Origin of the sequence: Streptomyces sp. NBC_01549, from assembly GCF_026339955.1 — a bacterium.
Lineage (GTDB): Bacteria > Actinomycetota > Actinomycetes > Streptomycetales > Streptomycetaceae > Streptomyces.
In genome coordinates this window covers 3,641,757-3,697,513 of the sequence record NZ_JAPEPW010000001.1, presented here as the reverse complement: position 1 = coordinate 3,697,513, position 55,757 = coordinate 3,641,757, and the positions used below count along the sequence as shown (strand labels likewise).

Genomic DNA, 55,757 nt, shown 5'->3' with positions numbered 1-55,757 from the left:
CTCATGGGTCCGATCGCGATCCCGTTCATCCTGGGCCTGCTGCGACCGTTCCGTAAGTCCGGCCCGACGGCGGCGCTCACCAGCTGGGCCTGTGGTCTGCTCGCGTTCTTCTTCGTCAACTACCACCTGGACTTCTCCCAGCGCACGGATGTGAAGCTGGAGTACCAGGTCTCCCTCCCGATGGCCATCTCCCTCGTCCTGTACATCCTGATCGGCTTCCTCAAGCCCGAGGACACGCCGGAGCGGGACGCGATCATCGAGAAGATCAACACGGACGACGACGGGGACGGGGCCGCGGCCGCGGCGATCCCGGCGCCGGCGGAAGCCGCGGACGGGGCCGGCACCGCCAGCCCGTCCGGCGTCTGAGAACCTCCGCCGGCCGGCAGTCGTACGGCTGCCGGCCTGCGGGGTCCTCAAGCGGGGACGTCGTTCGGCTGCGGACCGGTGGGGGCTGGTCGCGCAGTTCCCCGCGCCCCTGAGGCGGGGCTTCGCCCCCGCCTCAGGCCCTCGGGTAACGGGCCAGCCAGCCCGGGGCGGAACCGCCCGGTCCGTGCAGGGCCGGGCCCTGCGTCATCTCCATGGCGAAGTCGTCCGCCAGGACCAGCATCGTGGGACGGCCCTCCAGCTCGGTCAGCCAGGCCGGCGGCAGGGCCGTCTCGCCGTGCAGGGCGCCGAGCAGCCCCCCGGTGAGCGCACCGGCCACCCCGGAGGGCCCACCCTGGTTCACCGCGAGGCACAGGCCGTGCCGGATGTCCTCCCCCACCAACGCGCAGTACACGGCGACCGCGAGCAACCCCTCCGCCGTACCGTCCCCGGCGAGCTCCTCCACCCGCCCCGGCGTCGGCATCCCCTGCCGCACGGCCCCCAGCGCATGCTGGAGCGCGTCCGCGACGGGCTGCTGCCCCGGCCGCACCGCGAGGATCGCCAGCGCCCGCTGCACCGCCCCGTCGAGGCTCTCGCCGCGAGCCAGCGCGTGCACGATGACGGCGTACGCGCCCGCCGCCAGGTACGCCGTGGGGTGCCCGTGCGTCTGCGCGGCGCACTCGACGGCGAGCTGCATCACGAGCTGCGGCTCCCAGCCGACGAGCAGTCCGAAGGGCGCGGAGCGGGCGGCGGCCTCGGGACCGGGCTCGCCGGGGTTCTTGGGCGCCTCCAGCGTGCCCATGACGTCGTCGCCGAAGCCGATCAGGCAGGAGCGGGCCGGGTCCCGGCGGGCGTACAGCCACTCCTCACGGGCCAGCCAGCCGTCGTCCTTGCGGCGCTCGTCGGGGCCCCAGTCGCTCTGGGTGGCCGCCCAGCGGCGGTAGGCCCGGTGAAGGTCGGTGGGCGGATGCCAGGCGCCGGTGTCACGGCGTACCTGGGCGCGTATCAGACCGTCGAGGGTGAAGAGGGTGAGCTGGGTGAGGTGGGTGACCGAGCCGCGCCGCCCGTGCCCGAAGGCGAGGTCGACAAGCCCCTCCGCGCCGTGGGCCTCCCGGATCTGCTCCAGGGTGAGCCCGTCGACCGGCGTCCCCAGGGCGTCCCCGACGGCCGCGCCCAGCAGCGTCCCGCGTACCCGGCTGCGGAAGTCCTGCTGCTCCGCACGGCCCCAGACGGTACCGGCTGTCGCACCCACCGAGAGACCTCCCCAGGCACCGACCGTACGTCCGCGAGTACAGCACTGTAATCGACCGGGAACGGTCCGTTCAGGGGCTCGATCGGTATACGGAGTGAGGGTCGAGTGAACTCACCTGGTCAGTACCAGTCGGTGACGAACGTAGACGGTCACGCGGAAGGCGCCACCCCGGTAGCGGAGCGACAGGTAGAAGTCGGGGGATTCGGTGAACTGACATGCAGCCGCAGTCAGTATGCCCGTCGACCAGTACAGCGATCCGTCCGACAACCTCCCCGGCAACCCCTTCGAGGACCGGCTCTCCGCCGCCCTTCACCAGGCCGGCGACACCTTCGGCACCGACCGGACCGCGCTCGCAGCCGGCGGCGCGGCCCGCGGACGGCGACGGCAGTTGCTGCGCCGGACCGCAAGTCGCCTACCTCGCGGGGCCTTTGAGGAGCCTCCGCATTGACAACGGGATCGGCCTGGACCAACTCGATGCGGGCAGCGGACAACCCGGCACTCCGCACGGATCGGCCTTCCACCAAGAGTCTTTACAATCGCGTAACCCGCGAAGTGACGCGCGTAGATAAGTATGAGATCACATTGCGCTGCCCGTAACGGACTTAAGAGGATCCTGCCGTGTCCCTCCGCCTTCTGCCCCTCACCGCTTCCCTGTTGACCGCGCTCGTCGTCACCGCCCCCTCCGCGCACGCCAACCCGAATGGCGAGCGCGGCGAGTACGGCTCGTCGCAGGATGCCGCCCACGCCTGCTCGCCGCGGGTAGCCATCGACGGGTTCTCCGACACGTTGGACAAGACCACGTTCGCCGGCGTGCCCGTCGCTGAATTGTCGGGGCTGACCCGCGACACCAACGGCCAGCTGCTCGCTGTGGCCGACGACTCGTATCTGTTCAGCCTCGACTCCCAGACGAAGAAGCCGGTCTCGGTCCTGCCGCTGACCGGGGCGGCCGGCCAGAAGGTGGACTCCGAGGCCGTAGTCGTGGACCGGGACGGCACCCGGCTGATCACCGACGAGACCCAGCCGTCCATCCTGCGCTTCACCCGCTCCGGCCACGTCGTCGACAGCCTGCCGGTGCCCGATGCCCTCAAGGTGGCGCCGGCCGGGCGGGCCACGCACAACCTGACCTTCGAGGGACTGGCGATGCTGCCAGGCGGCCACACGCTGGTCGCCTCCATGGAGGGGGCGCTCAGCGGCGACGGCGCCGATATCCGCCGCTTCCAGACCTGGCAGCGGATCGGTGACTCCGACTCCTTCCGGCTCGGCCCGCAGTACGCCTTCCAGAGCGACGCGGGCCTGGACATCTCCGACATCACCTCGACCGGAGACGGCCGACTGATCGTGCTGGAGCGCGGCTACACCCCCAACGTCGGCAACACCGTCCGCCTGTACCTGGCCGACCTGCGGCACGCCTCCGACGTCAGCCTCGTCGAGACGGTCACGGCCGGTCAGCCCGGCGTGCGCCTCGCCGCCAAGACGCTGCTGACCGACATCGGCTCCTGCCCGTCGCTGGGCGCCACCGCCAAGCAGGCCCAGCCGAACCCGCTGCTGGACAACATCGAGGGCGTCACCGTAACCGGGATTGACGACGCCGGGCGACTGGAGCTGCTGCTGGTCAGCGACGACAACCAGCGCGCGTCGCAGACCACCCGGCTGTACACCCTCACCGCGCGGCTGCCCCAGCGGTAGCCCCTCCCCCGCAGCCCGCCGCTCGCGACGCGAACGGCGGGCGAGGCGGGGGTATGTAGCCTTCGGCCCGGAAGCAGCTCCACGTCGGCACCAACCAGACCGGGCAGCGCGCGCCAGCCCACCCTCACCGAGGAATGGCGTCCACCGTCGCAGAATCCGGAGTTTTCGTCGGTCTCTTCCCTCCAGCCGGAGATGGACAGCCCATCCGAGCCGTACGCCGCCGCGCTCGCCCTCGGCAGGGTCGCCCACATCCGCGTACCGCCGCCCGGTTCCCGTGACTCGTCGAAACCCCACTCGCCGCCGCAGGCCCGGCAGACACAGGCGAGCACCCTCAGGGACGCTCGGCGCCGGGTGTCACGGGCCGTTGCCACGGCCCTGGAGTGGTTCAAGAGCAGCTACAGCAGCAACGACGGACCCGAGTGCGTCGAAGTCGCCATAGCCCCCGCCGCCGCCACCATCCACGTCCGCGACTCCAAGGACAAGCAGCGCGCCCAGCTGGCCTTCACCGGCGCCTCCTGGACGGAGTTCGTCAGTTCGGTCCGCCGCTGAGGCGGGCGCGCAGGGCGGCGGCCCACTCGTAGGAGGGGCGCAGCTCCAGCGCGCGGTCCAGGGCGGCGAGTGCCTCCTCACGGCGGCCCAGGTTGGCCAGCGCCGCGCCCCGGCTGGCGTGTGCGGAAACGTACTCGGGGTCGATGGCGAGCGCCTCGTCGTAGTCGGCGAGGGCCTCCTCGTCGCGGCCGGCCACCCGGAGGGCGTCGCCGCGTTCGCAGTGGCCCCAGCCCCAGTCGGGCCACAGGACGAGGGCCCGGTCGAGGTCGGCCAACTGGCGCTCGTGGTCGGCGAGTCCGCGCCAGACCCGGGCCCGGCGGCCCAGCGCCCAGGCGTAGTCCGGCTTGAGGTCGAGCGCGCGGCCGAAGTCGGCGAGGGCCGCGTCGAGGTCTCCGGCGCGCTCGTGGGTGGCGCCTCGGGAGGCCCGGGCGAAGGCGTTGGCCGGGTCGCGGCGTATGCCTTCGCTCAGGTCCCGGACCGCCTCGTCGTGATGGCGCAGGAGGCGGTGGTACTCGCCGCGCAGGATGATGTTGTTGGGGTTGTCCGGCTCCAGTTCCACGACGTGTTCGACGTCGGCGAGTGCCCCCTCGTGGTCGCCCAGGCCGCTACGGGTCAGGGCCCGCCCCCGGTGGGCCCGCACCAGGTCCGGGTCCAGGGCGAGGGCGCGGCCGTACTCCTCCAGGGCGCGTTCGTACGCACCGTCCCGCGCGAGGGTGTCGGCCAGCTCCGCCCGCGCCCGCGCCCGCCAGGGCTCGTCGCCCCGCGCCCGGCCCAGCAGCAGCCGGAGCACCTCGGGCTTGCCCCCCTCGTCGAGCGCCCGTGTCAGGTCGCTTCCGCAGGCCCGCACGGCCTGGGCGTCCGCGTCCTCTCCCGCGTCGGCCAGCAGCCGCACCCAGCGCCTCACCAGGTCGTCCGCCTGTCCGCAGGCATCCACGACGTCGGTGAGGACGGCGGGAAGCGCGGAGCGGGGTGCGGCACACAGCAGGTGGTAGGACTCCGCGAGGCGCAGCTCCCGCCAGTCCTCGTCGGCCCACCCGTAGCCGTCCTCCAGTCCGGCCTCGGTCTCCTCCCGCCACCCGGCGAAGGCCGCCGCGAGCCGCTCGTGCCGCTCGGCCCACCGCCTGGGCGAGCCCTTGCGCTGGAGGCGCAGCATCGGTGCCCGTACGACGTCGTGGTACTGCATCCGGTCGCCGCGTTCGTCGACGAACGGTCGTTCCCGCAACCAGCCGTACAGCGCGTCGAGTTCGGTGTCCGCGCAGTCCACCGCCACTCGGAACACGTCCGCGTCCAGCCGCCGCGGCAGCGCACACGCCAGGGCGACCGCGCGCCGCACCGGATCCGGCTCCCACTTCAGGAACCGCTCCACTGCCGTCGTGCTCGGGTCTCCCACGTCGTCCGGGTCGGCGGGCCGGGTCTGCGCGAGGGTCGACACCAGCACCGGCAGCCCGCCCGTGAGCCGCAGCACCTCATCGACCACCGGTTCGGCCACCACCCCTTTGCCGGCGAGCAGACCCCGTGCCTCCGCCTCCGTGAACGGCCCGAGCGGCACGTCCGTCATGAAGTCCGCGAAGCCGCCCCAGCGGGCGGTGTCGAAGGGGCGTTGGCCGGAGGTGACGACGACGACGTCGGCGGGCAGAGTGCCGTAACGGTCGGTGGTCATCACCTCGTGCAGCCAGCCGTCGAGGAACGGTCCGGTGCGTTCGTAGGTGTCGAAGAACAGGACGACCCACGGCGCCGCCGACGCCACCTCCGACAGTTCGCCCAGCAGCACCGGCGTCAGCACCCGTTCGGGTGTCAGGACCAGTTGCACGTCCTCTTGGCTGCGGAAGCGGGCGCTGAGGCTCGCCCGCAACCGGTCGGCGCTCTGGGCGAGTTGGCCGGCGTCCAGGGCGCCCGCGAGGGCGCCCACGCCCGGCACCATGCCAAGTCCGACCAGTCCGGCGCGTGCGACCACCAGGCCGGCCGCCGAGGGCTCTCCGGGTTCGGCGTCGACCACGGCGAGCGCCTCGGCCTCGTGGCGCCGCTCACGATGGACGGCGAGCAGCCGATCCAGTTCCTTGAACCTACGGCACTGTACGCCGAGTTGGCGACTGATCGTGCCCATCGCCTCGGGCACGCTACCGACGCCCTCGTCGACGTACGCCGTCAAGGCCCCGCAGTCCCGGGCTGTCTGCTCGAACTCCCTCACCAGAAAGGTCTTTCCGACTCCCGCGTTGCCGTGCACATGGAAGAGGAAGCGGTGGCGTTCGTCCTCGGGCCGCAGCTCCAGGTTCCGCCGGAACACGGCCCGTTCGTGGCTCCGCCCCACGAATCCCGCCCGTCTGCGCCGAGCGATCAGCTCCTGCATCGACGGTCGTCGCGCCTGCGCCATTTGTCCGCCCTCCCCCGAAAACCCGCCTTGCCCATTCTGGCTCAGGACCGGCGGGAGGAAGTGGCCAGGGCTGGGCAGGAACCAGCCATGCCCACCACTCCCAGCCCACGAGGCATGCTGATGCCGCTGTTCGGTGCCGGGTTCGTCGGCCGGTGCGCTACTTGACGACCGCGACCCTGGTGTTCGGCTCCGTAGCGAAGGTCCACAGCACCGCGCCGTCCGCCTTGGGCATGCGGACGCCGCTGGTCTGCTTGCCGGCCGCGGGGGGCGGCGAGGAGCCGTCGACCGCGTTGGAGAAGGCGACCGACAGGCCCGACTTGTTGGCGAAATAGACGATGTGCTCGATCTGCACGCCGTCGGATCCGGTGGTCGCCGCCAGGGTTTTGGAGATCACGTAAGTGCCGGAGTCGGGGCTCACCGTGCCCGGCCACACCGCGAAGGTGCGGCGGACGGCCTCGTCGGTGTCGACGAGCCAGACCCGCCGCTGGGCGAGCGAGTAGACGATCCGCCGGCCGGTGCCCGAGCCGTCGGGCACCGCGGCCGGCTCGGCCTTCTTGGGCGAGGCGGCGGGCCGCGGGCTCGCCGACGCGGACGGCTTCGCCCCGGCGGCGTGGGCGGCGGTCGGGTGCGCGCCCTGGTCGGCCTGCGCGGCGAGGGCGCCGACGCCCACGATCGCCGCCGCGGTCAGACCGGTGACCCAGATCCAGGAGGGAAGCCGTCGGGCAGGCACGGTCACGCAACTCCTCAGGCTCACAAGGCTTCTGGGCCCTCCACCGAGGGTCGGATCATCGTACTCCGACCCACCCGGGGCCACCGCACGCCTCGGCCGTCAATCCAGTACCGGCAGCAGCTCCGGCAGGTGCCCGTCCGACACCTCCGCCGCCCGCTGCCGCTCCTGCGAGACCTCCCCGTACAGCGTCGTCCGCGGCTTCGCCGGGCGCCCGGCCGCCTCCGCGACGGCGATGAGGTCCTTGACGGACTTGTACGAGCCGTAGGAGGAGCCCGCCATCCGGGAGATGGTCTCTTCCATGAGCGTGCCGCCGAGGTCGTTGGCGCCGGAGCGGAGCATCTCCGCCGCGCCCTCGGCGCCCAGCTTCACCCAGCTGGTCTGGATGTTGGGGATGTGCGGGTGGAGCAGCAGGCGGGCCATGGCCACCACGGCGCGGTTGTCGCGGGTGGTCGGGCCCGGGCGGGAGATGCCCGCCAGGTACACCGGCGCGTTGGTGTGGATGAACGGGAGCGTCACGAACTCGGTGAAGCCGCCGGTCCGCTGCTGGATGCGGGAGAGCGTGCGGAAGTGTCCGAGCCAGTGGCGGGGCTGGTCCACATGGCCGTACATCATCGTGGAGGAGGAGCGGATGCCGAGCTCGTGCGCGGTCGTGACGACCTCGATCCAGGTCGCCGTGGGCAGCTTGCCCTTCGTCAGGACCCAGCGGACCTCGTCGTCCAGGATCTCCGCCGCCGTGCCGGGGATGGTGTCGAGGCCCGCCTCCTTCGCCGCGGTCAGCCACTCACGGATGGACATCCCCGTACGTGTCGCGCCGTTGACGACCTCCATCGGGGAGAAGGCGTGTACGTGCATGCCGGGGACGCGCTCCTTCACCGCCTTCGCGATGTCGAAGTACGCCGTACCCGGCAGGTCCGGGTGGATGCCGCCCTGCATGCAGACCTCGACGGCCCCCAGGTCCCAGGCCTGCTGGGCGCGGTCGGCCACCTGGTCCAGCGACAGCGTGTACGCGTCGGCGTCCGTGCGGCGCTGGGCGAAGGCGCAGAAACGGCAGCCGGTGTAGCAGACGTTGGTGAAGTTGATGTTCCGGGTGACGATGTACGTGACGTCGTCGCCGACGGCGGACTTGCGCACGTCGTCCGCGATCCGGCAGAGGGCGTCGAGCGCCGGGCCGTCCGCGTGCAGCAGCGCGAGCGCCTCGTCGTCGGTGAGCTTCGTCGGGTCGTCAGCGGCGGTCGCGAGGGCCGCCCGTACGTCGGTGTCGATGCGGGAGGGCACCATCCCGGGCGCCGCCGCCTCCCGCAGCGCCTCCCAGTCGCCGTACACGAGGTCGAAGTCCTCCCGGCGGTCGCCGGTGCGCCCCTCGGTGTCGATGGTCTGGTGCAGATCGGTCCGCCCGGACGCGGTGAAGGCCTCCTCCGGCTCCTGCCAGGGGTGCCCCTCGACGACGGCGTCCTCGCGGGCGAGCCCCGTCTCGGGATCGGCGAGCGCCCGTACGTGCGGCAGCAGCCGCGGGTCGAGCCAGGGCTCCCCGCGTTGCACGAACTCGGGGTACACGCACAGCCGTTCGCGCAGTTCGAAGCCGACGGCGCGCGACTGCTCGGCCAGCTGCTCGATCTGCGGCCAGGGCCGCTCGGGGTTGACGTGGTCGATGGTGAGCGGCGAGACCCCGCCCCAGTCGTCGATCCCCGCGCCGATCAGCCGCCCGTACTCACTGTCCACCAGGTTCGGCGGGGCCTGGAGGCAGGCGGCCGGTCCCATGATGTGCCGGGCGACGGCCACCGTGGCGACCAGCTCGTCCAGTTCGGCGTCCGGCATTCCGCGCATCGCCGTGTCCGGCTTGGCGCGGAAGTTCTGGATGATCAGTTCCTGGATGCCGTGGTACGCCCGCGACACGCGCCGCAGCGCGAACAGCGACTCGGCGCGCTCCTCGTACGTCTCCCCGATCCCGATCAGCAGCCCGCTGGTGAAGGGAACGGACGACCGCCCCGCGTCCTCCAGGACCCGCAGCCGTACGGCGGGCTCCTTGTCCGGAGAGCCGTGGTGCGGACCGCCGGGCTCGCTCCACAACCGCGTCGCCGTCGTCTCCAGCATCATGCCCATGCTCGGCGCGACGGGCTTGAGCCGCTGGAAGTCGGTCCAGGACATCACCCCGGGATTGAGGTGAGGCAGCAGCCCCGTCTCCTCCAGGATGCGGATGGAGATGGCCCTGACGTACGCGATCGTGTCGTCGTACCCGTGCGCGTCCAGCCACTCCCGGGCCTCGGGCCAGCGGTCCTCGGGCTTGTCGCCGAGCGTGATGAGGGCTTCCTTGCAGCCGAGTTCCGCGCCGCGCCGGGCGACGTCGAGGACCTCGTCCGGCGACATGAACATCCCGTGCCCGGCACGGCGCAGCTTGCCCGGCACGGTGACGAAGGTGCAGTAGTGGCACTTGTCGCGGCAGAGACGGGTGAGGGGGATGAAGACGCTCTTGGAGTACGTGATCACGCCGGGGCGGCCGGCCGCCTCCAGCCCCGCGTCGCGCACCCGCGCCGCGGACGAGGCGAGGTCGTCCAGGGCCTCGCCGCGCGCCTGGAGCAGCACCGCCGCCTCGGTCACGTCGAGGGCGACGCCGTCCCGGGCGCGTTTGAGGGCGCGACGCATGGAGTTCTCGGTCGGGCCGGTTCCGGAGGTCGCGGAGGTCGTCATCCTTCGAGCATACGATCGCGGTGATCAGGCATTACAGGGCGTGGCCTTATTCCTCCGGGGCGGCGGGTCGTCACAGGTCGCCACCGGCACCCCGCGCGGGTCGGGCCCCGACAGGCGCGCCGCCTCCCCGAAAGCTGGCGATTTCCTTCCCTTGCCCCACAGTTCACAGCCGACTACCAGGGTTGTACGTGCCAACGTGCACCACCCATGTCACTCTCACGACACCCTGGGAGCAGCAGCATGTGCGAGGACGAGCACGGCATCGAGGGCAGCGACGGCATCGACGGCATCGGCAGACGCGCGCTGTTCGTGACGGGAGCGGCCGCCGCCCTTACGTTGGGAAGCGTGACCTTCGCGAACGGCGCCGACGCGGCCGACGCCTCCGGGACACCGGCGGGCGGTACCGAGACCCGTACCGTGTCCGGCACCCTGCCCACCGGTTCGCCGGACTTCGTGTACCTCCCGGTGGAGGTTCCGCGCGGCGTACGGGAGATCCACGTCGCGTACACGTACCAGAAGCCCTCCGTGCCGGCCGGCACCGCGGGCAACGCGCTCGACATCGGCCTCTTCGACGAGCGTGGCACGGCTCTGGGCGGGGAGGGCTTCCGCGGCTGGTCGGGCGGGGCGCGCACGGAGTTCTTCGTCCGCGCGGACGACGCGACGCCGGGCTACATCCCCGGACGCATCCGCCCCGGCACCTGGCACATCGCGCTCGGCCCGTACACGGTGGCGCCGCGGGGCCTGCCGTACGAGGTCACGATCACACTGACGTACGGCGAGCAGGACGCCACCCCGGCCCCGACGTACCCGCCCTCCCGTGCGAAGGGCCGGGGCCGCGCCTGGTACCGGGGCGACTGCCACCTCCACTCCTGGCACTCGGACGGCCGCCGCACCCCGGCGGAGATCGCCGCGCTGGCGCGCGCCGCGGGCCTGGACTTCATCAACACCTCTGACCACAACACGCACAGTTCGCACCCCCACTGGGCGGATCAGGCGGGCCCCCATCCCGACGGCGAGCTGCTGATCCTGCTGGGCGAGGAGGTCACGACCCGCAACGGTCACGTGGTCGCCCTCGGCACGGACCCCGGCACGTTCGTCGACTGGCGCTACCGGGCCCGCGACAACCGTTTCGGCCGTTTCGCCCGCCGGATCCGTCGCGCGGGCGGCCTCGTCGTCCCCGCCCACCCGCACGCCACCTGCGTCGGCTGTGGCTGGAAGTTCGGCTTCGGGGAGGCGGACGTGGTGGAGGTGTGGAACGGCCCGTACACCCCCGACGACGAGGTGACCCTCGCGGACTGGGACAACACGCTGGTGGCCGCGGTCCGTTCGGGCAGCCCCGACCGCTCCTGGCTCCCGGCGATGGGCAACAGCGACGCCCACCGTGACCCCGACCCGGTCGGCAGCCCGCAGACGGTCGTCCTCGCCGACGAACTGACCCGCGAGGCCATCCAGGAGGGCCTGCGCGCGGGCCGCTCCTACGTGGCGGAGTCGAAGTCGGTGTCGCTGATGTTCTCGGCGACCGGCCCGAAGGGCGAGCACGCGGGCATCGGCGGCCGCCTGCACGTGGCCCCCGACACCCCGGTCACCGTCCGCCTGGAGGCCACCGGCGCCCCCCGCTGCACGGTCCGCTTCGTCACCGACCAGGGCGTCCTCTTCACGAGCGACCCCTTGCCGGTCTCGGGTTCCGGGACGGTGGAGTGGAACACGACGGCCCAGTACGCTGCCTACGTACGGGCGGAGTTGCGCCACGAGACGGCGGCGGGGCCGGTACCGGGGGCGCTGGCGGCGTTCACGAACCCGATTTTCCTGGGGGCGTGAGAACCGGTCGAGGCGTTGGCCGCCTCCGCGGCGAGGACGGCTTCCGGGACTGCCGTCACGACTGCGGCCACAACGCCCGTACCGCGTCAGGCACCCCGGACACCACAGCCGGGTCGAACAGGGCGAGTTGGAGGATGTAGCCCGGGAGGACGGAGAGCATCGTCGAAGCGATCGCCTCGGCCGTCACACTCGTGGGCAAGTCGCCGTGGTCCTGCTGGTCACAGACCATGATGACCAGGTCGGCGCGCATGCGGCCCATGAGCTGATCGAGCTTGTGAGCCAGCGAGGGGTTGCGCATGGCCTCTCCCCAGACCAGAACCGCGAGCCCGGCCAGGTCTCCCCCGGCGGACTTGGCCCGGACCACGTCGAGAAGTTCCGCCATGACCGCCCCCATGGACCGGTCCTGCCGGTTCGCGGCGACGGCGACCGTGATGTCGAGGACCTCGCGCATGTTCTCCTCGGCGATCGCGAGGATCATCTCGTCCTTGCTGGTGAAGTGCCGGTACACCGCGCCCGCGGACAGTCCCGACTCCGTGAACAGGTCCTGCATGGACGTGGAGTGGAAGCCGTCACGCAGGAAACAGCGGCGTGCCGCGTCCAGGATCTGATCACGGCGGGCGTCCATGTACTGCTGGGTGACCTTGGGCATGAGGTCATTCTATCAAAAAAAACGAACATTCGTGTTGACGTTGCTCGTGCGGCAGGCCAGACTGCAGGAGGTTAAGAGAACGATCATTTCTTTTTTTAGGGAGGGCTGACCGTGAGTAGCCCGTTGTCAGGACGCTCGGCATGGCGGGAAGTAGCCATCGCCGCCGTGGCGTTGCCCATAGTGATCACCCTGGCGGTGATGGCGTTCGCCTGGCCGGCGGGGCGGATCGCGCCACGCGATGTCCCGGTCGGGATCGTGGGCACCGGGCCGGCCACCCAGAACGCGGTGGAGGGACTGACTCGTGCCAAGCCCGGCGCGTTCGACTTCCACCTCTATGCCGACCAGCAGGCCGCACGTTCGGCGATCGAGAACCGGGATGTCTACGGCGCCTTCGCCATCTCCGGCGACAGCGTCACCGTACTGAAGGCCTCCGCCGCCGGTCCCTCCGTGGCCCAGCTTCTGACTGAGGTCGGACAGCAACTGGCCGACAAGGCCACCCAGCAGATCGCCCAGCAGGCGGCCGCGCAGCAGAAGGCGGCCGCGCAGCAGAAGGCAGCCGCCGCTCATTCCTCGGCGAAGGCCCACAAGCAGGCGGCCGCCCAGCGGGGAGCCGCCCAGCAGGGGGCCGCCGCTGCTGATTCCCCGGTGAAGATCCTCGTGAAGGCGGTCGACGTGGTGCCCGTCGCCACAGAGGACCCCCGGGGTGTGGTGTTCAGCTCGTCGGTCTTCCCGCTCACGATCTGCGGCATCATCATCGGGGCGTTCGTCACGATGGCTCGCGGCCTGGCACGCCCGCGGCACCGAGTGCTGACACTTCTCGTCGCATGCGCCGTCGCGGCTTTCGGTATCTATGTCGTGGCCCAGGGTTTCCTCGGGGCGCTGCCCCACGATCACGTGGCCACGTGGGCGATCCTGTCGCTCGACCTGCTCTCCATCAGCGCCACCGCTGCCGGCGTGATCCGACTCTTCGGGCCGGCGGGCCTTGGGCTCAGCGCCGCGCTCATGGTCTTCATCGGGAACGCCTTCTCCGGCGCCACCTCCGCTCCGGAGATGCTCCCCAAGGGAGTGGAGGACATCGGCCAGTGGCTGCCACCCGGCGCCGGAGCCAGCCTGCTTCGCGACACCACGTACTTCGGCGGCAACGGCGGTGGCGGCCACCTTGCCGTCCTCATTCTGTGGAGCGTCATCGGGCTCACAGCAGTCCTGTTCGGCCACTGGGTCATGCGGGATTCCCGGGGGGCCCGCGACGCGAAGACCGACGCGAAGGCCGACGTGGTGGCCTCCGGAGAGTACCTCCCGGCCCTGCCGGGGTCCGGCGTCGCTTCGCCGGACCGGCGTCCCGCGCACGCGCACGCACACGCACACGCACACGCACACGCACGCCGCAACGACGGTGACGGCTGAGCAGCGGCACACCGAGGCCGCGGCCGTCCACATGAGCCGGCCTCGCGAAGGGTGCGGCCCCTTCCACGCGGGCCGCACCCCCACCTGAGGGGGTGCGGCCCGGCAGCCCCACCGGTCGACTCCCGAAACAGCCACGACTACGACGTACGGCGCGAGGCACTGCACCGTGACGCCTCGCGCCAGACCGGAGCGGACACACACGATGACCACCCCACGACGCGCTGAGCCGGCGCACCGGTCCGAACCCCCGCAGCCAGCCGGGCCCTCTCCGGCCCTCACGCGGGCCTTCGCCCTGCTGGGCAGACGCTGGAACGGCCTGATCCTCGCGGCCCTGGCCAAAGGCCCGGCCCCCTTCGCGCAGGTTCGCGAGCGCGTCCCCGGCATCAGCGACCGCATGCTCGCCCAGCGCCTCCAGGAACTGACCGCGGTCGACCTCGTCGCTCGAAACGTCCAGCCCGGCCCGTCGTCGCGAACCCATTACGCACTCTCTCCGCACGGCAACGCCCTCGTCCTCCCCCTGACCGCCTTGCTCGTGTGGGCGGAGGACCACCTTCCGGCGAGCGACTCACCGGCGTCGGATCGACCGGCCGCGCCAGACCGCTGACCTCACTTTCCGTGCCGGTACAAGCAGGTGCGCTTGACGATCTGCAGGTCAGTGCGTGCGGTGTCGCAGCCGGCGGCCGAGGAGGACGACCGCGGAGCCGGCGGCCACAGACGCGCCCGCGATGCCGCCGAGGGTGATCGCCTGCGCGCCGCGCCCCGGGGTGCCGGTGGTCGCGAGCGTCGGGTGAGCGGGATCGGTGGCGGCGGTGTTCGTCGCGGTGGCGGTGGTGGTGGCCGTGGCGGCCTGGAGGATCAGGTCGGCGACGGCGTCGGGGCGGGCGACGAGGGACACGTGGCAGGTGTCGATCTCCACGGTGTGGGAATGGGCGCGCTTGGCCTCGAAGCGTTCCTGTTCCGGGTTGATGGTCATGTCCTGCCGGCCGACGAGGGCCCAGGACGGGATGTCCTTCCACGCCGCGGCCTTGGCCTTCTCCGAGAACGCGGTGGTGGCCGCGGGCCGCTGGGTGACCGCCAGCAGGTTCGCCTCGCCGGCCGACAGACACGCGGCGAAGACCGGGTGCACCTTGTCGCGCTTGAGGTACAGGTCGGTTCCGCTGACACCGCCCGCCTGATACGGAACGGACGTCGTGGCGGTGCCGAGGGCGCTGGGGAACCGGGCGGACAACGACATGCCGCTCTCGCCCACGTCCGGCATCAGCGCCGAGACGTACACCAGGGACTTGACCTGGGGATTGCCGGCCGCGGCTGTGCTGATCACGGCTCCGCCGTAGGAGTGGCCGGCCAGCACGACGGGGCCCTTGACGGTCTTGAGCACGGAGGCGATGTAGGCGGAGTCGCTGTACAGCCCGCGCAGCGGATTGGCCGGGGCCATGACCGTGTAGCCCTTGCGTTCGAGCCGTTCGATCACCCCGTTCCAGCTGGAGCCGTCGGCGAAGGCGCCGTGCACCAGCACGATGGTGGGCTTCGCGCCGCCCCTGCCGCCGTCCGCGACTGCCGGGGCCGCCGTGACCACGCACAGGGCGGCGACGGCGCACCCCGCCGCCTCGACGCGGAGGCGCCGTGTGCGGCGTCGTATGCCAGGGACCGCAGATGCTGACGTCATGCCGTTCTCGCTTCCTCTTGAAGGCTTCGGCACATCAGCGTTCACACGTCGGTGCCCTCGAGCCCGCTCATCCGGTGCAATCGGGTGAAACCGGCGCGGCATCGGGGTGAAAGCGAGCACGCTCCACGTCCTCTTCGAAGTTGCGCTGATACGCGCCCGAGAGACGATGGGAGGGGGTCAGGGCTAGCTGTCATCAGCAGGTATCAGAGGCAGGAGACGTACTATGTCCACTTCCCCGTCTCTCTCCACCCCCGTCCTGGAACCCGCGGCCAAGGATCTGGCGGACGCCACCTCCCAGCACCCGCGCATCTACGAAGTCCCACCGGAGAACGGCCGCGAGATCCTCGACGATCTGCAGGCCGGGGAGGCTGTGGCCAAACCCGCGGTGGACGAGCAGTGGGTGAGCGTCGACGCGGGAGACTACGGCCAGGTCCGCGCCCGGATCATCCGCCCCAAGGGAGCGACGAAGACCCTCCCGGTGGTGTTGTACATCCACGGCGCCGGATGGGTGTTCGGCGACGAGAAAACCCACGACCGACTGGTCCGTGAACTGGCGGTCGGATCGGACGCCGCGGTGGTCTTCCCGGTCTATGACCTGGCTCCCGAGGCGAAGTACCCCACCCAGATCGAGCAGAACTACGCGGTCGGAAAGTGGATCACCCAGAACGGCGAGGAGCAGAACCTCGACGTCTCCCGGATCGCGGTCTGCGGCGATTCGGTCGGCGGCAACATGTCGGCCGTCTTCGCGCTGATGGCCAAGGAACGCGGCGATGTCGACCTCGCGGCCCAGGTGCTGCTCTACCCCGTCACCGATGCCAACTTCGACACCCCCTCGTACCAGCAGTTCGCCGACGGCTACTACCTCACTCGCGACGGGATGAAGTGGTTCTGGGACGCCTACACCACCGATCCCGAGCAGCGCGCCGAAATCTACGCCTCGCCCCTGCGAGCCGACATCGAGCAGTTGCGTGGTCTTCCCACCACCCTGGTCATCACCGATGAGGCCGACGTACTGCGTGACGAAGGCGAGGCGTACGCGGCCAAGCTGCGCGAGGCGGGAGTGGACGTCACCGCGGTGCGCGTACTGGGGATGGTCCATGACTTCCTGATGCTCGACGCCCTCCGCGACTCCAAGGCGTCAGTGGTCGCACGCACGCTGGCCGTCGAAGCGCTGCACCGAGCACTCCACTCCTAGCGTCGACTTCATGACTTCATGAAAGCGCGGAGCAACTGACCGGCGCCGCGGCGAGTTCGGGGGCCAGGCGCGGTATGCCCTGTTCGGCCGCGCGCTGGAGGCGCCGCTGAGTTCATGAGGCGGTAGAGGTTGGGGGTGCGGAGGGCGAACTCGGTGTGGGTGTCAGCCCAGAAACGCCGCGACAGTCGACGCGAACCGGTCGGCGTCGTCGAGCCACGGATAGTGACCCGCCCCGGACTGCACGACGAGCCGCGCATCGGGGAACAACCCCGCCAGCTCGGCCGTCGCCCCGGGAGGGCTGTTCAGGTCGAACTCCCCGGTGAGCAGCAGCGCGGGGGGCCCGCAGGCGGCGAGTGCGGCGCGGGTGGCCGGCGGATCGAAGGCGCCCTCGGCCGCGAAGAGGGCCACGGCTTCCGCGTTGCGCGGCCGGGCCGCCGCATGGTGCCGGCGTGCCGCGGCGTCCCAACGGCCCCAGAAGAAGGGGACGATGGCCTCCCAGTCGCTCCCCGTCCCCGCACCGATCGCCTCCAGCGCGGCGAACGCCGCCGGGAACCACGGCTCACCCTCCCGGAGCCGCGCGAGTGCGCGCCGCGTCTCCCCCGTGACCTCGATACCGACGGCTCGGGTGCCGGGGCCGATCAGGGCGAGCCTGCCGAGGCGCTCCGGGTACCGGGCCGCGTACTGCGTCGCGACGTTCGCGCCCGCGGAGTGACCCAGCAGGTCCAGCCGGGCCGGCCCGAGGTGCGCGCGCAGCGCCTCGACGTCGTCGACCAGGCGGTCGCAGCGGTAGCCGGCGGTGTCGTGCGGGAGCGCGGACCGGCCGGTACCGCGCAGGTCCAGGAGGGCCAGTCGGCGGTGCGCGGAGAGACCTCCGAGGTCACCGAGATAGCGGGAGTCCGTGGGGCCGCCTGGGACACAGAGGACCGGATCGCCGCCTCCGTCTCCGATCAGGCGGTAGGCGAGCCGGGTTCCGTCAGGTGCGGTGAAGGTGGGCATGGGGCGAACTCTGTCAGTCATAACCTGGTTATACAACCGAGTTATGGCGAGGATGAGGACTCGACCTCGGTATATAACCGAGCTATGGCAGCCGAAGAGGACACGCGTCGAACCCCCGAGCCCCTGACCGAGGAGCAGGCCGAGCGGATGTTCGCCGACATGAACGACGTCATCCGCGCAGGTGAGGAGATGCGCCGGCTGCGCGCCGAGATGATCAGACTCTTCGCCGGCCTCGGCTGGACCCAGGACAGGATCGCCCGCCTCACCGGCATGAGTCAGCCCGCCGTGTCCAAACAGCTCACCAGGCACAAGGGGGACGATCCGTCACCCCCGCCGCGCCTCTCCCTCGACCAGTACGACACCCCGTGGCTCGAGGGACGCCTCTGGGGCCTCGCCGAGGAGATCTCCGAGACCCTCCACGACGCCGCCCACTGCACGCGTCACGTCAACGCCGTCGCCCGGGGCAGGAAGCACTTCACACCCCAGAACGTCGACGAACTCCGGCGCCTGGTCGAGGCGGACCTGCGGCTGCACCGGGCCACTCTGCCCGGCGGCCACCGGCACGCCTACGACGAGATCAGCCGCGCCCTCGACATCCCCGCCCCCTCGGGAAGCACCACCGAATCGGCCTCCGTACGCCGCACCCTCGCCCGCCAGATCCAGCGCGATCACCTCCGGGGCGAGGCTTGAGCCCCCATCGAGGCCGGGGGTTCCCTCAACGTTCGTGGCCATGCTGGAGTACAAGGCGGTCAGGTACGGACGCGCCCTGGTGAAGATCGGCAGGTTCGAGCCGACCGGGCCCGGGCCCGGGCCCGGTCGCGGGACCATGCGCCCGCGCCCACCAGCACGGCCGCCCCGGTTCCGTACAGAGGCAGCCACCGGGTCGTCGTGGTTGCCAGGCAGTCGGCAACGGCCTCACGGCTCCGGGCCTCCTGTGCGTACGCCACGGCGGCGTCGTCGCGATCAGCCACGTTCGCCAGCGCGGCCGTCGACTGGATGACCTCGTACCTGCCCATCCACGCGCACCCGCTTCGGGTGCCCGACATCGGAAACAGCCAAGCCCAGCGCTGCATCATGGGGGCCAGTGCGATCGCCAAGCACAGGCCGACGACCAGCGAATACGCGACCAGAGCGCGCATGTACGCCGTTCGGATGCCGGGCGTCCACGGCGGCCGCCGCTGGAAGGCGAAGATCACGGCAAGAAGCGTCACCCCGATGAACGTGGAGAACCACTGCCAGGAACCCTGCGCGAGTGCGAACGCCAGCACGGCGGCGAGTCCGATGCCGATGACCCCGGCCTGGCCGGCGGGGTCGTCTCCTGCTCCGGCGGATGCCGGCTTCCGGGTTCCTTGCGGGCTGGGGTCGTTCACGGGCCTCTCCTGCCGGGTCGGAGTTCTCAGCATCCGCCCCGCGGCACCGCGGGCCCCGGCGCCATGCCGGACGGGTTCGACGCCCCCGCCCGGATGTTGCACCCTGCCGGTCCGCACAAGTCCTGGTTCCCCCACAAGTCCTAGTTCCCCGACGGCCACACGATCGCCTGCACCTCGCTGTACGCGTGCAGCGCGTACGACCCCACGTCCCGCCCCACCCCGCTCTTCTTGAAACCGCCGAACGGCGCCTCCATGTTGCGGCCGACGGTGTTGACGCCGACCCCGCCCGCACGCAGCGCGCGGGCGACGCGGAAGGCGCGGGCGACGTCGCCCGACCAGACGTAGTCGATCAGCCCGTAGTCGCTGTCGTTGGCGAGGGCGATGCCTTCCTCCTCGTCGTCGAAGGGGACGACCACCACGACGGGCCCGAAGATCTCCTCGCGGACCACCCGCATGTCGGGGGAGCAGTCCGCCAGGAGGGTCGGGGCGACGTAGAAACCACGGTCGGACGGGGGACGCGTGCCGCCCGTGACGATCCGCGCGCCCTCCTTCCGGCCGAGTTCGACGTACGCCTCCACCTGGTCCCGGTGCGCCGCCGAGATGACCGGCCCGACGACCGTCCCCGGCTCCCGCGGGTCCCCGACCGTCAACCGCCCAGCGTACGCGGCCAGTTGCTCGACCAGTCGGCCGTAGATCCCCTTCTGCGCGATCACCCTCGTCGGCGCCGTACAGATCTGCCCGCTGTAGAAGGAGAACGTCGTGCCGATGCCGGACACCGCCGACCCGATGTCCGCGTCGTCGAAGACGACCGCCGCGCCCTTCCCGCCCAGCTCCATCAGCTGGCGTTTCATCCCTCGCCCGCACACCTCGGCGATCCGCCGCCCCACCGCCGTCGAGCCGGTGAAGCTGACCATGTCCACGTCCTCGCAGTCCACGGCCGCCTCGCCGGCCTCCGCGCGCGAGCCGCTCACCACGTTCACGACGCCCGGCGGTACGCCCGCCGCCTCCAGGGCCTGAGCCATCCGGTACACGGAGAGCGGGTCCTGCGGGGCGGGCTTCACGACCACCGTGTTGCCCATGGCCAGGGCGGGGGCGATCTTGCCGGCCGGGTTGGCCCAGGGATTGTTGTAGGAAGTGATACAGGTGACGACGCCGACCGGCTGGCGTACGGCCAGGGCACCCATCACGGCGGCGGCCCCGAACGGCCCGGCCTCGTTGATCTGCGGCGGCAGCGGCTGCTCGACGGGCTCCACGCGCGCGTAGCGCCGGAAACGGGCCGCGCCCACCCCCACCTGCATCCCGCGCGCGGTCCCGGTGGTGGCACCGCTCTCGGCCTGGGCGAGTTCGGCGTAAGGGAGGAAGTTGCGCCGGATGATGTCCGCCGCCCGGCCGAGGAGCGCCGCGCGCTCCTCGGGCGGCGTCCGCGACCACGGGCCGAAGGCCTCCCGGGCCGCGGCGGCGGCCGCGTGCACCTGCTTCCGCGAGGCCTCCGGCGCCAGCCCGACGACGCCCTCCGTCGCCGGGTCGGTCACCTCGTAGTGCCCGTCGTCCGGCTCCACCCACGAGCCGCCGATGAACAGCCGCTGTTCGTCGCCCGCCCCCCGCGCATCGGTCACCGCGTGCTCACCGTCTGCGTGTCCCGCCCGGAGCGGAGCACCTTCCCGGGAACGGCGCCCGTCACCACGTCCCCGCGGATCGACTCGACCCCGTTGACCCACACCGCCGTGACGCCGATCGCCTTGGAGTCGAGCCGGGGGCTTTCTCCCGGCAGGTCGTGCACCAGGCTGGCCTTGCCGGCGTCGATCCGCTCCGGGTCGAACAGCACGAGGTCCGCATGGAAGCCCTCCGCGATGCGCCCTCGTTCCCTCAGTCCGAAGAGCCGCGCCGGGTCGTCCGTGAGCATCTTCACGGCCGCCTCCAGCGTCGTCAGCTTCCGCCCGCGCAGACAGTCCCCGAGGAACCGGGTCGTGTACGGGGCCCCGCACATGCGGTCCAGATGGGCGCCCGCGTCCGAGCCGCCGAGCATGACGTCCGGGTGCTGCCAGGTCTCGGCGCGCAGCGACCACGAGTCGGTGTCGTTGTCGGTGGGCATGGGCCACAGCACCGTCCGCAGGTCGTCGTGCGCGCAGATCTCGACCAGGCACTCGAAGGGCTCCTGGCGGCGCCGGGCCGCGATGTCCTTCACGACCTGCCCGGTGAGGCCGTCGTTCGCCGGGCTGTAGGTGTCCCCGATGACGTACCGGCCGAAGTTGGCGAGGCGGCGGAAGACGCCCGCCTCCTTGCTGTTCGCCCGGGCCAGCATCTCGGCCCGTACGGAGGGGTCCCGCAGCCGTGCGATGCGCTCCGGGACGGGCAGGGCGAGGATCGGGCCCCACCCGGGGATCAGGTTCAGCGCGCAGAACGTGCCCAGGGACATGTTCATGGGGGTGAGGATCGGCATGGTGAGGGCCACCACCCGGCCACCCGCCTTCCGCGCCCGTTCACTCGCCACCAGTTGCCTCGGTACGCGCTCGGGCACGGCGGCGTCGATGGTCAGCACGTTCCAGTTGAGCGGGCGGCCCGCCACCGCGCTCATCTCGACGAACAGGTCGATCTCGTCGTCGCTGAACTGGTCGAGGCAGCCGGCGACGATCGCCTCGATCTGGGTGCCCTCGTGCTCGCCGACGGCCCTGCTCAGGGCCAGCAACTCCGCAGGCTTCGCGTGCCGGGACGCGACCGGTTTCCCGTCGCCGTCGGAATGGGTGGAGGACTGGGTGGTGGACAGGCCCCAGGCTCCCGCCTCCATCGCCTCGTGGAAGAGGGTGAGCATCTGCTCCAGCTGCTCTCCGGTCGGCTGCCCGCCCACCGCGTCCGCGCCCATCACATACCGCCGCAGCGCGCAGTGCCCCACCATGAAGCCCGCGTTGACGGCGATCCGTCCCTCCAGGGCGTCGAGGTAGTCGCCGAAGCTGTGCCAGTTCCAGGGCGCCCCCTCCTCCAGGGCGACCAGCGACATCCCTTCGACCTTGGACATCATGCGGCGGGTGTAGTCGGCGTCCTCGGGCCGTGCCGGGTTCAGCGGGGCGAGGGTGAAGCCGCAGTTGCCGCCCGCGACCGTCGTCACCCCGTGGTTCAGGGACGGGGTGGCGTAGGGGTCCCAGAAGAGCTGGGCGTCGTAGTGCGTGTGCGGGTCGACGAACCCGGGGGCGAGGACCAGACCGGAGGCGTCCTCGCTGGTGCGGGACGCCTCCGTGACCGTGCCGATCGCGACGATACGGCCGTCGCGGACGCCGACGTCCGCGGTGTAGCCGGGCGCGCCCGTGCCGTCCACGACGGTCGCGCCCTTGATGACGTGGTCGAGCATGGCCGCACCCTCCTCAGGAAGCCTGGCGGAAACGGGTCGTCCGGTGCACCGGGTCCGTGTCGATCTTCGGGATCACGTGCTCGCCGATCAGCCGGATCGTCTGGAGGGTCTCCTCCTTCGGGACCCCGACCGGCAGCCCGAAGGAGAGCTGATCGGCGCCCGCCTGCTCCCACCTCTTGCACTGGGTGAGCACCTCGTCCGGGTCGCCGCAGATCAGCAGCTCCTCCTCGATGAGGAGTTCGACGAACTCCGCGTTGTACTCGGGGAGCGTCTCGGGCCAGACGGGGAAGCCCTCGGGGCGCGGGAAGGTGTCGTGGTAGCGGAAGACCAGGGAGGGCAGATAGTGCAGCTCGCCGGCGACCGCGATCCGTATCGCCTCGTCGTGCGTCGGCGCGCAGATGGCGGTGGTCGTCACCATCACGTTGTCGTTGACGAAGGCCCCGACGGGTTCGGCGTCCACGATGGCGGTCTTGTACTGCTGGAGCACCCACTCCATGTCGGAGACCTTCTGCACGCTGAAGCCGAGCACGCCCAGGCCCTTGCGGGCGGCCATGGCGTACGAGGGGGGCGACCCGGCGGCGTACCACATCGCGGGGTGCGCCTTCCCGTACGGCTTGGGGAGCACCTTGCGGGGCGGGAGCTGCCAGTGCTTGCCCTGGAACCCGGCGTACTCCTCCTGGAGCCACATCTTCGGGAACTCGGCGATGGTCTCTTCCCAGATCTCCTTGGTGTAGTTCATGTCGGTGATACCGGGGAGGAAGCCGAGGATCTCGTGGCTGCCCGCGCCGCGCCCGCTGCCGAACTCGAAGCGGTTCTGGCTGAGGTGGTCGAGCATGGCGACCTTCTCGGCGACCTTCACCGGGTGGTTGACCTGGGCGAGCGGGTTGAAGATGCCCGAGCCGAGGTGGATGCGGTCCGTGGCGTGGGCGAGATAGCCGAGGTAGACGTCGTTCGCCGAGAGGTGCGAGTACTCCTCCAGGAAGTGGTGCTCGGACGCCCAGGCGTACTTGAAGCCGGACTTGTCCGCCTGGATGACGTACTCGGTCTCCTCCATCAGCGCCTTGTGCTCTGCGAGCGGGTCGGTCTCGGCGCGCTTGCCCACGTATCCCTGTACAAAGAGCCCGAATTCCAAGGAGGTTCACCGTCCCCACATTCGTATCTGACGTTCCGTCAGATCTACTTGCCGCCGACTGTTGCACCGAGCCCGTGAAGCGTCAATACTTGACGAACCGTCAGCTGTAGCTGGTCCTACAGAACGCTGACCCCCGCCAGCCACCCCCCGTCGATCACGAACGGCTGCCCGGTGATGTACGAGGAGTCCTCGGAGGTCAGGAAGAGGGCGAGCCGCGCGACCTCCTCGGGCCTGCCCACCCGCCCGAGCGGCACGAGCTTGCTGTACAGCTCGTCCAGCGCCCTGGACATCTCCTCGGGGTCGGCCGTCGGGTCGAGCTGGGCCGGGTTCGACATGGGGGTGTCGACGGCGCCCGGGCAGATGGCGTTGACCCGTATCCGCTGATGCGCCAGCTCCAGGGCGGCGACGCGGGTGAGGCCGAGGATGGCGTGCTTGGTCGCCGTGTACGTGCCCACGGCCGCCATCCCGGTCATCGCGGTGTACGAGGCGGTGTTGACGATCGTGCCCCCGCCGGCCGCGGCGATCTCCCCCGCGACCGTCTTGATCCCCAGGAAGCAGCCGACCTGGTTGACCTGCACGACCTGCAGAAACTCGTCCAGCGGGGTGTCGACGAGGGCGTTGAAGCGCAGGATGCCCGCGTTGTTGACCAGCCCGTCGATCCGCCCGTAAGCGCCCTTCACGGCGGCGACGGCGGCCGCCCAGTCGTCCTCCCGCCCCACGTCGAGGTGGACGTAGAGCGCGTCCAGCTCCTTGGCCACGTCCTCGCCCCGGTCGTCGAGCACGTCCGCGACGACGACCCTGGCGCCCTCCGCCGCGAACAGCCGCGCCTCCTGCTCGCCCTGTCCACGCGCCGCCCCGGTGACGATGACGACGCGTCCGTCCAGCTTGCCCATACCCTGACTCCCTAGTTGAGGTGAGGCGCGATCCGGTTGAGGTGGGGTGCGATCTAGTCGAGGTGGGGCGCGACATCGGCGCCGAACGCCGTGATCTGGTCCACGAGTTCACTCAGCCCCCGTGCCCGGAACCGCACCTGAATCTGGTGCACCCCCATCGCCCGGTACGCCCGCAGCGACTCGGCGACCGCCTCCGGGGCCCCGCTCACGGTGCGCCGCCCGACGTGCCAGCCGGGCGTACCGACGTACAGGGGCTCGGTGATGGCCCCGACGACCAGAGGCGCGGAGATCCCCGCCTCCTCCCTGATCCGGCGCAGCCGCGCGATCTGCTCCGGCAGCCGCTCGCGCGGATCCCCCTGCGGCAGCCAGCCGTCGCCCCGCAGCGCGGCCCGGCGCACGGCGGCGGGCGAGGAGCCGCCCACCCACACGGGCACACGTTCCTGCGCGGGCCGGGGCCGCTGCCCGAGCCCCTCGAAGTCGTACAGCTTCCCGTGGTGCACGGGGAACTCGTCCACCCCGAGGGCGGCCCGCAGCGCGTCGATCGACTCGTCGAGCACCGCCCCCCGCCGCGCGAAGTCGGCGCCCACCGCGTCGAACTCCTCCTCCACATGCCCGGCACCGACTCCGAGGATCAGCCGCCCGCCGGAGAGGTGGTCGAGGGTCGCGTACTGCTTGGCCGTGACCAGCGGATGCCGCAGCCCGACGACCGCGACATGACTGAGCAGCCGTACGCGCTCGGTCACGCCCGCGAGGTAGGCGAGGGTCGCGACGGGGTCGTACCAGATCGTGCTCATGGCGCCCGCGAGGCGGCGCGGGACGGCGACATGGTCGCAGCTCGCCACGTACGCGAAGCCGGCACGGTCGGCGGCGCGGGCGATCGCGACGAGCTCGACGGGACCGGCGTCCGCCTCCCAGGCTTCGGCGTAGAGCGTGCTCTGGGACTGGATCGGGAGCTGCATCCCGTAGAGCAGGGGTGCGGGGTCCGGCGGCGCCGGATTCGACGGAGACTGCTTCGGCGCCGACTGATTCGGCGGGGACTGGTTCAACGGGGACCACCCGGCCCGGCCCACAACCCGTCCTCCGTCAGCCCCAGCAGGTCGATCGCGTTGCCCCGGACGATCCGCTCCACCACGTCCGCGTCCAGGTGCCCCATCTGGGCCTCGCCGACCTCGCGGGACTTGGGCCAGGTGGAGTCGGAGTGCGGGTAGTCGGTCTCGTACAGGACGTTCGGGACCCCGATGGCGTCGAGGTTCCTCAGGCCGAACGCGTCGTCGAAGAAGCAGCCGTAGACGTGGTCGGCGAAGAGTTCGGACGGCGGACGGTGGACCTTGTCGGCGACGCCGCCCCAGCCGCGGTTCTCCTCCCAGACCACGTCGGCGCGCTCCAGGATGTAGGGGATCCAGCCGATCTGGCCCTCCGCGTACATGACCTTGAGGTTCGGGAAGCGTTCGAACTTGCCGCTCATCAGCCAGTCGACCATCGAGAAGCAGCAGTTGGCGAAGGTGATGGTGGAGCCGACGGCGGGCGGTGCGTCGGCCGAGGTCGACGGCATCCTGCTGCTGGAGCCGATGTGCATGGCGACGACCGTGCCGGTCTCGTCGCAGGCGGCGAGGAAGGGGTCCCAGTCGTCGGTGTGGACGGAGGGGAGTCCGAGGTGGGGCGGGATCTCGGAGAAGGCGACCGCGCGGACGCCACGGGCGGCGTTGCGGCGTACCTCCGCGGCCGCGAGTTCCGGGTCCCAGAGGGGTACGAGGGTGAGCGGAATGAGCCGGCCGTGGGCCGCCGGGCCGCACCACTCCTCCACCATCCAGTCGTTGTAGGCCTTCACCCCGAGCAGGCCCAGCTCACGGTCCTTGGCCTCGGTGAAGGTCTGGCCGCAGAAGCGCGGGAAGGTGGGGAAGCAGAGGGCGGACTGGACGTGGTTGACGTCCATGTCGGCGAGGCGCTGGGGGACGTCGTACGAGCCGGGTCGCATCTGCTCGTACGTGATGATCTCCAGCCGTATCTCGTCCCTGTCGTAGCCGACGGCGGTGTCGAGGCGGGTCAGGGGCCGGTGCAGGTCCTCGTAGACCCACCAGTCGCCGATCGGCCCGTCGTCGCCGGGCCTGCCCATCACCGGGGCGAACCTGCCGCCGAGGAAGGTCATCTCCTTCAGCGGCGCGCGGACTATGCGGGGTCCGGTGTCCTGGTACTTCGCGGGGAGGCGGTCGCGCCAGACGCCGGGTGGCTCCACGGTGTGGTCGTCCACGGAGATGATCTTCGGGAACGGGGTCGTGGACGCCTGGGCGGCCTCAGTGGTCCTCGTGGTCTCCATACGGCTCACGGTAGCGCTGATCTGACGACCCGTCAGCTACCTGTCCGGTGCGGCTCCGCAGGGCCGCCGCACGCCTCCGGGACGGGCGACTCCGTGCGGAGATGTACGCAGAGGTTGTGAGAGCCCTGTGATCTCCCGTGCCTGTACCGTGTGCACGCCTGTGATCGCTGTCTCGCACGGCTGACGCATCCGCCATGAACAAGGCAAACTGGCCTCGTAGTACTGACGGTTCGGCAGGGGGACGGCGATGGACGGTGTACCGCGAGTGCCGGAGCAGCGACGTGCCGGGGAATCGGCGGCGTTGCGCTTCAGCGTGCTCGGCCCGGTGCGCGCCTGGCGCGGCGAGGATTCCTTGCCCACGGGGTCCCCGCAGCAACGCGCCCTGCTGGCCGCGCTGCTGCTGCGGGAGGGCCGGACCGCCACCTCCGGCGAGCTGATCGACGCCCTGTGGGGCGAGGAGTCGCCGCCCCAGGCCCTGGCCGCCGTACGGACGTACGCCTCCCGGCTCCGCAAGGCCCTGAACCCCGGCGTCCTGATCAGTGAGTCCGGCGGTTACGCGATCCGGCTGGCCGGCGGCGACAGCACCCTCGACCTCGCCGAGGCCCAGGAACTCGCCGCCGACGCCGAGAAGGCCAAGCACTCCGGAGACCTGTGCTCCGCCCGCGACCTGCTGAACCGGGCGCTGGGCCTGTGGGACGGGGAGCCGCTGGCGAGCGTGCCCGGGCCGTACGCGGAGACACAGCGCACCCGCCTGGAGGAGTGGCGCCTCCAACTCCTCGAATCCCGCCTCGACATGGACCTGGAGCAGGGCTGCCACGCGGAGGCGGTCTCCGAACTCACCGCCCTGACCGCGGCGCACCCCCTGCGCGAGCGGCTGCGCGAACTGCTGATGCTCGCCCTGTACCGCAGCGGGCGGCAGGCCGAGGCGCTCGCCGTGTACGCCGACACGCGCCGCCTCCTCGCCGACGAGCTCGGCGTGGACCCGCGCCCGGGCCTGAAGGAGCTCCAGCAGCGCATCCTCCAGGCCGACCCGGGCCTCGCGGAACCCTCGGCCCCGGCGGCCGAGCCCGCCGCGGCACCGGTCCGCCCCGCCCAACTCCCCGCCACGGTAACGGACTTCACGGGCCGCGCGTCCTTCGTCCAGGAGCTGAGCGACGTCCTGGCCTCCGCCTCCTCCGCCGAGGGCGAGGGCCAGGTCATGGCCGTCTCGGCGCTCGCGGGCATCGGCGGCGTCGGCAAGACGACCCTCGCCGTGCACGTGGCCCACCAGGCGCGCTCGGCGTTCCCCGACGGGCAGCTGTACGTCGACCTGCAAGGTGCGGGTCAGCGGGCGGCGGAGCCGGAGACGGTCCTCGGCGCGTTCCTGCGCGCCCTGGGCACGGCGGACTCCTCCATCCCCGACTCCCTGGAAGAGCGCTCGGCGCTCTACCGCTCGGTCCTGGACGGCCGCCGCGTCCTGGTCCTCCTGGACAACGCCCGCGACGCGGCCCAGGTCCGCCCCCTGCTGCCCGGCACGGAGGGCTGCGCCGCCCTCGTCACGTCCCGGGTGCGGATGGTGGATCTGGCGGGCGCCCACCTGGTCGACCTCGACGTGATGTCCCCGGAGGAGGCCCTCCAGCTCTTCACGAAGATCGTCGGTGAGGAGCGGGTGGCGTCGGAGCGCGAGGCGGCCCTCGACGTCGTCGCGGCCTGCGGCTTCCTCCCCCTCGCCATCCGCATCGCGGCCTCCCGGCTGGCCGCCCGCCGCACCTGGACCGTCTCGGTCCTGGCGGCGAAGCTCGGCGACGAGCGCCGCCGCCTCGACGAGCTCCAGGCTGGCGACCTCGCGGTCAAGGCCACCTTCGAACTCGGCTACGGCCAGCTGGAGCCGGCCCAGGCCCGCGCCTTCCGCCTGCTGGGCCTGGCCGACGGCCCCGACATCTCCCTCGCCGCCGCGGCCGCCGTCCTCGACCTCCCGATCGACGACACCGAGGACCTCCTCGAATCCCTCGTCGACACCTCCCTCCTGGAATCCGCCGCCCCCGGCCGCTACCGCTACCACGACCTCGTACGCCTCTACGCCCGCGCCTGCGCCGAACGCGACGAACAGCCCCCGAGCGAGCGGGACGCGGCGATGTCGCGCCTCCTGGACTTCTACCTGGCCACGGCGGCGGGGGTGTACGCGATCGAACGTCCCGGGGACCGGCTGGTGGACCATCTGGAGGCCACCGAGTACACCGGTCTGACGTTCGGCGACCGCCACCCGGCCCAGGACTGGCTGTACTCCGAGGCGATCTCGCTGCTGGCCTGCGTGCGTCAGTCCAGCGGCACGGACATGCTGCGGCGCGCCGTCGACCTTCTGTGGGCGTCGGTCGATCTCGCCGAGTCCGGTGCCAACTCCAAGGAGTACGAGGCGATCGCAGGGTCCGCCCGTGTCGCCTCGCAGAAAGCCGGTGATCCGCGCACCGAGGCGCGGGCCCTGACCACGCTGGCCTACGTGCACCACATCGCCGGCCGCTTCGACCTGGCCGCCCAGGAATCGGCCCGCGCGGTGGAACTGGCCTCCTCCGCCTCCGACCCCGTGACCGGCTACTGGTCCTCCAACATCGGCGGCGTCGTCGCGCTCTACCAGAATCGCCACGAGGACGGCGAGGAGCAACTGACCCGCGCCATCGAAGGCTTCCGCTCCTGCGACGACCGCCCCGGCGAGGCGAGCGCGCTGTGCAACCTCTCGCGTATCCACCTGGCCACCGAGCGCACCGCGAGCGCGGTCGCCCTGGCCCAGCAGGGCACGGACATGTACGACGACATGGGACACGCCCTGAAGGGCGCCAACGGCCGCTACGCCCTCGGGCTCGCGCTCACCCAGAGCGGGCAGCACCTCCAGGCCACCGAGCGCCTCCAGGAAGCCTTGGAGGTGTTCAGAGACAGCCGCCAGCGCCTGTGGGAAGGCATGACGCTCTTCCGTCTCGCCGAGGTCGACCTCGCCGCCCGACGGCCTGCGCAGGCGGCCCCGAACGCCGAGATGGCGCTGACCGTGCTGCGCGGCATCGGCGGCGAGTGGCGTCGCGGAAACGTCCTCACCGTGCTGGGGCGCGCCCTGAGCGGCATCGGCCAGAACGGCCGCGCCCAGGTCTGCTGGCGTGAATCCCTGGACATCTTCGAGGCGCTGGGCTCCCCGGAAGCCGATGCCGTACGCCTTCTCCTGAACCCTCTCGCCGTCGCCTGAGAGCGTGCGCCTGCGCGTTCATCATTCGTTTATCGCCGCCCGGCACTCTCAACGAGTCGATCCGTCGCGTCGGGGGGCAGACGGGATGACAGTCGGCCGCACCTCTAAGGTGAACCGGCCCAGAAGTGCCCGCCCGGCGGCCCTCGGGGGAGTTGCCGGGCGGGCGCTTTACGCCATACCGCCCTACCGCATCGAAGAACTGCAGGGGAGCCAGTCATGACCGACACCAACAGCACCGACAACGTCCACGCCACCGACGAGCCCACGGCCACCACGGACAACGTCCACGCGACCACCGAGCCTCTCACCGGCAAGAACCCGATCGCCCCGGCCGAGACCGGCGACGCCACCACGGACAACGTCCACGCCACGGGCGAGCCGGTCTAAGCCCCACCCCGGGGGGGGGGACACACGACTTACACCACACGGGGATCGGCCGCGGCGGCGCGGAGGGGGAGCCGCCGCGGCCGACGTGTGTCCGGTGCATGGTTCAGGTCAATCCGTGGCGGGAACCGATCGACCCTCTCGAACAACTCCCAGGCGACGGGCACTGGAGCGCTCCAGCCACCTCATACGGCCCACATAGATCCATGGATGACCGAGGAAGCGCAGTCCACGCCCTCCAGCGCCAGTACGAGGGCCAGGCGACGCTCGCCCTGGAGCCGGTGCTTCTCCGCCGCGAGGTAGTAGGGACGGGTGAGCGGAACGCCGGTGACGTCGACACGATGGTCCGCGGCGGCTTCGCGGGCGTAGGGACTGCGTGGCAGAGGAGGGCGAGGGGGCGGTAACACCTTGCCCGGCTGCCACCGCGAGGTCTCCCGGAGCGCTGGCTCCTCCACCGGCAGGAACAGCCGTCCGCCGGACCGCCTCCGGCTACCCGTCCCGAGGAAAAAGGGAGCGACGAGGTGCCACAGCGGGAGCAGCAGAGACCGGAACGACAGCACTACGCCTCCCCCAATTCACACCACACCGTCTTGCCCGCCGCCCCCTGCTCCACGCCCCAGCGCAGCGCCACCGCGTCGAGCAACGCCAGGCCGCGCCCGGACTCGTCGTCGCCCGTGGCGCGCAGGAGGACCGGCAGGGCGCGCGGGTCGGGGTCGGCGACCTCGACCCGCGTCCGGCCGCCGTCCGCACGTACCACCCGCACCCGGACGGGCGTGCCCTCCCCCAGATGCCGGATGACGTTGCCGACCAGCTCGGTGACGCACAGTTGGACATCGGCACAAGGCGCGTCCAGGTACTGGCGCACGGTGCGACGCAGGGCAGGGACGGACTTGGGGAGAGCCGGCAGGTAGAGCTCAAGCTGCGGCGACGCGTTCACTGTTCGGCCGCCTTCCGAAGCGCGACGGTGAGCTTGCGCGCGGTGGCGGTGTTGCAGTTGCCGAGTGCGACCAGCCCCGCCGGGGGCGGATACGTACCCGCGAAACTCGGCAGGTCCGCGTGCAGGGAGGGCAGCGCGATGCCATGGGCGGCGAGGGCGGCGCGGAGGTCGTCCACGCAGCGGTTTATGTCTTGGGCGGTGGGGGGTTGAGGGTCTTGCATGGGGTACGCCTTCCTGTGCATGCGTCCACACGTTCCGTGACGGATCAGTCACACGCTGACGTGAAAGGGCGTACCGTGAAAGGGCTTTGGGTTGCGCAGGGCAATTGGCAAATGGCGGTGGTGAGTTATGCCCTCCCGTAAGGATCCCGACGCGTCGGCGAACGTCCCGTCCTTCTACGGCGCCGAGCTGCGCTTCAAGAGGGAGCTGGCGGGCCTCACGCTCGAACAGTTGGCGGAGGGGAGCTTCCGTGGGATCCCGTTCCTGAGTCAGATCGAGCGGGGTGAGCGCCGTATGCCGCTGGATCTGGCCCGGCACGTCGACGAGGCGCTCGGCACGGACGGCTTTTTCGAACGCCGCTGTGAAGATGCGCGCAGGGCACGGCAGTCGGGGCACGCGGAGTACTTCGCGGACGTCGCGGAGATGGAGCGGCATGCGGAGACGATCGAGGACTGGGCCCCGATGATCGTGCCTGGGCTGCTGCAAACAGCGGCGTATGCGCGCGCGATCGTACGGGCAGCCATGCCCCGGGCCTCGGACCAAGATGTCGAGGAGAAGGTGAGCGCCCGGATGGCACGGGCGGAACTCTTCGACTCGGAGGGTCCCCCGAAGTTCTGGGCGATCCTGGACGTGTCGCTGATCCATCGCCCATCCCTCCCGGATCAGCAGATGGCGGAACTGTTGGAGCACATCGCGGAGGTGGTCACGACCACGCGCTCCATTTTGCAGATCATTCCGGAAACCGCCGCCACCCATCCGTTCATGATGGGCATGACCAGGATCATGACCTTCGCCGACGCTCCTCCGGTGGTGTACGCCGAGAGTCTGCACAGCGGCCAACTCATCGACTATCCGGCGCTCGTGAAGCAGTACCGGGAGTCGTACGATCTGCTCAGGGCCGTCGCACTATCGCCTGAGGCGTCCCTGGCCACGGTCGAGACAGCGGCAGAGGACTATCGAAATGGCAAGCTACGGCATTGACTTGAGCGCCGCGAAGTGGCGCAAGAGCAGCTACAGCAACGGCACCGGCGGCGAGTGCGTCGAGATCGCCGAAGCGTTTCCCGGCGCCGCCGTCTGGCGCAAGAGCTCGCACAGCAACGGCAGCGGCGTGGACTGTGTCGAGATCGCCACCGGCCTCCCTGGAGTCGTCCCCATCCGGGACTCAAAGCTCCACGACAGCCCCGTCCTACTGGTCCAAGCCACGTCCTGGTCCACCTTCATCGCAAATCTGAAGCCCTAACCCCGCCCCCCCACTGAGCGTTGGGCAGATTTGGGCCACCCACCCCGCCCGATCACCGCCAGACCACCTCACCGCAGCAGCCCCACGTTGGCCCAATTCCCCCAATCCACCCCACCTCAGCGACCACGCCCGCCTCGGTTGTCCACAGGAGGAGCGGGAGGGGCGTCGCTCCGGGATCCCCTGAGGTGTGGAGCTGAGGGGACTGGCCGAAGGGGGGTGTGTTGCTGACCTCGCGCGCCGGGAAGCCGGGTGGGCGCATCGGTCGCTTCTCCGGGTGCCCGGGAGGGACGGGTGGACCCGGGTTCAGGCCGGGGCCCGAGCCAGGGCGGGGCGGGACGCCGATCGACCCTCACGGCATCACCCACAGCATCAAGGAAAATACTCTGCGTCACCAGCGTGCTCTGCCGTACCGTGGACATGGCACGGTCTCACGGAAGGACCAGGATGACCGCACAGCACATCGAGCCCGGCGGCCCCCTCATCCCGCGGCCCGAGCGAACACCCGGCGCGCTGCGTGTGGCGTTGGCCCAGGTCGCTCCCCATCGGCTGGCCGAGATGGAGCGGCAGAAGGACGAGGCCATCTCCCTGGCGGCCCGCACCGGCAGCCTGGGCCCGATCATGCAGTTCCTCGAAACGTGGGCCGTCGCGGTCGAGATCGCAAGGATCCCGTCCTCGGCCGCGCGGCTGCGGACGGCCGAGTACACAGCACAGACCGTCGACCAAGGCGACCCCGCATGGCGGGGCGCAATGGACGAAATCCGTACTCTCCACTCCTCCGCCGGGGAGTCACTCACCCGTGAGTAGTTGGCGCTGGGAGTACGAACCGAACGAAACCCATGTCATCGGCGGCGACACCCCCGCGCCACCCGCCTTTGTCGCCGAGGTGGAGAAGCAAGCCGACGAGATTGCGCGTGCGGCGGAGTCCCTGCACCTCGACGGCAGCACATACCAAGGCACAGGCGAAGGCGTGCAAACCGCATATGTGCCCGGCGGGATGTTCCTCTACCTGACCATTGCCCGACACGAGTGCGTCTACGTTCTCCAGGTCACCGCATGGCCGGCGTGAACACTCACCCCTCCCGCAGCTCCCCCTTCACCACCTTCCCGCTCGCGTTCCGCGGCAGCTCCGCGACGAACTCCACCGCCCTCGGGACCTTGTAGTTCGCCATCTCGCGCCGCGACCAGGCGATGAGGTCGTCGGAGGTAAGGACGGAACCCTCCCGCCGTACGACATACGCCTTGCCGACCTCGCCCAGCCGGCCGTCCGGTACGCCTATGACCGCCACGTCCGCGATGTCCGGGTGGAGGCCGAGGAGCTGCTCTATCTCGGCGGGGTAGGCGTTGAAGCCGCCGACGATGAACATGTCCTTGATCCGGTCGGTGATGCGGAGGTTGCCCGCCGGGTCCAGGACGCCCACGTCGCCGGTGCGCAGCCAGCCGTCCGGGGTCAGGACGCGGGCGGTTTCCTCAGTGTCCTCGAAGTAGCCCCGCATCACGTTGAAGCCGCGGACCAGCACCTCGCCCGGGGTGCCTGTGGGTGCCTCGACGCGTACTTCCACGCCCGGGATGGCGCGGCCCGAGGTCGACGCGATCACGGACGGCGGGTCGCCCCGGCGGCACATCGTCACGAATCCGCTGGCCTCCGAGAGGCCGTACGCCGTCAGGACCGTCTCCACGCCCAGTTCGGTGCGCAGGCGTTCCACCAGGCGGAGGGGGACCACGGCCGCTCCCGTGACCACCAGCCGCAGCGTCGACAGGTCGTACGACGCCCGCGCCGGGTGGTCGAGGAGGGACTGGTGGAGGGTCGGCGGGCCCGGCAGGACCGTGACGCGCTCGGACGCGATGTTCGCCAGCACCGTGTCCACGTCGAACACCGGCTGCGGGATCATCGTCGCGCCCCGCATGAGACAGGCGAGCACCCCGGCCTTGTAGCCGAAGGTGTGGAAGAAGGGGTTCACGATCAGGTAGCGGTCCTCCCGGCGCAGACCGGCCAGCTCGCACCACACCTCGTACGCCCGCAGGCTCTGCGCGTGCGTGATCACCGCGCCTTTGGGCCGGCCCGTCGTGCCCGAGGTGAAGACGATGTCCGAAGGCGCCGATCCCGGCACGGCCGCCGCCCGTTCCCGCACCTGAGCCGCCCCGACGCCCTCCCCGTCCGCCAGGAAGTCCTTCCAGGTGCGGAAGTCGGCGGGGGCGTCGTCCGCCAGCACCACCACCTGTTCGAGGTGCGGCAGTCCGGGGAGGGGGCCGTTTCCGGCGCCTTCCCCCTCCTGCGACCCTTCCCCCGCCGCCCGTCGTAGTGACGCCACGTACGACGTCCCCAGGAACGTCCCCGTCACGAACAGCAGCCGCGCGCGGCTCCGGGACAGTACGTACGCCGCCTCGGTGCCCTTGAAGCGGGTGTTGAGCGGGACGAGCACCGCGCCCGCCGACACCGCGCCGAGGGCGGAGACGATCCAGTCCAGGGTGTTCGGCGCCCAGATGGCGACCCGGTCGCCGAGCCGTACGCCGTTCGCGAGGCAGGCGGCCGCCGCACGTTCGACGCGGGCTCCCAGTTCGGCGTAGGAGATCCGCGTACGGCCCTCGACGACGGCCTCGCGGTCCGCGAAGCGCGTCGCCGCCGAGCGCATCAGCCCCGGGACGCTGCCCCACTCCAGGTCTCCGCGCATCTCACGCCTCCGTAGGCACGAACCCACTAGCTGACTACCCGTCAGATTAGCTGTAGCCTGACAACCTGTCAGCAGTCGGGCCCTTCCGTGGAGGTGCACCCATGCCGGGGATCAAGGACGCCACCGCCGTCGTCGGCATCGGACAGACACCCTTCGCCCGGCAACTCCCGGAGTCCGAGAAGACCTTGGCCTGCCGCGCGATCCTCGCCGCACTCGACGACGCCGGAATAGCGCCCTCCGAAGTCGACGGACTCGCCTCCTACACCATGGAGGAGACCGACGAGGTGGAGGTCGCGAAGGCGGTCGGCCTCGGCGACCTCACCTTCTTCAGCAAGGTGGGCTACGGGGGCGGCGGCTCCTGCGCCACCGTCGCGCATCTCGCCGCCGCCGTCGCCACCGGCCAGGCGACGGTGGGCGTGGCCTGGCGATCACGCAAGCGCGGCAGCGGGCCGAGGCCGTGGAAGAACACCGCCGTCCAGCTCCCCACCCCCGCCCAGTGGACCCGCCCCTTCGGGCTGCTCAGACCGGCCGACGAGATAGGCATGCTGGCCCGTCGCTACATGTACGAGTACGGCGCCACCCGCGACCACCTCTTCAACGTCGCCCTCGCCTGCCGCAACCGCGCCAACCAGAACCCCGCCGCGATGATGTACGAGCGCCCGCTGACCCGCGAGATGTACATGACCTCCCGCTGGATCAGCGAACCCCTCTGCCTCTTCGACAACTGCCTGGAGACGGATGGCGCGTTGGCCTGCGTGATCGTGTCCGCCGAGCGGGCCCGGGACTGCCGGCAACGGCCCGTGTACGTCCACTCCGCCGCCCAGGGCCTGCCCGCCCAGCACCACGGCATGGTCAACTACTGGAACGACGACCCGCTCACAGGCCCCGCCTGGACCGCCGCCCGGCACCTGTGGAAACACGCCGACTTCACCCCGGACGACGTCGACGTGGCCCAGATCTACGACGCCTTCACCCCCCTCATCCCACTCTCCCTGGAGGGCTACGGCTTCTGCGGACGTGGCGAGGGCGCGGCCTACACGGAGGGCGGCGCCCTGGAGATCGGGGGCCGGCTGCCCCTCAACACCGGCGGGGGCGGACTCAGCGAGGCGTACGTCCACGGCTTCAACCTCATCAACGAGGGCGTGAAGCAGTTGCGGGGCACGAGTACCGCCCAGGTCCCCGGGGCCGCCACCTGCCTGGTCACGGCGGGGGAGGGCGTCCCCACCTCCGCGATCCTGCTGAGGAACTGAGGAGCCGACATGACCGAGCCCCTTCTCTCCCCTGTCCCCGACGACGACGGCGCGCCCTTCTGGGGGTACGCCGCCCAGGGCGAGCTACGGATCCAGGCCTGCGCCGACTGCGGCGAGTTGCGCTTCCCGCCCCGCCCCTGCTGTCCCCACTGCCAGTCCTTCGGCAGCGAATGGCGTCGGATGAGCGGCCACGGCCGCGTCTGGTCGTACGTCGTCCCGCACCCGCCGCTGCTCCCGGCGTACGCGGCCCTGGCCCCGTACAACGCGATCGTCGTCGAACTCGCCGAGGCCCCCCGCATCCGCCTGGTCGGCAACCTGGTCACGGCCCCCGGCGCCCCGCTCGACTCCTTCTCCCCGGAGCGGATCCGGATCGGAGCGCGGGTACGGGTCGTGTTCAGCGGGGAGAGGCTGCCGCAGTGGGTTCTGGAGGGCCGGTCGTGAGCGGCGGCGGGCTGCGGATCTCGACCGACAAGGACACGGGCGTCGCGGTCCTCACCCTGGACCGCCCGGAAAAACTGAACGCCATCGACGAGGCCCTGGCATCCGAACTGTCCGCCGCCTGGCGGGCGTTCCGCTTCGACGACTCCGTACGGGCCGTCGTCCTCACCGGGGCTGGCGAACGGGCCTTCTCCACCGGCCTCGACCGCTCCACGGAGACTCCGCAGCCCGCCTCCCCCTACATGGTGGACGACCCCCTCCTGCGCATCGGCCCCAAGGCCAACGACCTGTGGAAGCCGGTCGTCGCGGCCGTGCGGGGGATGGCGTGCGGAGGCGCCTTCTACCTCCTCGGGGAGGCGGAGTTCGTCGTCGCCGACGAGACCGCGACCTTCTTCGACCCGCACACGACGTACGGCATGGTCAGCGCGTACGAGTCCGTGTACGCGGCGCACCGGATGCCGTACGGGGAGGCGGCGCGTACGGCACTCATGGGGAGCGCCGAACGGATGTCCGCGCGGCGGGCGTACGACATCGGGCTGGTGTCCGAACTCACGCCGCCTGGTGGTGCGTTGGAGGCCGCCGTCCGCTGTGCGACGGTGATCGCCTCCTACCCCTCCGAGGGGGTGCAGGGCACCGTACGCGCCCTGTGGGCGGCGCACGAGGCGGCCCGCGCCCACGCCTTCGCGCAGGCGCCCCACCTCATCTCCCTGGGCAACCTGCCCCCGGCCCGACAGGAGGAGTTGTTCTCCGCACGCCAACCGAACGGGTTCCGGGTGCGGTGATGCGTCTGCGGCCGAGTGGGGGCCGGGGCGCAGCCCCGCCCCCAGGGGCGCGGGGAACTGCGCGACCAGCCACAGACGGCCCGCGGCCAAAGAACCCACCCGGGGGTCTGGGGGCGGAGCCCCCAGGCTGAGGATGGGACGGGTAGGGGCGGCGGGGGCGAGGAAAGGCCGGTCACCCTACGCCGTGCGCGCCGTCCCCGTTCCCTTCTCCGCGTCCAGCGCGTACACGCACCGGTCCTTGCTGCACGCGTACACCACCCCGTCCTTGACCACCGGCGCACCGGTGATCTCCCCACCCGTCGCCAGCTTCCAGCGGAGCCGGCCGTCGTCCGCCTTCAGGGTGTAGAGGAGATGGTCCGTCGAGCCGAAGTGGATACGGCCCTCGGCGACCGCGGGCGCGCCCACGAGGTCGCCCCCGGCCTGGAAGCGCCACTTCGGGGTGCCGGTGACCGCGTCGAGGGTGTACAGCCCCTTGCCGCTGCCGACGTGGACGTGGCCGGCGGCGACCAGGACGGGTTCGATCGAGGAGCGGGCCTCGGTCGCGATGCGCCAGCGGTCGCGGCCGTCCGTCGCGTCGAGGGCGTACACCGTGCCGAGGTAGTCGGCGAGGTAGACACCGCCCCCCGTGACCGCGGGCCCGGGTACGAAGGTCGGCGGGGAGAGGAAGACCGCGGGGGCCTCGAAGTGCCAGCGGACGTGCCCGTCGGCGACGTCGACGGCGAGGACGCGGGTGCCCGCGGAGATGTAGACGTAGCCGTCGGGGGCGGACGTGATCCGTACGGGTACGCCCCCGCAGGACGCCGCGTCACCGATCGGGTACGACCAGCGTTCCTCACCCGTACGGGCCTCCAGGGCACACAGCCGGGCGTCCTTCCAGACGTACACCGTGCCCTCGTGGACGGCGGGCCCGGCCTCCGGGGACTCGAAGTCGGTCTGGGCGCCGGTGATCTCCCACAGTTTCTGGCCGTTGGAGGCCTCCCAGGCCTGGACGCCGCCACCGCGCGTACCGGTGATGACGGTCCCGCGGTCGGCCTTCAGGGAGTACACCCAGGCGTCCGTGGACAGACGCCACAGGTCCGCGCCCTCCCGCGCGTTCAGGGCGAACAGGGTGGGGCCGTCGGAGGCGTGGATACGGCCGTCCGCGACCGCCATGGACCAGGCCACGTCCCGCGTCTTGAAACGGCGGCGGCCGGTCGCGACGTCCAGGGCGTGGACTTCGAAGGAGGTGACGTAGACGAGGTCGCCCGCGACCGAGGGCGTACCCCAGACGTCGTTGGACATGCGGAAGCGCCAGGGCCGCCAGCCGGACGGGGAGTCCGGGGCGGGCGGCGGAGCGACCGCCGGCGCGGGGTCGGCGCCGTTGACGCCGACGCGCGGGCGGGACCAGGAGGCGGCGAGGCCCGCCTCCGGAGGAGGTGCCTTCACGGCGGCGGCACGGGCGTCGGCGACGCGGGGTCCGGGGCCGATGGGCACCTGGCCGCCCGCGAGCCGTACGGGGCCGGCGTCGGGCGCCCCGACGGGCACGGGAGCGTGCGAGGGCGGCGGAGGAAGGGCGGGGCGTCCGCCACCGCTGCGACCGCCGGAGGACGGGGGCTTCAGCGCCGGCCGGCCCCCACGGCGCGTCTCGATCAGGCCCACCGCCCGCTCGGGCAGCCACGCCGACGCCGTACCGCTGTCGTCGGAGCCGGAGCCGAAGAGGTGGGGTGCCAGCTGGGCCTGGAGGTCGGCGGGGCCCGGGCGGCCGGTCGCCTCCATCTGCATGCAGGACTCGATGAGGGGGCGCAGCTCGTCCGGGAGGCCCTCCAGGTCGGGGCCCTCCCGCAGCAGCATGAAGACCGTCTCGACCGGGTTGGCGCCGTGGAAGGGCGCGTGTCCGGTGGCGGCGAAGACGAGCATCGAGCCGAGCGAGAAGACGTCGCTCGCGCCGGTGACGCTGCGCGAGTCCTTCGCCTGTTCGGGGGACATGTAGGCCGGGGTGCCGACGGCGACATTCGTCATCGTCAAACGGGTGTTCGAGACGCCGGAGGCGATACCGAAGTCGATGACCCGCGGCCCGTCCTCCACCACCAGCACGTTCGAGGGCTTCAGGTCCCGGTGGACGAGCCCGGCGCCGTGGATCGACTGCAGCGCCTCCGCGACGCCCGCCGCCAGCCAGCGCACCGCCTGGGCCGGCATCGGCCCGCACTCATTCACTATTTCCTCGAGGGAGGGCGCCGGAACGTACGCGGTGGCCAGCCACGGCACCGCGGCGCGCGGGTCGGCGTCGACCACGGCCGCCGTGTAGAAGCCGGAGACCGCTCGCGCGGCCTCCACCTCACGAGTGAAGCGGACCCGGAACAGCTGGTCCTCGGCGAGCTCGGTCCTGACCGTCTTGATCGCCACGCGCCGGCCCGAAGCCGAGCGCGCGAGATAGACCAGCCCCATGCCGCCGGCACCCAGCCGTCCCAGCACCTCGAACGGCCCGATCCGCCGCGGATCGTGCTGTGTCAGCTGATCCACCACTTGCCTGCCACCTCCCCGTACGAGCCACGTCATCCACGTATGAACGCGGCCCCGTGCAGCGTCTCACCACCGCACCGCCATGGCGGCACGCACCCCGATTCTTCCTGTCCGGGCCACAGGTTGCGAACCCGGGGGCGGAACGGGGTGTCTCAGGACATAATCACCGGCCCCGTACCTGGAGTACGGCGAACGACGCCCCTTGATTGTCCGCGACGACGGCCGCCCTTCCGTACGAAGTGTCAAAAGGGGGCGCCTGGACGCGTCCGCCCAGCCCGTTCACCGTACCGAGGACCGCGTCGACGTCCTCCACCCCGAAGTGGACGAGGAAGTGCGGCGGCATCACGGCCGGGAAGACACCGGAGACCGGTGCCCGGCCGAAGTCGGGCGAGGCGTCGGGGCCGAACAGGGCCTCGTGGAACAGGGCGCCGTAGAAACGGTCGACGGTCCCCGGGTCCCGCGCGTACAACTCGGCCCAGCAGAAGGAACCCGGCTCGTGCCGTTCGCCGAAACCGGGGTGGGTGCCCGCCTGCCACAGACCGAAGACCGCGCCCTCGGGGTCCGTCACGAGGGCGGTCGTACCGTAGGGGCCGACCTGGGTGGGCGCGGTGATCACCTGCCCGCCCGCCGCCTGGATCCGGGCCGCGAGCGCGGCGGCGTCCGGGGTCGCGAAGGACACCGTCCAGACGGTGGGCATACGGCCGTCACGCTTGGGGGCGAGGGCGGCGACGGGCTCCCCGTGATGGCGCGCCCACACGCCCTCCGCGTACGGTCCGAACCCCTCCCCGAAGGTCCAGCCGAACAGCTCACCGTAGAAACGTCTGCCCGCCTCCACATCGGGAAGCTGCGCGTCGACCCAGCAGGGGACGCCCTCTGGGCAGGCCTGCGTCGCGTCGGGTGCCCCGGATACGGCCATGCGACCAAGTTATCGGCCTTTCCTCCACTTCGCGCGACGGCCCGCACACCCTCAGACACCTCCCGCACCCCCCACTCGCCGCCCGCGCTCCCCCACGCACCCCATTTGCAGTCGGCCGAATCGCGCTCCGATCACCCCTCGGTAAGCTGACGGCATGACAGGACAAGTGCGTACCGTCGACGGCCGCGTGGCCGGACGGCGAGGGCAGGCGACCAGGCAGAAACTGCTCGACTGCCTCAGTGAAATGCTCAGCTCGTCGCCGTACCGGGACGTCAAAGTCATTGATGTCGCCCGGAAAGCGGGCACGTCTCCGGCGACTTTCTACCAGTACTTTCCGGACGTCGAAGGCGCCGTTCTGGAGATCGCCGAGCAAATGGCCGCGGAGGGCGCCGGGTTGACCGAGCTCCTCGAGGGGCGCTCCTGGGTCGGCAAGGCCGGCTGGGCGACCGCCCAGGAACTCGTGGACGGTTTCCTGGAGTTCTGGCGGAAGAACGAAGCGATTCTGCGCGTGGTCGATCTGGGCGCCGCCGAGGGCGACAAGCGCTTCTACAAGCTCCGTATGAAGATTCTCAACTCGGTGAACAACTCGCTCGCGGACTCGGTCTCCGAGCTCCAGTCCAAGGGCAAGGTCGACAAGGACGTGAACCCCGCGGCGATCGCCGGTTCGCTCGTCGCGATGCTCGCCGCGGTGGCCTCGCACCAGAAGGGCTTCCAGACCTGGGGCGTCAAGCAGGCCGAACTCAAGCCGAACCTGGCGCTGTTGGTGCACCTCGGGGTCACCGGGAAGAAGCCGACCAAGTAGCGCGACCGTACCTGCTGGGGTCCCCGTTCGGCCCACGTCCTGTCATGCGGGCGGCAGTTCACTCCGGACATCCCTCCGGTGGACTGCCGCCCGCTGCGCTATGCGGAGCGCCGCACGATCCTCAGCAGCCGGATCTCACGGTCGATCCGCGCCTGGTACGTGGCGTACGGCGGCCAGAACGCCAGCACCGCCTTCCAGGCCGCGTCCCGCTCCTCCCCCTCCAGCAGCCGGGCCGTCACGGGGATGTCCTCGCCCTGCCAGCTGATGACGGCGTCCGGATGGGCCAGGAGGTTGGCGGTCCAGGCCGGGTGATCGGCACGCCCGAAGTTGGACCCGACAAGGATCCAGCTGCCCGTCCCCGCTGCCCCCTTCTCCGGCCCTTCGGGCATACAGGCCAGTGGCGTACGCCGCTCCAGCCCGCTGCGTGCGCCCCGCACGGTCAGCACGATCCCGGGCAGCAGCTGCGCGCTGAGCAGCACCTTGCCCCGCGTCAGCCGGTGCACCGCGCGGTCCAGGGCCGGGATGAGGTGCGGGGCGACCCGGGCGAAGGCCCGCGTCGAGGACACCCTCTGCACACTGCGCACGACGGCTCGTGACCGGATTCCCGGCGCCATCAGACCGCCACCTCCACTCCGTCGAAGAGCCGCGCGGCGTCGGCGGCGTACGCCCGCAGCCGGTGCACGGGCCCGAAGAGCAGTTCGTCGCCGGCCGCGCGCTTGAAGTACAGCTGGGCCTCGTGCTCCCAGGTGAAGCCGATGCCGCCGTGCAGCTGGATCGCCTCGGCGGCGGCGGTCCGCAACGCCTCCAGGCCCTGGGCGAGCGCGAGCCCGCCGACCCGCTCGCCCCCGGCCCCCGCCGCCCAGGCGGCGTAGTACGCGGCGGACCGCGCCGCCTGCACCCGTACGTACACGTCCGCGAGCCGATGCTTCACCGCCTGGAAGGACCCGATCGCCCGCCCGAACTGCTCCCGCTGCCGCACATAGGCGACGGTCCGCTCCAGCGCCCGGACGGCGGCGCCGACGGCTTCGACGGCGAGCACGGCGGCGGCGCCGTCCCCGACGGAGGCGAGCGCGCCGAGCACGTCGCCGTCCTCCTCGCCCAGCAACTCGGCCCGCACCTGACGCAGTTGCACCCGTCCCTGCGCCCGTGTCTCATCCAGCGACGTCTGCCGCATCCGTACGAGCCCGCGGGCGTCCCCCGTCACGAGGAAGATCCGCGTCCGGGGCCGGGCGAACCCTCCGGTGTGCGCGGCGACCAGCAGGAGCTCCGCGCTGTGCCCGTCGAGGACCTGTTCCACCTCCCCGTAGAGGCGCCAGCCGCCTTCCCCGCCCCGCCGGGCCTGTACGCCCCCGGCCCGGCCGCCGCCCGCCCAGTCCCCGCCGTTGTCGCCGACCAGACCGAGCGCGGTGGGCAGCCCGGCGCCCGGCACCGCGAGGGCGGCGGTCAGCTCGCCCGCCGCGATTCTGGGCAGCAGCTCCGCGCGCTGGGCGTGGGTGCCGAGGGCGAGGATCAGCGGGGCCGCGAGGGCGGCCGTGGCGAGCAGCGGCGAGGGCGCGAGGGCCCGCCCCGACTCCTCGCAGGCGAGGGCGAGGTCGGCGAACGAACAGCCGACCCCGCCGTACGCCGTGGGGAGGGCGAGCCCCGGCAGCCCGAGCTGCTGCGCGAGCGCCTCCCAGAGCCCGGTGTCGTATCCGGCCCCGGTGCGCACGGCCGAGCGCACCTCCTCCGGGCCGCAGCGCTTGAGCAGGAGTTCCCGCAGGGTGCGGCGGATCTCGTCCTGTTCGGCGGTGAAACGGGCGTCCATGGTCAGGCCCCTTCTCCCGATCTGACGGTCCGTCACATTAGCGCCGGGGAGTGCGGATGCCCAGAGCCGCGACGACCTCCCGCGAGGCGCCGTATCTGATGTACCGTCAGATCCATGACTCCGGGGAAGCGCAAGGTCGCCGTCGTGGGTGTCTCCCTCTCGGACTGCGGTCGCGTGGACGACGCGACGCCCTACGCCCTGCACGCCCAGGCCGCCCGCCGCGCGCTGGCGGACGCGGGGATGGACCGCTCACTGGTCGACGGGTTCGCGTCGGCGGGCCTCGGCACCCTGCCGCCGGCCGAGGTGGCCGAGTACCTCGGCCTGCGCCCCACCTGGGTCGACTCCACCGCCGTCGGCGGCTCCACCTGGGAGGTCATGGCGGCGCACGCGACGGACGCGATCGCGGCGGGCCACGCCGAAGCCGTCCTCCTGGTCTACGGCTCGACCGCCCGCGCCGACATCAAGGCGGGCCGCCGCACCGGCGACCTCTCCTTCGGCGCCCTGGGCCCTCTCCAGTTCGAGGTCCCGTACGGCCACACACTCATCGCCAAGTACGCGATGGCCGCGCGCCGCCACATGCACGCGTACGGCACGACGCTCGAACAGCTCGCGTCGGTGGCCGTCCAGGCGCGGGCGAACGCGGCACTGAACCCGGACGCGATGTTCCGCACCCCGATCACCACCGACGACGTCCTGTCCGGCCCGATGATCGCCGACCCCTTCACGAAGCTGCACTGCTGCCTGCGCTCCGACGGCGGCGCGGCGGTGCTGCTGGCGGCCGAGGAGTACGTACGCGACTGCCGTACGGCCCCGGTGTGGATCCTCGGCACCGGCGAGCACGTCTCGCACACGACGATGTCCGAGTGGCCGGACTTCACCGTCTCCCCCGCGGCGGTCAGCGGACGCCTCGCCTTCGAGCGGGCGGGGGTGCGGCCCGACGAGATCGACGTGGCCGAGATCTACGACGCCTTCACCTACATGACCCTCGTGACCCTGGAGGACCTGGGCTTCTGTGCGAAGGGTGAGGGCGGGGAGTTCGTGCAGAAGGGGCGCTTGACGGTGGGCGGGGAACTGCCGGTGAACACGGACGGGGGCGGGCTCTCGGCCCAGCACCCGGGGATGCGCGGACTGTTCCTCCTGGTGGAGGCCGTACGGCAGCTGCGCGGGGAGGCCGGGCAGCGGCAGGTGAGGAAGGCGGGCGGACGCCTCCCGGAGCTGGCGGTGGCCTCCGGCACGGGCGGGTGGTTCTGCTCGTCGGGGACGGTGGTGCTGGGGCGGTAGGGGACGGGCGCCAGGGATACGGAAGGTCAGGGCAGAACGGTGACAGGAGCCGTGTCGTTGGCCGGGATCGGGTCGCGGCGGCCGGTGGACGGCTGGGTGTCCTGGAGGGCCACGGTGCCCTGCCCCGGCCCGTCGAGGCTCAGGGTGAACTCGAAGTCACGGGTCTCGCCGGGGTCGAGTTGGCCCACGAGGCAGCTGTACGCGGGGCCGTCGGAGTCGCAGTACGGCTCGTACGCGTCCTCGTCGATGGCCTCCATGGGTTCTTCCAGCACGGTGCCGGGCGGCGGCGTGAACAGCAGCTTCGTACCGCCGCCGGGGATGCCGGGCCCGTTGTTGCGGACCCTGAGCCGTAGCGAGCGCTTCGTGCCGGGGCTGCCCCGCAGTTCGACGCCGAAGACCTCGTAGTCGGCGTGGGTGTCCAGACGCACGTCGGTGTACACGTCTCCCTCGGCGAACGTGCCGCCGGTGCCTTCGCCGCCGTGCACGGCCTCGGCGGTCAGGGGCGGGCCGTCACCGGGGTCACCGCCCGGCGGCACCACGATGTACTGTCCGGGCCCCGAGTCCAGCGGCCAGGCCTCCTGACTGAAGGAGCCGTACATCCGCGTCTTCGACGCGCGCAGGCGCAGGGCCGGGTGCAGGACGACGGAACCGCCCGGCGGGACACGCAGGTCGGGAAACCGGCAGACGGCCGTGCGCCCGTGATGCTGAGGCGGGTAACGGCAGTTGGCGTACCGCTGCCGGAAGTCCAGGTCCCCGGAGCCGAGTTCGAGGGCGAGCCCCTTCACCGACACCTCGCCGTCATTGCGGACGACGACCGGTACGGTCACGTCGGCGCCCGGGCGCACGTCCTTGATGACCTTGAGAGTGCGCACCTTCACCACGGGCTCGCCGACCACGACCCGGGTACGGGTGGTGAGCGTCTTCCCGTCCTTCGTGGTGAACGTGAAGCGCACGATGCCGGTGTCGCCGGGCCTGCTGCCCTCGGCGGCGACCGGGTACACACGGTCCAGGTCCGACCAGCTGTCGTAGGCACCGCTGACGTCACAGACGGCACGCGCGGTGTCGTTGAGGCACCGGGTCCCGCCCTTGCGCAGGCCGACCGCCTTCAGCCGTACGACGCCCTCGGACCCGCGCACGTCGACGGTCAGCCGGTGATCCTGCGTGCCGTAGCGACTGGTCGCCTTGACGTCCTCGGCCTGCAGATGGAACGGCATCTTGGCCTTGGGCCCGGATTTGTCACCGACGGGGCGCAGATAGAAGACCTCGGGGGCGGAGATCCAGGACTCGGGGTCCTCCGCGAGGGGGCCGCAGGCGGCGAGGGGGAGCAGGAGGGCGCCGCTGAGAGCGACGCCCGCCAAGCGCCTCAACGGACGGTACGGAGGAAGGCCGTCCAGGTCGTGGGGGTGACGGCGAGGGTGGGGCCGGTGAGGTTCTTCGAGTCGCGGATGTGGACGGTGGTGGGGGCGGTGGCTATTTCGAGGCACTCGCCACCCTCGTTCGTGCTGTAGCTCGACTTGAACCAGGCGAGTTCGGTCGTGTTCACAGTTGCCCCGCTTTCTTTGCGATGAGTTCTGCGGACTCCCACGGCGTCAGGGCCTGGGCCCGCAGCATGCCGAACAGATCGAACAGTCCGTTGACTTGCTCGGGCTTGGAGATCAACGTACTGCCTGCCTGGGACTCGATGAAGACCAGATTGCGGCCGTCCTCCGTGCTCATCAACTGCATCGGCCCCTGCAACCCGGCGTGCGTGTGCCGCTTGTTCGGCATGACCTGCACCGTCAGATGGTTCAGCGTCCTCATGCACTCCAGCAGATGAAGTAACTGCTCCTTCAGTACCGTCGGACCACCGAACTCTCGCTCCAGAGCCGCCTCCTCGACGACGAAGCCGAGTCGGGGTGGCGGAGTACGACTCAGCACCACCTGCCGTTCGAGTCGAGCCTGGACATGGCGCTCGATCTCCTCCTCCGCGTAGGCAGGTACGCGGGACACGTACAAGGCTCGCGTGTACGCCTCTGTCTGGAACAACCCGGGGACGACCATCACCTCGTACCCGCTGATGATCTGAGCCAGCCGCTGAAGCCGCACCCAGTCCACATACTTCGGCGGGTACTTCTCCTCCTCGATCATCTCGATGCACGCGACGAGCGCACCCCGCGCATCCAGACCCTTGTCCGCGTCCTTGAGGAACTCGATCGGCGGGATCCGTTCGGCCCTCTCGTACGCACCGAAGATCGACTCGGAGACGAGCAGCAGCTCACCGGCCTCCTTCTGCGTAAGCCCCCGCACCCCCCGCTGAATGCGCAACAGCTCCCCCACCAACCTGCGCCCCACGGACGCCCCACCATTGGCCCCCACAACAACCACCATCCTCCCCACAACCGCCAATGTGGACCGTGTTCATCTGGTCACGCTACGCAACCGCCGCCAAGCTCATAGTCATGACGAACAAACTCACCCCGAATTGGGTCCCAAGGTCAGGGCTTCAACTACGCCTCGCCGGGGTCCACTTCGACGCCGTCCGCGTGTGCGGCGTACACGGGGAAGCCGTGCTGCACCACCTCGTCGAGCTCACCGACGGTCACCCCGGACCGGTCGTCAGGGAAACCAGCGGCTGCCGGTGGACGTACTTCCTGCTCGCGCCCGGGGAGGGCGCGGAGCACGACTGGCCGCCCGGCGCCCGCCGGTTCACCCGCTCGGCGCACGACGAGTACGTGGGCGTACCCGCGCCGGAGGGGAACACGTACCCCCTGAGCTGGGGGCACGGCGCACCGGAGGTGGGTGAGTTCGTGGACGCGGAGCTGCTGCACGGGGTGCTCATGGCGCAGCTTTGTCGGACCTCCGAGTGATACTTGGGGCATGGGAACGGATCTTCACGAGCTGCTCAGGTCACTGCGGGTGTGGGACGTAGAGCTGCCCTCCTTCGACCCGGCATCCACACCCGCCGAACCACTCCCCTTGTTCACGGAGTGGTTCGCGGACGCGGTCGCGGCGGGGCAGAGCGAACCGCACACGATGTCGCTGGCGACGGCGGACGAGGACGGGCTGCCCGACGTCCGGATCGTGATGCTGCACGGCGCGGACGCGGACGGCTGGGCCTTCGCGAGCCATGTCACCAGCCGCAAGGGCCGCCAGCTGGCCGCGCGCCCGTACGCGGCTCTGGGGTTCTACTGGCCCGCCCAGGGCCGTCAGATCCGGCTGCGGGGGCCGGTCGAGGTCGCCCTGGCCGAGGAGGGGCAGGCGGATCTGCACGCCCGTTCGACGGAGGCGCTGGCCGCCGCGCTCGTGGGCGGACAGAGTGAAGTGCTGGGTTCCGTAGCGGAGTTGGGGCGGGTCTCGGACGAGGCCTGGGACCGCGCTCAGCGCGAGCCCGACGCCCCGGCCCCGACGTGGACCCTCTACCGCCTCCGGCCGGAAGAGGTGGAGTTCTTCCAGGGTGACGCGAGGCGTCGGCACGTACGGCTCGTCTACCGCCGCACGGAACCTTCTCCGGAGGGCGGTGGCTGGCGCAAGGAGCTGCTCTGGCCCTGAGACTCGGGACCGGTCAGGTGGGCCTGGGCGCATTTGCGGAAGGCCGTCACGAGGCGGCTTCGGTCGTCGGCGCGGGTCGCGAGCACGACGTGGCTCGGTTCGACGCCGTGCAGGGGGACCGTGGTGAGGTCGGGGCGGACTCTGTCGACGCGCGGGTCGGCCGGGACGATGGCCACGGCCTGCCCGGAGGCGATGAATTCGAACTTGTCCTCCAGGGCCTCGATGAGCGGACCGTCGGGCGCCCGGCTGCCGTCGGGGCGGGGGTCGATGCGCCAGAACGCGTTCCAGGACGAGTCGGACACCCGGGGCAGGGGTTCGTCGGCGATGTCGTCGAGGGTGACGGATTCCTTGCCGGCCAGGCGGTGGTCGAAGGGGACGAGGAGCACGCGGGGCTCGTCGTAGAGGATCGTGACGTGGAGCTGGTCGGTCCGCATCGGGAGGCGGGTCACCGCCACGTCCACCCGGTGCTCGACCAGGGCCGCGTGGGCGTCGTTCCAGACGAGGTGCTGGGCGACCACCTCGGCGTCCGGGTGCAGCCGGCGCATCTCGCGCACCGCCGGGGTGACGATGAGGCCGGAGGTGTAGCCGATGGTGACACGGCTGGGCTGGGCGGCGGCCCGGGTGCGCGCCGCCGCCTGAGTGGCCGAGCGCAGCAGCGCCTTGGCCTGGGGCAGGAAGACCTCGCCGGCCTCGGTGAGCCGACTGCCCTGCGGGGTGCGGTCCAGCAGACGCGCGCCGAGCTGCTGTTCGAGGCGGCGGATCTGCCGGCTCAGGGACGGCTGGGCGATGCGCAGGACGGTGGCGGCACGGCCGAAGTGCCGGTGCTCGGCGACGACCGTGAAGTACCGCACGAGGCGCAGATCGAGGTCCACCGGAGGCGGCGACGAGTCGGACGTCATGCCTTCATGCTATCGCCCGCACTCATGGACTGACAGCACACTTCCGGCCTTGACCTGCCGTGATACCTGAAACGTATGCACCGTTTCGAAACAGGTCGCGCCCCGGTCGGCCCGGCCCTCGTCGAGGACTTCGAAGAGGGCCGCTACTTCACGAAATCGTAGACGGCGAAGTCGGCGACGGGGCGGTATCCGATGCGCTGGTAGAGGCCGTTGCTGGTCGGGTTGGCGAGGTCGGTGAAGAGGAGCACCTCGTCCGCTCCGGCGGCCAGCGCGGCCCTGCTGACCTCGGCTGTGGCTGCCCCCGCGTAGCCGCGTCCGCGCAGGGGCGCCGGGGTGTAGACGGGGGCGACCCGGATCTGCCCGGCGATCAGGGGGGTCGCTCCGGCCATGGCCACCGGCGTACCGTCCGGCGTCTCCCAGAGCGTGACACCGCCGTACGCGATGCGGCTCTCGGCCCAGCGGTCCTGGTCCTGCCTCTCGTTCTGCCCGAAGATCCCGGCGAACTCGGTGTACCAGCGCGCGACGAGCGCGTGGTCGCCCTCACCGGCCACGCGGGCGCGGCCGGGCGGGACGGGCGTCGGCGGCGTGAGCGTACCGAGCCGGTACAGCCGTTCGCTTCTCCTGAGCTGGGCCCGCGAGCCGGCGTGGCGTTCCCAGGCGGCGGCGAACTCCGCGGCCGTGTCCACCGGACCGCCGACGCCCGGGAACGAGTACCCCTCGCCCGCGAGCCGCCCGGCCAGCGCGTCGATGTCCTCCGCCGGGAGGTCGGTGAGGTTGAGCTGGTACGGCGGAGTGTGGAACAGCACGGCCGACACACCACCGACCCCGTCGACATGGCCGTCCACGTCCGCCAGCCGCCCGAAGAACGGCGCCTCCTGCCCGTACACGTCCGGCCCTCGTCTGCGCAGCGCGTCGGTCACGGACAGCGCCACGGTGTGCGCCGCGGGCCGCGAGCGCAGGAAATCCCCCGCGCTCGTGAGGAATTCGTCCAGATCGTGGGTGAACACCCAGCCGTGCGCGTCACGAGTCATGCAGGGCATGATCCCGCTCACGGCATGCCCGGCGCTCCGATTTTCCGGGCGTCCGGCGAGGCCTACAGTCTTACGCCCGGCAGCGTCGGCTCCGGGTCCGTCGCGATCCGTGCGTGCAGGTGGACGTCCCGGAACGCGTCGTGCCGCCCCGACTCGAACATCGCCTCGCGCAGCGTCCCCTCGTACGGGAACCCGCACCGCTCGGCGATCCGGCAGGAAGCGTCGTGGCCGAGGGCGTGGCCGAGTTCGATGCGGTGCAGACGGACGGCGCCGAAGGCGTAGCGGGCCGCCAGGGCGAGGGCGCGGGTGGCGACCTGGTGGCCGCGGGCCTCCGGAAGGACCCAGTAGCCGACGATGCCGACGCGTATGACGTGGTTGATGTCGTTGACGCCTATGTGACCGAGGATCGTGCCGGTGGCGGCGTCCGTGACGCAGAAGGCGACGGCGGTGCCGTCGGCGACGGCCTCGGCGCGCGAGCGGAGCGAGTCGCGGGCGCTGTCCAGATCCCGGACGACCTTGACGGGGGTGTTCCAGCGCTGGAACTCCGGGTCGGTCAGCCCGCGCAGCCAGGTCGCGACATCGGCCTCGGATTCCGGGTCCCAGGGGCGCAGCCGCAGACCGTGGCCCTCGATCACGGGGAAAGGGTGGGCGGGAGACTTCTCGTGAACGTCGGACATCCGGCCATTATTCACAGGGGCCGGAACACGGGCACCCCAGCCCGGAAAGCAACCTCAAGCCCCATCCCGATCCGCAGCGCGTCGCCCTCGCACTCCACCACCTCGGTCATCATCCGCGGCCCTTCCGCGAGGTCGACGACCGCGGCGACGTACGGCACCCGCTCGCCGAACGGCGGGAGGTCGTTGCGGTGCACGACGGACCAGGTGTAGAGCGTGGCGTGCCCGCTCGCGGGCCGCCAGCGCACGTCCTCGCTCCAGCAGTACGGACAGAACTCGCGGGGGTAGTGGTGGGCCCGGTCGCAGCCGGCGCAGTGGCGGATCAGCAGCCGCCCCTCCGCCGCCGCGTCCCAGTACGGCCGGGTGAAGGCGTCGACTTCGGGCACATCGAAACGCGCCGCGCCCGACGCACGCTCCCCGCTCACGAGAACAGCCCGATCGCGCTGTCCAGCGACCATGTCTGCCAACCCATCCCGAAGAAGGCGACGACCGAGATCAGCGCCATCATCGCGTTCTGCCCCTGCTCGGCCCAGTCGTGGATCATGAGCGTGAAGTACAGGATGTTGAGGAGCAGCCCGCCGACCAGCGCGATCGGCGTCAGGAACCCGGCCACCAGTCCCAGCCCGAGGGCCAGTTCCGCGTACACCACGACGTACGCCATCGTCCGCGGCCGGGGCGCGACCACGACGTCGAAGCCGGAACGCACCGCGGTCCACCGGTGCTTGCCCGCGACGTCCGCCGCCCACGCGATCCCGGTCCCCCGCTCGAACCAGCCCTTCTTGTCCTTGTGCCGCCAACTCTCCAGCCACCACAGCCCGAGCCCGATCCGCAGCACGGCCAGCCACTCCGCCCCGCCGAGCCAGATCGTGTCCATGGCAGTCCACGCCCCCTTCGATATCTGACGGTACGTCAGTTCAGCGCACGAAGAGCGCCCGCGCAAGAGGCGTACGCCACCCTCCCCTCCCGTTCGCCCCTCTTCACCCGTCCTCACCCCTCATCGCCCCTGACCGCTCATCACCACCCTTCGAACACAACCAAGTGACCTACGCCACCGGCCCCACCCACTCCTCCTACAGTCGTGATCAGTTCGCAACCGATTCCGGGCTTGACCGAGACCTATCAAGTGACGACGTGATTACGCTCGCGCTCATGGCCGACTCGACTGCTTCCCCGACACCCCGCCCGGTGCCGTCCCACACAGACCGCCCCGTGTACGTGATCGGCGGCGGTCCCGGAGGGCTCGCCGCGGCGTACGCGCTGCGCGCCCAGGGCGTACGGGCCGTCGTTCTGGAGAAGTCCGACCAGGTCGGAGCGTCCTGGCGGGGCCACTACGACCGGCTGCACCTGCACACGACCCGCCGGCTGTCCGGACTGCCCGGCCTCGCGATGCCGCGCTCCTTTGGGCGGTGGGTCTCGCGCGACAACGTGGTGCGCTACCTGGAGAAGTACGCCGAGCACCACCAGCTGGAGATCGTCACGGGCGTCGAGGTCTCCCGCGTCGAGCCCGCCCCGGGCGGCGAGGGCTGGCTGCTGCACGCCACCGGCGGCCGCGAGCTGACCGGCAGCGCCGTGGTCGTCGCCACCGGCCACAACCACACCCCGCGCCTGCCCGACTGGCCCGGCCGCGACGCGTACACCGGTGAGCTCCTGCACGCCGGGGACTACCGCAACCCCGCCCCCTACGCCGGCCGCGACGTCCTCGTCGTCGGCATCGGCAACACGGGCGCCGAGATCGCCGTGGACCTGGTCGAGGGCGGCGCCTCCCGGGTACGGCTCGCCGTGCGCACCGCGCCGCACATCGTGCGCCGCTCCACGGCCGGCTGGGCCGCCCAGTTCACCGGGATCCTCGTACGACGGCTGCCGGTGCGCCTCGTCGACGCCCTCGCCGGGCCGATGGCCAAGATCAGCGTGCCGGACCTGTCGGCGCAGGGGCTGCCCCGCCCCGAGACCGGCCTCTACTCCCGCGTCAACGAAGGTTCCATCCCCGTCCAGGACGTCGGCCTCATCAACGCCGTCCGCAAGGGACGGGTCGAGATCGTGGCCGCGGTGGAGGGTTTCGAGGAGGACAAGGTCGTCCTCGCCGACGGGAAGCGGATCGACCCGGACGTCGTGATCGCCGCGACGGGATACGTACGCGCCCTGGAGGGCATCGTCGGCCACCTCGCCGTCCTCGACGGGCGGGGCCGCCCGATCGTGCACGGTGCCCGCACCCCGAAGAAGGCACCCGACCTCTACTTCACCGGCTTCACCAACCCCATCAGCGGCATGTTCCGCGAACTCGCCCTCGACGCGGAGAAGATCGCGAAGGCGGTAGCGAGGACCGCGGCCAAGGCGGAGAGGGCGGCGGAGAAGGCGGCGCAGAAGGCCGCCTCGAAATCGGGGTCTAAGAAGGGGCCGAAAAGCGGGGCGAAGACGGAAGCGCGCGACACGGGAGCCACCCGCGCCGCGCGCTGAGTCACCATCACTGGGCGTTACTGGGCGTTACTGGGCCACCGTCAGTTGACGGCGAGCACTGCCGTGTTGTTCGTGGTGTCCGGGTCGAAGGCGAAGTCGCCGAACTCGGGATGGATGCTGACCTCACCGGTCGTGCCGGGCACCGCCGCGTCGATCCGCAGCTGGAAGGCGTAGGTGCGCTCGGTGCTCTCGGACACCCAGTAGGGCAGAGCGCAGTCGTAGCGCGGGGCGCCCGTCCGCTGCCCGTAGTACCCGCCTGTGAGGGTGTGCGGGACGCAGTCCGCGGGGACGCCGGTGACCGTCGTACCGGTCGGGACGATCAGCCTGACCTTGGCGGCCGGGTCGCCGGAGCCGAGGTTCGCGAACCAGGCCGGACCGTTGTTCTTGAAGGTGAGCGGGGCGGTCACCGTCTGGCCCGCCGTACCGGCGACCGCGGCGCCGGTCACCGAGAAGTCCGCAGTGTTGTCCGTGCCGATCTGCAGCGCCGCGTAGTTGTCGCGGCTCGCCAGGTCGGTCGCGCCGTCGGCCGGGTCGACACTGATGTCCAGCCGGTCGTTCAGCGCGTGCCGCGCGATCGCCAGCTCCAGCGGCGCGGGCAGCTCGAAGGAGTCCCCGGGGGCGAGCACCTGGTCGAACGTGCAGGTCGCGTCCGTCATCGGCGCGTAATCGTCACCGCCCGACCGCGTGTAGGTGCAGGCGTCGTACTTGTTCAAGAAGTCCAGCCCGTACGAGGCCGTCATCTTCACCTTGACGCCGTGCGCGCTCTCGTTGCCCTTGTTGATCAGCTCGAAGGGGATCGTTTCGGTGCCGCCCGGCTGCGCGTGCTCGACGTCGGCCATGGGGGTCAGGGAGAGGTCGGGACCCGAGGCGACCATGAAGTCGGTCTCGAAGCTGTCCTCGGGCGCGGTGAGCGTGCCGTCGGGGCCGCCGGTCGCCGTCGCCGCGTAGGTGATCCTGCCCTGCGCCCCGGTCTGCGCACCGTCGGCCGCGCGGATCCCGAGGTGGATCTGCCGGCTGTAGCCGGACCCGATCACGGGCACGTCCGGCACGCTGCACACCGCGGTCGCACCGCTTGGTGCGCAGTTGTCCGGCCAGGTCACCTCGCCGACCCCGGCCAGCCCGGAGGCGTCGACGGTCACATGCCGTCGGTCACCGTGAAGTGGTCGTTGTCGTGGTAGATCCCCACGTCGACCGTCCGGCTCTGCGGCGCGCCGCCGTCCGTGCCGAGCGGCAGGGTCTGCTCGGAGGGTGCGTCGACCCACAGCTGATCGGACTCGGTGTCGGCCAGCGCGGGGGCGGCGGTGAGCCCCACGGTGACGAGTCCGGCCGCGAGCGTCGTACAGGCTCCGAGCCGCAGCGCGCGGCCGAAGGAGACAGGTCTCATGACATCCCCAGGAGTGAGAAGAAAAGTGAGGAGAAGGAGAGAAGCGGTGGCTTGGCCGGCGTAAGCCGACAGGGCCATGTCATAGACGATCAAAGGGAGTTGATGGTTGTGCGGCACTCCCACGGGTTCCGGCCCCGCGTGCGGCGGGTACGATCCGGATCCCCGCCGCCCAGCCTTTTGCTTGCACGACGGTTCCTGACGCGGCGTCAGTTAAGTAATCTGACACTGCGTCAGTTAATTGGCTGTCACACAGGAGCGGGCGGACCGATGCTTGGATCAACCCACGGCACCCTCACCACCGACTCCCGCCGGGCCCGCGTCATCGCCTGCGGCGAGCAGCCCTCACCCGTCGTGCACGGCCGCCCGGCCGACGTCGACGACCTGGACGTCAGCGGCCGTCCGCTGTACGCCGACGTACCTGATCTGGACCGCTTCTTCCGTCCCGAGTCCGTGGCCGTCGTCGGCGCCTCGGACGCCGAGGGCCGGCCGAACACCGGCATCACCCGGCAGCTGATCGCCTGGGCCGAGCGGGTCGGGGCCCGACTGCACCCCGTGCACCCCACCCGTCGGTCCGTCTTCGGCATCCCCTGCTCCCCCTCCCTCGCCGACCTGCCCGAACAGGTCGATCTGGCCGTGCTCCTCGTCGGCGACCCGCTCCCCGTGATCGGGGAACTGGGCGAGGCCAAGGTGAAGTTCGCCGTCGCCTTCGCCTCCGGGTTCGCCGAGACCGGAGCCGAGGGCGCCGCCGCGCAGGCCCGGCTCGCCGCCGCCGTCCGCCGCTCCGGCCTCCGCCTCCTCGGGCCCAACACCAACCTCAACGCCTTCGAGAAGTTCCGCGACGATCTCGACGGTCCCGCGATCGCCCTCATCACCCAGTCCGGCCACCAGGGCCGCCCGGTGTTCGCGATGCAGGAGCTGGGCGTACGGCTCTCCCACTGGGCG

Annotated in this window: 56 protein-coding genes and 1 pseudogene (2 of these 57 cut by a window edge); 24 read left to right on the top strand and 33 right to left on the bottom strand. The window is 71.2% G+C overall.

What is annotated here, in order from left to right; genetic code table 11:
• Positions 1–366, top strand: partial view of a sodium:solute symporter family protein gene (locus tag OG819_RS16555; RefSeq protein WP_266583149.1) — the end only. The gene continues 1,215 nt to the left of window position 1, outside the view; 366 of the gene's 1,581 nt are visible here — the last part of the coding sequence; its start codon lies off the left edge, out of view; its stop codon occupies positions 364–366.
• Between the two features lie 133 nt (positions 367–499).
• Here the strand turns inward: OG819_RS16555 and OG819_RS16550 are convergent, their stop codons facing one another.
• A complete protein-coding gene (locus OG819_RS16550; RefSeq protein ID WP_266650107.1) occupies positions 500–1,615 on the bottom strand; it encodes an ADP-ribosylglycohydrolase family protein in 1,116 nt (371 codons plus the stop codon).
• A gap of 232 nt (positions 1,616–1,847) precedes the next feature.
• Between OG819_RS16550 and OG819_RS16545 the strand changes: the two genes are divergently transcribed.
• Positions 1,848–2,063 carry a hypothetical protein gene (locus tag OG819_RS16545; RefSeq protein WP_266650105.1) on the top strand — a complete coding sequence of 72 codons (216 nt, stop codon included), beginning with the start codon at positions 1,848–1,850 and terminating at the stop codon, positions 2,061–2,063.
• Between the two features lie 170 nt (positions 2,064–2,233).
• Entirely contained in the window at positions 2,234–3,301 is a 1,068-nt protein-coding gene (locus OG819_RS16540) for an esterase-like activity of phytase family protein (protein WP_266650103.1), read from the top strand.
• A gap of 206 nt (positions 3,302–3,507) precedes the next feature.
• Here OG819_RS16540 and OG819_RS16535 read toward each other — a convergent pair.
• Positions 3,508–3,672 (bottom strand): annotated as a pseudogene (locus tag OG819_RS16535) (ATP-binding protein); the annotation flags it as partial.
• Between OG819_RS16535 and OG819_RS16530 the strand changes: the two are divergent.
• Entirely contained in the window at positions 3,653–3,850 is a 198-nt protein-coding gene (locus tag OG819_RS16530; protein ID WP_266650101.1) for a DUF397 domain-containing protein, read from the top strand. The pseudogene OG819_RS16535 and the gene OG819_RS16530 sit on opposite strands and share 20 nt — an antisense overlap.
• On the opposite strand, the gene OG819_RS16525 is transcribed toward OG819_RS16530, so the two are convergent.
• The 3 genes from OG819_RS16525 to OG819_RS16515 form a co-directional block, all read right to left on the bottom strand.
• Positions 3,831–6,221, bottom strand: coding sequence for a tetratricopeptide repeat protein (locus tag OG819_RS16525; protein WP_266650099.1), 2,391 nt, complete (start codon positions 6,219–6,221; stop codon positions 3,831–3,833). The genes OG819_RS16530 and OG819_RS16525 overlap by 20 nt on opposite strands.
• Before the next feature lie 157 nt (positions 6,222–6,378).
• Positions 6,379–6,957 (bottom strand): hypothetical protein, encoded by a 579-nt coding sequence (locus tag OG819_RS16520; protein WP_266650098.1) that lies wholly within the window; start codon positions 6,955–6,957, stop codon positions 6,379–6,381.
• A gap of 93 nt (positions 6,958–7,050) precedes the next feature.
• Entirely contained in the window at positions 7,051–9,636 is a 2,586-nt protein-coding gene (locus tag OG819_RS16515) for a bifunctional FO biosynthesis protein CofGH (RefSeq protein ID WP_266650097.1), read from the bottom strand.
• A 240-nt stretch (positions 9,637–9,876) separates the two neighbouring features.
• On the opposite strand from OG819_RS16515, the gene OG819_RS16510 reads away from it, so the two are divergent.
• Positions 9,877–11,454 carry a CehA/McbA family metallohydrolase gene (locus tag OG819_RS16510; RefSeq protein WP_266650096.1) on the top strand — a complete coding sequence of 526 codons (1,578 nt, stop codon included), beginning with the start codon at positions 9,877–9,879 and terminating at the stop codon, positions 11,452–11,454.
• A 55-nt stretch (positions 11,455–11,509) separates the two neighbouring features.
• On the opposite strand, the gene OG819_RS16505 is transcribed toward OG819_RS16510, so the two are convergent.
• Complete coding sequence (locus OG819_RS16505) at positions 11,510–12,103, bottom strand: TetR/AcrR family transcriptional regulator (protein ID WP_266650094.1); 594 nt, start codon at positions 12,101–12,103, stop codon at positions 11,510–11,512.
• A gap of 111 nt (positions 12,104–12,214) precedes the next feature.
• Between OG819_RS16505 and OG819_RS16500 the strand changes: the two genes are divergently transcribed.
• A complete protein-coding gene (locus OG819_RS16500) occupies positions 12,215–13,507 on the top strand; it encodes an ABC transporter permease (protein WP_266625574.1) in 1,293 nt (430 codons plus the stop codon).
• Positions 13,508–13,709: 202 nt separating this feature from the next.
• Complete coding sequence (locus tag OG819_RS16495) at positions 13,710–14,111, top strand: helix-turn-helix domain-containing protein (protein WP_266625575.1); 402 nt, start codon at positions 13,710–13,712, stop codon at positions 14,109–14,111.
• A gap of 48 nt (positions 14,112–14,159) precedes the next feature.
• On the opposite strand, the gene OG819_RS16490 is transcribed toward OG819_RS16495, so the two are convergent.
• Positions 14,160–15,173: an alpha/beta fold hydrolase gene (locus OG819_RS16490; RefSeq protein WP_266625577.1), complete on the bottom strand. Its 1,014-nt coding sequence runs from the start codon at positions 15,171–15,173 to the stop codon at positions 14,160–14,162.
• Positions 15,174–15,396: 223 nt separating this feature from the next.
• Here OG819_RS16490 and OG819_RS16485 point away from each other — a divergent pair, with 223 nt between their 5' ends.
• Entirely contained in the window at positions 15,397–16,368 is a 972-nt protein-coding gene (locus OG819_RS16485) for an alpha/beta hydrolase (protein ID WP_266583177.1), read from the top strand.
• 162 nt (positions 16,369–16,530) lie between these two features.
• On the opposite strand, the gene OG819_RS16480 is transcribed toward OG819_RS16485, so the two are convergent.
• Positions 16,531–17,364 (bottom strand): alpha/beta fold hydrolase, encoded by an 834-nt coding sequence (locus OG819_RS16480; RefSeq protein ID WP_266650092.1) that lies wholly within the window; start codon positions 17,362–17,364, stop codon positions 16,531–16,533.
• An 84-nt stretch (positions 17,365–17,448) separates the two neighbouring features.
• On the opposite strand from OG819_RS16480, the gene OG819_RS16475 reads away from it, so the two are divergent.
• Positions 17,449–18,054, top strand: coding sequence for a helix-turn-helix domain-containing protein (locus OG819_RS16475; protein ID WP_266625579.1), 606 nt, complete (start codon positions 17,449–17,451; stop codon positions 18,052–18,054).
• A 59-nt stretch (positions 18,055–18,113) separates the two neighbouring features.
• Here OG819_RS16475 and OG819_RS16470 read toward each other — a convergent pair whose 3' ends face one another.
• The 7 genes from OG819_RS16470 to OG819_RS16440 form a co-directional block, all read right to left on the bottom strand.
• Positions 18,114–18,734, bottom strand: coding sequence for a hypothetical protein (locus OG819_RS16470; protein ID WP_266650090.1), 621 nt, complete (start codon positions 18,732–18,734; stop codon positions 18,114–18,116).
• Between the two features lie 140 nt (positions 18,735–18,874).
• Positions 18,875–20,350, bottom strand: coding sequence for an aldehyde dehydrogenase family protein (locus OG819_RS16465; protein ID WP_266650088.1), 1,476 nt, complete (start codon positions 20,348–20,350; stop codon positions 18,875–18,877).
• Positions 20,347–22,077, bottom strand: coding sequence for an amidohydrolase family protein (locus tag OG819_RS16460; protein WP_266625584.1), 1,731 nt, complete (start codon positions 22,075–22,077; stop codon positions 20,347–20,349). The genes OG819_RS16465 and OG819_RS16460 overlap by 4 nt, the downstream gene beginning before the upstream one ends.
• A gap of 13 nt (positions 22,078–22,090) precedes the next feature.
• On the bottom strand, positions 22,091–23,209 hold the full coding sequence (locus tag OG819_RS16455) for an LLM class flavin-dependent oxidoreductase (protein WP_323137154.1): 1,119 nt from the start codon (positions 23,207–23,209) through the stop codon (positions 22,091–22,093).
• A gap of 116 nt (positions 23,210–23,325) precedes the next feature.
• Positions 23,326–24,102, bottom strand: a complete 777-nt coding sequence (locus tag OG819_RS16450; RefSeq protein ID WP_266583198.1) for an SDR family NAD(P)-dependent oxidoreductase — start codon at positions 24,100–24,102, stop codon at positions 23,326–23,328.
• Between the two features lie 53 nt (positions 24,103–24,155).
• A complete protein-coding gene (locus OG819_RS16445) occupies positions 24,156–25,061 on the bottom strand; it encodes an LLM class F420-dependent oxidoreductase (protein WP_266625586.1) in 906 nt (301 codons plus the stop codon).
• A gap of 83 nt (positions 25,062–25,144) precedes the next feature.
• The gene (locus tag OG819_RS16440; RefSeq protein WP_266650086.1) at positions 25,145–26,416 is read right to left on the bottom strand and encodes an amidohydrolase family protein; all 1,272 of its coding nucleotides are present in this window, start codon (positions 26,414–26,416) and stop codon (positions 25,145–25,147) included.
• A gap of 247 nt (positions 26,417–26,663) precedes the next feature.
• Here OG819_RS16440 and OG819_RS16435 point away from each other — a divergent pair, with 247 nt between their 5' ends.
• Both OG819_RS16435 and OG819_RS16430 read left to right on the top strand, forming a co-directional pair.
• Entirely contained in the window at positions 26,664–29,624 is a 2,961-nt protein-coding gene (locus OG819_RS16435; protein ID WP_266625590.1) for a BTAD domain-containing putative transcriptional regulator, read from the top strand.
• Positions 29,625–29,840: 216 nt separating this feature from the next.
• The gene (locus OG819_RS16430) at positions 29,841–30,011 is read left to right on the top strand and encodes a hypothetical protein (protein WP_266625592.1); all 171 of its coding nucleotides are present in this window, start codon (positions 29,841–29,843) and stop codon (positions 30,009–30,011) included.
• A gap of 182 nt (positions 30,012–30,193) precedes the next feature.
• Here the strand turns inward: OG819_RS16430 and OG819_RS16425 are convergent, their stop codons facing one another.
• From OG819_RS16425 to OG819_RS16415, 3 genes are read right to left on the bottom strand one after another with little or no spacing between them, the layout of a single operon-like run.
• A complete protein-coding gene (locus tag OG819_RS16425; RefSeq protein WP_266625594.1) occupies positions 30,194–30,568 on the bottom strand; it encodes a hypothetical protein in 375 nt (124 codons plus the stop codon).
• Complete coding sequence (locus OG819_RS16420) at positions 30,568–30,945, bottom strand: ATP-binding protein (RefSeq protein ID WP_266625596.1); 378 nt, start codon at positions 30,943–30,945, stop codon at positions 30,568–30,570. The genes OG819_RS16425 and OG819_RS16420 overlap by 1 nt, the downstream gene beginning before the upstream one ends.
• Positions 30,942–31,166, bottom strand: coding sequence for a hypothetical protein (locus OG819_RS16415; protein ID WP_266650084.1), 225 nt, complete (start codon positions 31,164–31,166; stop codon positions 30,942–30,944). Before OG819_RS16415 ends, OG819_RS16420 begins: the two co-directional genes overlap by 4 nt.
• Before the next feature lie 127 nt (positions 31,167–31,293).
• Here OG819_RS16415 and OG819_RS16410 point away from each other — a divergent pair, with 127 nt between their 5' ends.
• The 4 genes from OG819_RS16410 (at position 31,294) to OG819_RS16395 (ending at position 33,470) form a co-directional block, all read left to right on the top strand.
• Positions 31,294–32,145 carry a helix-turn-helix transcriptional regulator gene (locus tag OG819_RS16410; protein ID WP_266650082.1) on the top strand — a complete coding sequence of 284 codons (852 nt, stop codon included), beginning with the start codon at positions 31,294–31,296 and terminating at the stop codon, positions 32,143–32,145.
• The gene (locus OG819_RS16405; RefSeq protein ID WP_266650081.1) at positions 32,126–32,404 is read left to right on the top strand and encodes a DUF397 domain-containing protein; all 279 of its coding nucleotides are present in this window, start codon (positions 32,126–32,128) and stop codon (positions 32,402–32,404) included. Before OG819_RS16410 ends, OG819_RS16405 begins: the two co-directional genes overlap by 20 nt.
• 444 nt (positions 32,405–32,848) lie before the next feature.
• Positions 32,849–33,208, top strand: coding sequence for a DUF6247 family protein (locus OG819_RS16400; RefSeq protein ID WP_266583217.1), 360 nt, complete (start codon positions 32,849–32,851; stop codon positions 33,206–33,208).
• Positions 33,201–33,470, top strand: coding sequence for a hypothetical protein (locus OG819_RS16395; RefSeq protein ID WP_266650080.1), 270 nt, complete (start codon positions 33,201–33,203; stop codon positions 33,468–33,470). The genes OG819_RS16400 and OG819_RS16395 overlap by 8 nt, the downstream gene beginning before the upstream one ends.
• A 4-nt stretch (positions 33,471–33,474) precedes the next feature.
• Here OG819_RS16395 and OG819_RS16390 read toward each other — a convergent pair whose 3' ends face one another.
• Entirely contained in the window at positions 33,475–35,073 is a 1,599-nt protein-coding gene (locus tag OG819_RS16390) for a FadD3 family acyl-CoA ligase (RefSeq protein ID WP_266650078.1), read from the bottom strand.
• 101 nt (positions 35,074–35,174) lie between these two features.
• Here OG819_RS16390 and OG819_RS16385 point away from each other — a divergent pair, with 101 nt between their 5' ends.
• The 3 genes from OG819_RS16385 to OG819_RS16375 are packed head-to-tail and all read left to right on the top strand — an operon-like array spanning position 35,175 to position 37,543.
• Positions 35,175–36,323: a lipid-transfer protein gene (locus OG819_RS16385; RefSeq protein ID WP_266650076.1), complete on the top strand. Its 1,149-nt coding sequence runs from the start codon at positions 35,175–35,177 to the stop codon at positions 36,321–36,323.
• A gap of 9 nt (positions 36,324–36,332) precedes the next feature.
• Entirely contained in the window at positions 36,333–36,764 is a 432-nt protein-coding gene (locus tag OG819_RS16380) for a Zn-ribbon domain-containing OB-fold protein (RefSeq protein WP_266625612.1), read from the top strand.
• On the top strand, positions 36,761–37,543 hold the full coding sequence (locus OG819_RS16375; RefSeq protein WP_266650075.1) for an enoyl-CoA hydratase/isomerase family protein: 783 nt from the start codon (positions 36,761–36,763) through the stop codon (positions 37,541–37,543). The genes OG819_RS16380 and OG819_RS16375 overlap by 4 nt, the downstream gene beginning before the upstream one ends.
• Positions 37,544–37,720: 177 nt before the next feature.
• On the opposite strand, the gene OG819_RS16370 is transcribed toward OG819_RS16375, so the two are convergent.
• Together OG819_RS16370 and OG819_RS16365 are read right to left on the bottom strand one after the other, a co-directional pair.
• A complete protein-coding gene (locus tag OG819_RS16370) occupies positions 37,721–40,045 on the bottom strand; it encodes a serine/threonine-protein kinase (RefSeq protein WP_266650073.1) in 2,325 nt (774 codons plus the stop codon).
• Between the two features lie 160 nt (positions 40,046–40,205).
• Positions 40,206–40,958: a VOC family protein gene (locus OG819_RS16365; protein WP_266625618.1), complete on the bottom strand. Its 753-nt coding sequence runs from the start codon at positions 40,956–40,958 to the stop codon at positions 40,206–40,208.
• 166 nt (positions 40,959–41,124) lie between these two features.
• Between OG819_RS16365 and OG819_RS16360 the strand changes: the two genes are divergently transcribed.
• Positions 41,125–41,760, top strand: a complete 636-nt coding sequence (locus OG819_RS16360; RefSeq protein ID WP_266634422.1) for a TetR family transcriptional regulator — start codon at positions 41,125–41,127, stop codon at positions 41,758–41,760.
• A 98-nt stretch (positions 41,761–41,858) separates the two neighbouring features.
• On the opposite strand, the gene OG819_RS16355 is transcribed toward OG819_RS16360, so the two are convergent.
• Complete coding sequence (locus tag OG819_RS16355) at positions 41,859–42,374, bottom strand: nitroreductase family deazaflavin-dependent oxidoreductase (protein ID WP_266625620.1); 516 nt, start codon at positions 42,372–42,374, stop codon at positions 41,859–41,861.
• A complete protein-coding gene (locus OG819_RS16350; RefSeq protein ID WP_266650071.1) occupies positions 42,374–43,564 on the bottom strand; it encodes an acyl-CoA dehydrogenase family protein in 1,191 nt (396 codons plus the stop codon). Before OG819_RS16350 ends, OG819_RS16355 begins: the two co-directional genes overlap by 1 nt.
• 114 nt (positions 43,565–43,678) lie before the next feature.
• Here OG819_RS16350 and OG819_RS16345 point away from each other — a divergent pair, with 114 nt between their 5' ends.
• Positions 43,679–44,845, top strand: coding sequence for an acetyl-CoA acetyltransferase (locus tag OG819_RS16345; protein WP_266650069.1), 1,167 nt, complete (start codon positions 43,679–43,681; stop codon positions 44,843–44,845).
• Between the two features lie 26 nt (positions 44,846–44,871).
• Here the strand turns inward: OG819_RS16345 and OG819_RS16340 are convergent, their stop codons facing one another.
• Genes OG819_RS16340 through OG819_RS16330 form a run of 3 tightly spaced genes read right to left on the bottom strand, consistent with a single transcriptional unit; the run spans position 44,872 to position 47,176 of the window.
• Positions 44,872–46,203 carry a hypothetical protein gene (locus OG819_RS16340; protein WP_266650067.1) on the bottom strand — a complete coding sequence of 444 codons (1,332 nt, stop codon included), beginning with the start codon at positions 46,201–46,203 and terminating at the stop codon, positions 44,872–44,874.
• Positions 46,204–46,208: 5 nt separating this feature from the next.
• Positions 46,209–46,388 carry a DUF397 domain-containing protein gene (locus OG819_RS16335; RefSeq protein ID WP_266650065.1) on the bottom strand — a complete coding sequence of 60 codons (180 nt, stop codon included), beginning with the start codon at positions 46,386–46,388 and terminating at the stop codon, positions 46,209–46,211.
• Positions 46,385–47,176 (bottom strand): helix-turn-helix transcriptional regulator, encoded by a 792-nt coding sequence (locus tag OG819_RS16330; protein ID WP_266650063.1) that lies wholly within the window; start codon positions 47,174–47,176, stop codon positions 46,385–46,387. Before OG819_RS16330 ends, OG819_RS16335 begins: the two co-directional genes overlap by 4 nt.
• A gap of 107 nt (positions 47,177–47,283) precedes the next feature.
• Between OG819_RS16330 and OG819_RS16325 the strand changes: the two genes are divergently transcribed.
• Positions 47,284–47,691, top strand: a complete 408-nt coding sequence (locus OG819_RS16325) for a hypothetical protein (RefSeq protein ID WP_266650061.1) — start codon at positions 47,284–47,286, stop codon at positions 47,689–47,691.
• A gap of 10 nt (positions 47,692–47,701) precedes the next feature.
• Positions 47,702–48,373, top strand: coding sequence for a pyridoxal 5'-phosphate synthase (locus OG819_RS16320; protein WP_266625630.1), 672 nt, complete (start codon positions 47,702–47,704; stop codon positions 48,371–48,373).
• Here the strand turns inward: OG819_RS16320 and OG819_RS16315 are convergent.
• The 5 genes from OG819_RS16315 to OG819_RS16295 form a co-directional block, all read right to left on the bottom strand.
• The gene (locus OG819_RS16315) at positions 48,310–49,272 is read right to left on the bottom strand and encodes a LysR substrate-binding domain-containing protein (protein ID WP_266650059.1); all 963 of its coding nucleotides are present in this window, start codon (positions 49,270–49,272) and stop codon (positions 48,310–48,312) included. The two genes, OG819_RS16320 and OG819_RS16315, sit on opposite strands and share 64 nt — an antisense overlap.
• Before the next feature lie 143 nt (positions 49,273–49,415).
• The gene (locus OG819_RS16310; protein WP_266625634.1) at positions 49,416–50,303 is read right to left on the bottom strand and encodes a GNAT family N-acetyltransferase; all 888 of its coding nucleotides are present in this window, start codon (positions 50,301–50,303) and stop codon (positions 49,416–49,418) included.
• A 62-nt stretch (positions 50,304–50,365) separates the two neighbouring features.
• Positions 50,366–50,980, bottom strand: a complete 615-nt coding sequence (locus OG819_RS16305) for a GNAT family N-acetyltransferase (RefSeq protein ID WP_266650057.1) — start codon at positions 50,978–50,980, stop codon at positions 50,366–50,368.
• Between the two features lie 11 nt (positions 50,981–50,991).
• Positions 50,992–51,402 (bottom strand): Zn-ribbon domain-containing OB-fold protein, encoded by a 411-nt coding sequence (locus OG819_RS16300; RefSeq protein ID WP_266625638.1) that lies wholly within the window; start codon positions 51,400–51,402, stop codon positions 50,992–50,994.
• Positions 51,399–51,851: a DoxX family protein gene (locus OG819_RS16295; protein WP_266650055.1), complete on the bottom strand. Its 453-nt coding sequence runs from the start codon at positions 51,849–51,851 to the stop codon at positions 51,399–51,401. The genes OG819_RS16300 and OG819_RS16295 overlap by 4 nt, the downstream gene beginning before the upstream one ends.
• Positions 51,852–52,126: 275 nt before the next feature.
• On the opposite strand from OG819_RS16295, the gene OG819_RS16290 reads away from it, so the two are divergent.
• Positions 52,127–53,431 (top strand): NAD(P)/FAD-dependent oxidoreductase, encoded by a 1,305-nt coding sequence (locus OG819_RS16290; protein WP_266650053.1) that lies wholly within the window; start codon positions 52,127–52,129, stop codon positions 53,429–53,431.
• Between the two features lie 41 nt (positions 53,432–53,472).
• On the opposite strand, the gene OG819_RS16285 is transcribed toward OG819_RS16290, so the two are convergent.
• Positions 53,473–54,570, bottom strand: coding sequence for a hypothetical protein (locus tag OG819_RS16285; protein WP_266650051.1), 1,098 nt, complete (start codon positions 54,568–54,570; stop codon positions 53,473–53,475).
• Positions 54,567–54,815, bottom strand: a complete 249-nt coding sequence (locus OG819_RS16280) for a hypothetical protein (RefSeq protein ID WP_266650049.1) — start codon at positions 54,813–54,815, stop codon at positions 54,567–54,569. The genes OG819_RS16285 and OG819_RS16280 overlap by 4 nt, the downstream gene beginning before the upstream one ends.
• A gap of 267 nt (positions 54,816–55,082) precedes the next feature.
• Between OG819_RS16280 and OG819_RS16275 the strand changes: the two genes are divergently transcribed.
• Positions 55,083–55,757, top strand: the start of a protein-coding gene (locus tag OG819_RS16275) for an acetate--CoA ligase family protein (protein WP_266650047.1). Its footprint extends 1,551 nt past the window's final position; 675 of the gene's 2,226 nt are visible here — the first part of the coding sequence; its start codon is at positions 55,083–55,085; its stop codon lies off the right edge, out of view.

What these genes read in the sequence shown, in the direction of transcription:
- OG819_RS16545 (WP_266650105.1), top strand. Translation starts at nt 1,848, where the DNA reads ATGCCCGTCGACCAGTACAGCGATCCGTCCGACAACCTCCCCGGCAAC.
- OG819_RS16525 (WP_266650099.1), bottom strand. Translation starts at nt 6,221, where the DNA reads ATGGCGCAGGCGCGACGACCGTCGATGCAGGAGCTGATCGCTCGGCGC.
- OG819_RS16515 (WP_266650097.1), bottom strand. Translation starts at nt 9,636, where the DNA reads ATGACGACCTCCGCGACCTCCGGAACCGGCCCGACCGAGAACTCCATG.
- OG819_RS16510 (WP_266650096.1), top strand. Translation starts at nt 9,877, where the DNA reads ATGTGCGAGGACGAGCACGGCATCGAGGGCAGCGACGGCATCGACGGC.
- OG819_RS16505 (WP_266650094.1), bottom strand. Translation starts at nt 12,103, where the DNA reads ATGCCCAAGGTCACCCAGCAGTACATGGACGCCCGCCGTGATCAGATC.
- OG819_RS16495 (WP_266625575.1), top strand. Translation starts at nt 13,710, where the DNA reads ATGACCACCCCACGACGCGCTGAGCCGGCGCACCGGTCCGAACCCCCG.
- OG819_RS16490 (WP_266625577.1), bottom strand. Translation starts at nt 15,173, where the DNA reads ATGACGTCAGCATCTGCGGTCCCTGGCATACGACGCCGCACACGGCGC.
- OG819_RS16485 (WP_266583177.1), top strand. Translation starts at nt 15,397, where the DNA reads ATGTCCACTTCCCCGTCTCTCTCCACCCCCGTCCTGGAACCCGCGGCC.
- OG819_RS16480 (WP_266650092.1), bottom strand. Translation starts at nt 17,364, where the DNA reads ATGCCCACCTTCACCGCACCTGACGGAACCCGGCTCGCCTACCGCCTG.
- OG819_RS16475 (WP_266625579.1), top strand. Translation starts at nt 17,449, where the DNA reads ATGGCAGCCGAAGAGGACACGCGTCGAACCCCCGAGCCCCTGACCGAG.
- OG819_RS16460 (WP_266625584.1), bottom strand. Translation starts at nt 22,077, where the DNA reads ATGCTCGACCACGTCATCAAGGGCGCGACCGTCGTGGACGGCACGGGC.
- OG819_RS16450 (WP_266583198.1), bottom strand. Translation starts at nt 24,102, where the DNA reads ATGGGCAAGCTGGACGGACGCGTCGTCATCGTCACCGGGGCGGCGCGT.
- OG819_RS16445 (WP_266625586.1), bottom strand. Translation starts at nt 25,061, where the DNA reads ATGCAGCTCCCGATCCAGTCCCAGAGCACGCTCTACGCCGAAGCCTGG.
- OG819_RS16440 (WP_266650086.1), bottom strand. Translation starts at nt 26,416, where the DNA reads ATGGAGACCACGAGGACCACTGAGGCCGCCCAGGCGTCCACGACCCCG.
- OG819_RS16435 (WP_266625590.1), top strand. Translation starts at nt 26,664, where the DNA reads ATGGACGGTGTACCGCGAGTGCCGGAGCAGCGACGTGCCGGGGAATCG.
- OG819_RS16430 (WP_266625592.1), top strand. Translation starts at nt 29,841, where the DNA reads ATGACCGACACCAACAGCACCGACAACGTCCACGCCACCGACGAGCCC.
- OG819_RS16415 (WP_266650084.1), bottom strand. Translation starts at nt 31,166, where the DNA reads ATGCAAGACCCTCAACCCCCCACCGCCCAAGACATAAACCGCTGCGTG.
- OG819_RS16410 (WP_266650082.1), top strand. Translation starts at nt 31,294, where the DNA reads ATGCCCTCCCGTAAGGATCCCGACGCGTCGGCGAACGTCCCGTCCTTC.
- OG819_RS16405 (WP_266650081.1), top strand. Translation starts at nt 32,126, where the DNA reads ATGGCAAGCTACGGCATTGACTTGAGCGCCGCGAAGTGGCGCAAGAGC.
- OG819_RS16400 (WP_266583217.1), top strand. Translation starts at nt 32,849, where the DNA reads ATGACCGCACAGCACATCGAGCCCGGCGGCCCCCTCATCCCGCGGCCC.
- OG819_RS16390 (WP_266650078.1), bottom strand. Translation starts at nt 35,073, where the DNA reads ATGCGCGGAGACCTGGAGTGGGGCAGCGTCCCGGGGCTGATGCGCTCG.
- OG819_RS16385 (WP_266650076.1), top strand. Translation starts at nt 35,175, where the DNA reads ATGCCGGGGATCAAGGACGCCACCGCCGTCGTCGGCATCGGACAGACA.
- OG819_RS16380 (WP_266625612.1), top strand. Translation starts at nt 36,333, where the DNA reads ATGACCGAGCCCCTTCTCTCCCCTGTCCCCGACGACGACGGCGCGCCC.
- OG819_RS16365 (WP_266625618.1), bottom strand. Translation starts at nt 40,958, where the DNA reads ATGGCCGTATCCGGGGCACCCGACGCGACGCAGGCCTGCCCAGAGGGC.
- OG819_RS16355 (WP_266625620.1), bottom strand. Translation starts at nt 42,374, where the DNA reads ATGGCGCCGGGAATCCGGTCACGAGCCGTCGTGCGCAGTGTGCAGAGG.
- OG819_RS16350 (WP_266650071.1), bottom strand. Translation starts at nt 43,564, where the DNA reads ATGGACGCCCGTTTCACCGCCGAACAGGACGAGATCCGCCGCACCCTG.
- OG819_RS16345 (WP_266650069.1), top strand. Translation starts at nt 43,679, where the DNA reads ATGACTCCGGGGAAGCGCAAGGTCGCCGTCGTGGGTGTCTCCCTCTCG.
- OG819_RS16325 (WP_266650061.1), top strand. Translation starts at nt 47,284, where the DNA reads ATGACGAACAAACTCACCCCGAATTGGGTCCCAAGGTCAGGGCTTCAA.
- OG819_RS16320 (WP_266625630.1), top strand. Translation starts at nt 47,702, where the DNA reads ATGGGAACGGATCTTCACGAGCTGCTCAGGTCACTGCGGGTGTGGGAC.
- OG819_RS16315 (WP_266650059.1), bottom strand. Translation starts at nt 49,272, where the DNA reads ATGACGTCCGACTCGTCGCCGCCTCCGGTGGACCTCGATCTGCGCCTC.
- OG819_RS16310 (WP_266625634.1), bottom strand. Translation starts at nt 50,303, where the DNA reads ATGACTCGTGACGCGCACGGCTGGGTGTTCACCCACGATCTGGACGAA.
- OG819_RS16305 (WP_266650057.1), bottom strand. Translation starts at nt 50,980, where the DNA reads ATGTCCGACGTTCACGAGAAGTCTCCCGCCCACCCTTTCCCCGTGATC.
- OG819_RS16295 (WP_266650055.1), bottom strand. Translation starts at nt 51,851, where the DNA reads ATGGACACGATCTGGCTCGGCGGGGCGGAGTGGCTGGCCGTGCTGCGG.
- OG819_RS16290 (WP_266650053.1), top strand. Translation starts at nt 52,127, where the DNA reads ATGGCCGACTCGACTGCTTCCCCGACACCCCGCCCGGTGCCGTCCCAC.
- OG819_RS16280 (WP_266650049.1), bottom strand. Translation starts at nt 54,815, where the DNA reads ATGAGACCTGTCTCCTTCGGCCGCGCGCTGCGGCTCGGAGCCTGTACG.